This window comes from Arthrobacter sp. P1_C12_2 (assembly GCF_056406415.1).
Genome location: NZ_JBFUAF010000006.1, coordinates 113,969 through 171,639 on the forward strand (window position 1 = coordinate 113,969; position 57,671 = coordinate 171,639).

At 67.3% G+C, this 57,671-nt stretch carries 46 protein-coding genes (2 of these 46 running past the window's edge); 31 read left to right on the forward strand and 15 right to left on the reverse strand.

Features of this window, described 5'->3' with window-relative positions:
* The 4 genes from AC1DZQ_RS08655 to AC1DZQ_RS08670 form a co-directional block, all read left to right on the forward strand.
* On the forward strand, nucleotides 1-771 hold the 3' portion of the coding sequence (locus tag AC1DZQ_RS08655; RefSeq protein WP_476963129.1) for an electron transfer flavoprotein subunit alpha/FixB family protein. 180 nt of this gene lie to the left of the window's left edge; only the last 771 of its 951 coding nucleotides appear in the window; its start codon lies beyond the left edge, outside the window; it ends in the stop codon at nucleotides 769-771.
* 4 nt (nucleotides 772-775) lie between these two features.
* The gene (locus tag AC1DZQ_RS08660) at nucleotides 776-1,555 is read left to right on the forward strand and encodes a PIG-L deacetylase family protein (RefSeq protein WP_476963130.1); all 780 of its coding nucleotides are present in this window, start codon (nucleotides 776-778) and stop codon (nucleotides 1,553-1,555) included.
* Between the two features lie 75 nt (nucleotides 1,556-1,630).
* A complete protein-coding gene (locus tag AC1DZQ_RS08665; protein ID WP_476963131.1) occupies nucleotides 1,631-2,161 on the forward strand; it encodes a gluconokinase in 531 nt (176 codons plus the stop codon).
* A 54-nt stretch (nucleotides 2,162-2,215) separates the two neighbouring features.
* A complete protein-coding gene (locus AC1DZQ_RS08670; RefSeq protein ID WP_476963227.1) occupies nucleotides 2,216-3,610 on the forward strand; it encodes a GntT/GntP/DsdX family permease in 1,395 nt (464 codons plus the stop codon).
* 121 nt (nucleotides 3,611-3,731) lie between these two features.
* On the opposite strand, the gene AC1DZQ_RS08675 is transcribed toward AC1DZQ_RS08670, so the two are convergent.
* The 4 genes from AC1DZQ_RS08675 to AC1DZQ_RS08690 form a co-directional block, all read right to left on the reverse strand.
* Nucleotides 3,732-4,619, reverse strand: a complete 888-nt coding sequence (locus AC1DZQ_RS08675; protein WP_476963132.1) for an anti-sigma factor — start codon at nucleotides 4,617-4,619, stop codon at nucleotides 3,732-3,734.
* 10 nt (nucleotides 4,620-4,629) lie between these two features.
* Nucleotides 4,630-5,235, reverse strand: a complete 606-nt coding sequence (gene sigK, locus AC1DZQ_RS08680; protein ID WP_476963133.1) for an ECF RNA polymerase sigma factor SigK — start codon at nucleotides 5,233-5,235, stop codon at nucleotides 4,630-4,632.
* Nucleotides 5,236-5,540: 305 nt separating this feature from the next.
* A complete protein-coding gene (locus AC1DZQ_RS08685; protein WP_476963134.1) occupies nucleotides 5,541-6,008 on the reverse strand; it encodes a tRNA (cytidine(34)-2'-O)-methyltransferase in 468 nt (155 codons plus the stop codon).
* 81 nt (nucleotides 6,009-6,089) lie between these two features.
* Nucleotides 6,090-7,076, reverse strand: a complete 987-nt coding sequence (locus AC1DZQ_RS08690) for a J domain-containing protein (RefSeq protein ID WP_476963135.1) — start codon at nucleotides 7,074-7,076, stop codon at nucleotides 6,090-6,092.
* Between the two features lie 142 nt (nucleotides 7,077-7,218).
* On the opposite strand from AC1DZQ_RS08690, the gene AC1DZQ_RS08695 reads away from it, so the two are divergent.
* Nucleotides 7,219-8,124: a diacylglycerol/lipid kinase family protein gene (locus AC1DZQ_RS08695; RefSeq protein ID WP_476963136.1), complete on the forward strand. Its 906-nt coding sequence runs from the start codon at nucleotides 7,219-7,221 to the stop codon at nucleotides 8,122-8,124.
* A 22-nt stretch (nucleotides 8,125-8,146) separates the two neighbouring features.
* On the opposite strand, the gene AC1DZQ_RS08700 is transcribed toward AC1DZQ_RS08695, so the two are convergent.
* Complete coding sequence (locus AC1DZQ_RS08700) at nucleotides 8,147-8,575, reverse strand: hypothetical protein (RefSeq protein ID WP_476963137.1); 429 nt, start codon at nucleotides 8,573-8,575, stop codon at nucleotides 8,147-8,149.
* 91 nt (nucleotides 8,576-8,666) lie between these two features.
* On the opposite strand from AC1DZQ_RS08700, the gene AC1DZQ_RS08705 reads away from it, so the two are divergent.
* A complete protein-coding gene (locus AC1DZQ_RS08705; protein ID WP_476963138.1) occupies nucleotides 8,667-9,410 on the forward strand; it encodes a helix-turn-helix transcriptional regulator in 744 nt (247 codons plus the stop codon).
* Between the two features lie 90 nt (nucleotides 9,411-9,500).
* Here AC1DZQ_RS08705 and AC1DZQ_RS08710 read toward each other — a convergent pair whose 3' ends face one another.
* Nucleotides 9,501-10,409 carry a DMT family transporter gene (locus tag AC1DZQ_RS08710; RefSeq protein WP_476963139.1) on the reverse strand — a complete coding sequence of 303 codons (909 nt, stop codon included), beginning with the start codon at nucleotides 10,407-10,409 and terminating at the stop codon, nucleotides 9,501-9,503.
* A gap of 107 nt (nucleotides 10,410-10,516) precedes the next feature.
* Here AC1DZQ_RS08710 and AC1DZQ_RS08715 point away from each other — a divergent pair, with 107 nt between their 5' ends.
* Complete coding sequence (locus tag AC1DZQ_RS08715) at nucleotides 10,517-11,758, forward strand: cysteine desulfurase family protein (RefSeq protein ID WP_476963140.1); 1,242 nt, start codon at nucleotides 10,517-10,519, stop codon at nucleotides 11,756-11,758.
* Here the strand turns inward: AC1DZQ_RS08715 and AC1DZQ_RS08720 are convergent.
* Nucleotides 11,755-12,993 (reverse strand): NAD(P)/FAD-dependent oxidoreductase, encoded by a 1,239-nt coding sequence (locus AC1DZQ_RS08720; protein ID WP_476963141.1) that lies wholly within the window; start codon nucleotides 12,991-12,993, stop codon nucleotides 11,755-11,757. The genes AC1DZQ_RS08715 and AC1DZQ_RS08720 overlap by 4 nt on opposite strands.
* A 206-nt stretch (nucleotides 12,994-13,199) precedes the next feature.
* On the opposite strand from AC1DZQ_RS08720, the gene mnmA reads away from it, so the two are divergent.
* From mnmA to AC1DZQ_RS08755, 7 genes are all read left to right on the forward strand, one after another.
* Nucleotides 13,200-14,312 carry a tRNA 2-thiouridine(34) synthase MnmA gene (gene mnmA / locus AC1DZQ_RS08725; RefSeq protein WP_476963142.1) on the forward strand — a complete coding sequence of 371 codons (1,113 nt, stop codon included), beginning with the start codon at nucleotides 13,200-13,202 and terminating at the stop codon, nucleotides 14,310-14,312.
* 287 nt (nucleotides 14,313-14,599) lie between these two features.
* Nucleotides 14,600-16,228: an ABC transporter substrate-binding protein gene (locus AC1DZQ_RS08730; RefSeq protein ID WP_229993179.1), complete on the forward strand. Its 1,629-nt coding sequence runs from the start codon at nucleotides 14,600-14,602 to the stop codon at nucleotides 16,226-16,228.
* 134 nt (nucleotides 16,229-16,362) lie between these two features.
* A complete protein-coding gene (locus tag AC1DZQ_RS08735) occupies nucleotides 16,363-17,454 on the forward strand; it encodes an ABC transporter permease (protein ID WP_476963143.1) in 1,092 nt (363 codons plus the stop codon).
* 2 nt (nucleotides 17,455-17,456) lie between these two features.
* Nucleotides 17,457-18,470: an ABC transporter permease gene (locus AC1DZQ_RS08740; protein WP_476963144.1), complete on the forward strand. Its 1,014-nt coding sequence runs from the start codon at nucleotides 17,457-17,459 to the stop codon at nucleotides 18,468-18,470.
* On the forward strand, nucleotides 18,467-20,170 hold the full coding sequence (locus tag AC1DZQ_RS08745; RefSeq protein WP_476963145.1) for an ABC transporter ATP-binding protein: 1,704 nt from the start codon (nucleotides 18,467-18,469) through the stop codon (nucleotides 20,168-20,170). The genes AC1DZQ_RS08740 and AC1DZQ_RS08745 overlap by 4 nt, the downstream gene beginning before the upstream one ends.
* Before the next feature lie 195 nt (nucleotides 20,171-20,365).
* Nucleotides 20,366-20,782, forward strand: coding sequence for a chorismate mutase (locus tag AC1DZQ_RS08750; RefSeq protein WP_476963146.1), 417 nt, complete (start codon nucleotides 20,366-20,368; stop codon nucleotides 20,780-20,782).
* Nucleotides 20,783-20,784: 2 nt separating this feature from the next.
* Nucleotides 20,785-21,828 carry a uroporphyrinogen decarboxylase/cobalamine-independent methonine synthase family protein gene (locus AC1DZQ_RS08755; protein WP_476963147.1) on the forward strand — a complete coding sequence of 348 codons (1,044 nt, stop codon included), beginning with the start codon at nucleotides 20,785-20,787 and terminating at the stop codon, nucleotides 21,826-21,828.
* 54 nt (nucleotides 21,829-21,882) lie between these two features.
* Here the strand turns inward: AC1DZQ_RS08755 and AC1DZQ_RS08760 are convergent, their stop codons facing one another.
* The gene (locus AC1DZQ_RS08760) at nucleotides 21,883-22,620 is read right to left on the reverse strand and encodes a DUF4166 domain-containing protein (RefSeq protein ID WP_476963148.1); all 738 of its coding nucleotides are present in this window, start codon (nucleotides 22,618-22,620) and stop codon (nucleotides 21,883-21,885) included.
* A 179-nt stretch (nucleotides 22,621-22,799) separates the two neighbouring features.
* On the opposite strand from AC1DZQ_RS08760, the gene mtrA reads away from it, so the two are divergent.
* The 7 genes from mtrA to secA all read left to right on the forward strand — a co-directional run bounded on the left by mtrA (nucleotide 22,800) and on the right by secA (nucleotide 33,334).
* Nucleotides 22,800-23,474, forward strand: coding sequence for an MtrAB system response regulator MtrA (gene mtrA / locus AC1DZQ_RS08765; RefSeq protein ID WP_476963149.1), 675 nt, complete (start codon nucleotides 22,800-22,802; stop codon nucleotides 23,472-23,474).
* 121 nt (nucleotides 23,475-23,595) lie between these two features.
* Entirely contained in the window at nucleotides 23,596-25,536 is a 1,941-nt protein-coding gene (mtrB, locus tag AC1DZQ_RS08770; RefSeq protein WP_476963150.1) for an MtrAB system histidine kinase MtrB, read from the forward strand.
* Nucleotides 25,533-27,251: an LpqB family beta-propeller domain-containing protein gene (locus AC1DZQ_RS08775; protein WP_476963151.1), complete on the forward strand. Its 1,719-nt coding sequence runs from the start codon at nucleotides 25,533-25,535 to the stop codon at nucleotides 27,249-27,251. Before mtrB ends, AC1DZQ_RS08775 begins: the two co-directional genes overlap by 4 nt.
* Before the next feature lie 128 nt (nucleotides 27,252-27,379).
* The gene (locus AC1DZQ_RS08780) at nucleotides 27,380-28,345 is read left to right on the forward strand and encodes a ComF family protein (RefSeq protein ID WP_476963152.1); all 966 of its coding nucleotides are present in this window, start codon (nucleotides 27,380-27,382) and stop codon (nucleotides 28,343-28,345) included.
* A gap of 170 nt (nucleotides 28,346-28,515) precedes the next feature.
* Nucleotides 28,516-29,241: a ribosome hibernation-promoting factor, HPF/YfiA family gene (gene hpf, locus AC1DZQ_RS08785; RefSeq protein WP_476963153.1), complete on the forward strand. Its 726-nt coding sequence runs from the start codon at nucleotides 28,516-28,518 to the stop codon at nucleotides 29,239-29,241.
* Nucleotides 29,242-29,274: 33 nt separating this feature from the next.
* On the forward strand, nucleotides 29,275-30,492 hold the full coding sequence (locus AC1DZQ_RS08790) for a winged helix-turn-helix domain-containing protein (protein ID WP_476963154.1): 1,218 nt from the start codon (nucleotides 29,275-29,277) through the stop codon (nucleotides 30,490-30,492).
* Nucleotides 30,493-30,595: 103 nt separating this feature from the next.
* A complete protein-coding gene (gene secA, locus AC1DZQ_RS08795; RefSeq protein ID WP_476963155.1) occupies nucleotides 30,596-33,334 on the forward strand; it encodes a preprotein translocase subunit SecA in 2,739 nt (912 codons plus the stop codon).
* Nucleotides 33,335-33,483: 149 nt separating this feature from the next.
* On the opposite strand, the gene AC1DZQ_RS08800 is transcribed toward secA, so the two are convergent.
* A complete protein-coding gene (locus AC1DZQ_RS08800; protein ID WP_476963156.1) occupies nucleotides 33,484-33,966 on the reverse strand; it encodes an Rv3235 family protein in 483 nt (160 codons plus the stop codon).
* 129 nt (nucleotides 33,967-34,095) lie between these two features.
* Entirely contained in the window at nucleotides 34,096-34,899 is an 804-nt protein-coding gene (locus tag AC1DZQ_RS08805; protein WP_476963157.1) for a LysM peptidoglycan-binding domain-containing protein, read from the reverse strand.
* Between the two features lie 181 nt (nucleotides 34,900-35,080).
* On the opposite strand from AC1DZQ_RS08805, the gene AC1DZQ_RS08810 reads away from it, so the two are divergent.
* Nucleotides 35,081-35,650 (forward strand): hypothetical protein, encoded by a 570-nt coding sequence (locus tag AC1DZQ_RS08810; protein ID WP_476963158.1) that lies wholly within the window; start codon nucleotides 35,081-35,083, stop codon nucleotides 35,648-35,650.
* A gap of 14 nt (nucleotides 35,651-35,664) precedes the next feature.
* Here AC1DZQ_RS08810 and AC1DZQ_RS08815 read toward each other — a convergent pair whose 3' ends face one another.
* Nucleotides 35,665-35,886: a helix-turn-helix domain-containing protein gene (locus AC1DZQ_RS08815; protein ID WP_018775212.1), complete on the reverse strand. Its 222-nt coding sequence runs from the start codon at nucleotides 35,884-35,886 to the stop codon at nucleotides 35,665-35,667.
* A gap of 152 nt (nucleotides 35,887-36,038) precedes the next feature.
* Here AC1DZQ_RS08815 and AC1DZQ_RS08820 point away from each other — a divergent pair, with 152 nt between their 5' ends.
* The 4 genes from AC1DZQ_RS08820 to AC1DZQ_RS08835 are packed head-to-tail and all read left to right on the forward strand — an operon-like array spanning nucleotide 36,039 to nucleotide 44,443.
* Nucleotides 36,039-36,683: a CpaB family protein gene (locus tag AC1DZQ_RS08820; protein WP_476963159.1), complete on the forward strand. Its 645-nt coding sequence runs from the start codon at nucleotides 36,039-36,041 to the stop codon at nucleotides 36,681-36,683.
* Complete coding sequence (locus AC1DZQ_RS08825) at nucleotides 36,680-38,005, forward strand: CpaE/TadZ family protein (protein WP_476963160.1); 1,326 nt, start codon at nucleotides 36,680-36,682, stop codon at nucleotides 38,003-38,005. The genes AC1DZQ_RS08820 and AC1DZQ_RS08825 overlap by 4 nt, the downstream gene beginning before the upstream one ends.
* A gap of 57 nt (nucleotides 38,006-38,062) precedes the next feature.
* The gene (locus AC1DZQ_RS08830) at nucleotides 38,063-42,937 is read left to right on the forward strand and encodes an NAD-glutamate dehydrogenase (protein WP_476963161.1); all 4,875 of its coding nucleotides are present in this window, start codon (nucleotides 38,063-38,065) and stop codon (nucleotides 42,935-42,937) included.
* Between the two features lie 36 nt (nucleotides 42,938-42,973).
* Entirely contained in the window at nucleotides 42,974-44,443 is a 1,470-nt protein-coding gene (locus AC1DZQ_RS08835) for a sensor histidine kinase (protein ID WP_476963162.1), read from the forward strand.
* A gap of 135 nt (nucleotides 44,444-44,578) precedes the next feature.
* On the opposite strand, the gene AC1DZQ_RS08840 is transcribed toward AC1DZQ_RS08835, so the two are convergent.
* Nucleotides 44,579-44,827 (reverse strand): WhiB family transcriptional regulator, encoded by a 249-nt coding sequence (locus AC1DZQ_RS08840; RefSeq protein WP_003804966.1) that lies wholly within the window; start codon nucleotides 44,825-44,827, stop codon nucleotides 44,579-44,581.
* Between the two features lie 430 nt (nucleotides 44,828-45,257).
* On the opposite strand from AC1DZQ_RS08840, the gene AC1DZQ_RS08845 reads away from it, so the two are divergent.
* A complete protein-coding gene (locus AC1DZQ_RS08845; RefSeq protein ID WP_476963163.1) occupies nucleotides 45,258-45,653 on the forward strand; it encodes a hypothetical protein in 396 nt (131 codons plus the stop codon).
* Here the strand turns inward: AC1DZQ_RS08845 and AC1DZQ_RS08850 are convergent.
* The gene (locus AC1DZQ_RS08850) at nucleotides 45,621-49,955 is read right to left on the reverse strand and encodes an FtsK/SpoIIIE domain-containing protein (protein ID WP_476963164.1); all 4,335 of its coding nucleotides are present in this window, start codon (nucleotides 49,953-49,955) and stop codon (nucleotides 45,621-45,623) included. The genes AC1DZQ_RS08845 and AC1DZQ_RS08850 overlap by 33 nt on opposite strands.
* A gap of 259 nt (nucleotides 49,956-50,214) precedes the next feature.
* Here AC1DZQ_RS08850 and glf point away from each other — a divergent pair, with 259 nt between their 5' ends.
* From glf to AC1DZQ_RS08870, 4 genes are read left to right on the forward strand one after another with little or no spacing between them, the layout of a single operon-like run.
* Complete coding sequence (gene glf, locus AC1DZQ_RS08855; protein WP_476946879.1) at nucleotides 50,215-51,402, forward strand: UDP-galactopyranose mutase; 1,188 nt, start codon at nucleotides 50,215-50,217, stop codon at nucleotides 51,400-51,402.
* Entirely contained in the window at nucleotides 51,399-53,390 is a 1,992-nt protein-coding gene (locus AC1DZQ_RS08860) for a glycosyltransferase (protein WP_476963165.1), read from the forward strand. Before glf ends, AC1DZQ_RS08860 begins: the two co-directional genes overlap by 4 nt.
* A complete protein-coding gene (locus AC1DZQ_RS08865) occupies nucleotides 53,391-54,260 on the forward strand; it encodes an ABC transporter permease (RefSeq protein ID WP_476963166.1) in 870 nt (289 codons plus the stop codon).
* Nucleotide 54,261: 1 nt separating this feature from the next.
* On the forward strand, nucleotides 54,262-55,014 hold the full coding sequence (locus AC1DZQ_RS08870) for an ABC transporter ATP-binding protein (RefSeq protein ID WP_476946882.1): 753 nt from the start codon (nucleotides 54,262-54,264) through the stop codon (nucleotides 55,012-55,014).
* A gap of 358 nt (nucleotides 55,015-55,372) precedes the next feature.
* Here AC1DZQ_RS08870 and AC1DZQ_RS08875 read toward each other — a convergent pair whose 3' ends face one another.
* Both AC1DZQ_RS08875 and rfbA read right to left on the reverse strand, forming a co-directional pair.
* Entirely contained in the window at nucleotides 55,373-57,421 is a 2,049-nt protein-coding gene (locus AC1DZQ_RS08875; protein ID WP_476963167.1) for a DUF6541 family protein, read from the reverse strand.
* Nucleotides 57,422-57,499: 78 nt separating this feature from the next.
* Nucleotides 57,500-57,671: the final stretch of a glucose-1-phosphate thymidylyltransferase RfbA gene (rfbA, locus tag AC1DZQ_RS08880; RefSeq protein ID WP_390203977.1), read on the reverse strand. 698 nt of this gene lie beyond the right edge of the window; the window shows 172 of its 870 coding nt (coding positions 699-870); the start codon falls outside the window, past its right edge; it ends in the stop codon at nucleotides 57,500-57,502.

Here is a 57,671-nt window from a genome sequence, read left to right on the forward strand (position 1 = left end):
GCCGCAGACCTCGATGACTACCTCGTTGGACCCAAGGCGGCCTTCCTGGCCGCGGCCGTCGACGCCGCCGGGGCGGGCGTGGTCCTGACCGAGAACTCGGCTGAGGGCAAAGAAATCGCCGCCCGGCTCGGCATCAGGCTCGGCGCCGGCGTCATCACCGACGTCGTGGCCGTGGACCCCGACGGAACGGCACACAAGTCCGTGCTGGCCGGGTCCTACACCACCACGGCGAAAGCCACGACACCCGTTTCCGTGCTGACCGTGAAGCCCAACAGCATCACGCCCGAGCCCGCGGTAACCGCCACTGCGCCCGAGAGCATCACTGTCCAGGTCCCTGATGTGACGGCGGCCGCCGCCCGGGTCACGGCGCGCACCGAAAAGCCCGCCAGCGGACGCCCCGATCTGACCGAGGCCCGGATCGTCGTGGCCGGCGGCCGCGGCGTGGACGGCAACTTTGGTCCGCTGGAGGAACTCGCCGACGCCCTCGGCGCGGCCATCGGCGCCTCGCGGGCCGCCACGGACGCCGGCTGGATCGGCCACGATGCGCAGATCGGCCAGACCGGAAAAACCGTCTCGCCCCAGCTCTACATCTCCGCGGGCATTTCCGGTGCCATCCAGCAGAAAGCCGGCATGCAGACCGCCAAGGTGATCGTGGCCGTGAACAAGGACGCCGAATCGCCGGTTTTCGAGATCGCGGACTTCGGCATTGTGGGCGACCTCTTCCAGGTCCTGCCGCAGGCAACCGCCGAAATCAAGAAACGCAAAGGCTGACAGCATGAGCACCACCGCCGTCCCGGCACAAAGCCCGTTCGACCCGGAGACCTCCCGGATCGAGCGGGTGCTTTGTTTCACGGCCCACCCCGACGACATCGATTTCGGCGCCGCCGGCACGGTTGCAGCATGGACCGCCGCCGGAGTCCAGGTCAGCTACTGCATCATGACCGACGGCGATGCCGGCGGCTTTGATCCGGCGCAGCGCGAGGAAATCGTGCGGCTGCGCGTTGAGGAGCAGCAGCGCGCCGCCGCCCTGGTCGGCGTCACGGACATCCACTACCTGCACCAGCGTGACGGCTACCTCGAACCCTCGCATGAGGTGATGCGCGAGGTGGTGCGCCTGATCCGGCAGCTCCGGCCCGACGTCGTGGTGTCCATGCATCCGGAACGCAACTGGAACCGGATCCAGAAGAGCCATCCKGACCACCTGGCCGTGGGSGAGGCSGTGACCCGTGCCGTGTATCCCGCGCTGGAAAACCCTTTCGCGTACCCCGAACTGGCCGAGTCCGGGCTGGAGGCCTACAAATTGCCCTGGTTGTGGCTCTTCGCCGGGCCGGAAGAGCGCGAAAACCACTTCGTGGACGTCACAGAGCACGTGGAGAGCAAACTGGCTGCCATCCACATCCACGTCAGCCAGCACCCCGACGTCGAGGCCATGGAGCGCACGGTCCGCGGCCTCATGCTCGGCACCGGGGCCCGCGCCGGGCTTCCCGCCGGCCGCAGCGCCGAGGCCTTCCATGTCGTAACAGTCAACGGCCAGGGGACCATCGCCGGTTTCTAGTGTTGCCGCAGCACAACCTCTGCCATAAGCTGGCCTCTGTTTAAATCATATTTATTTGATGGAAGGCAGACTTTGATGGCGAAGACTGCGCAACACCCCGTTCTTGTGATCATGGGCGTCTCCGGATCCGGCAAATCAACTGTCGCGGGACTTCTCGCCGGCAGGCTGGGCTGGGACCTGGCCGAGGGCGACGACCTGCACCCCGAATCAAACGTGGCAAAGATGCACGCAGGACAGCCGCTGACCGACGAGGACCGGTGGCCCTGGCTCGAAAGCATTGCCGACTGGATCCGGGCCCACACCGAGGCCGGGAATCCCGGTGTCGTGACGTGTTCGGCGCTGAAGAAGCGCTACCGGGACATTCTGCGCGGCGAAGGGGTGGTCTTCGTGTTCCTCGAGGGATCACGGGACAAGATCTCCGACCGGCTGGCGTCCCGTCACGGACACTTCATGCCCCCGGCCCTGCTGGAGTCCCAGTTCGACGCGCTCGAAGCGCCTACCCCGGACGAAAACTTCATTTCCCTGTCCGTCTCCGCAACGCCGGCGGAAGAAGCACAGGAAATCATCACCCGACTTAATCTCGACGCCGCCGACGCCAGGCCCTGAGCCTTCCCGCGTTCCGCCGCCACCAAGGAATTTTTTGTGAACTCACTGATAGAAATGCAGCTTCCGGCTGCCGTTGAGGCCGCGTCCGGCGTCAACACCCAACTACTGCTCATCGCGGGCCTGGGCATCGCCCTGCTCGTGGTGCTGATCGCCAAATTCAAGTTCCACCCCTTCCTGGCCCTGATTCTGGGGTCCGGATTCGTCGGCCTCGCCGCGGGCGTGGAACCGGCCAAGGTGATCATCAACTTCGAGGACGGCGTGGGCGGCGTCCTGAAGGAAGTCGGCCTGCTGGTCGCGCTCGGCGCGATGCTGGGCAAGCTGCTCGCCGACTCCGGCGGTGCCAACCGGGTGGTCGACACCCTCCTGGCCAAGGCCACCGGAAACAAGCTGGTCTGGGCCATCACGCTGGTCGCCGTGATCATCGGCCTGCCGATGTTCTTCGAGATCGGGCTCGTCCTGCTGCTGCCGGTGATCGTCCTGGTCACGCAGCGCTCGAAAATGCCGCTGATGCGCATCGCCATCCCGGCGCTGGCCGGCCTGTCCGTGCTGCACGGGCTGGTGCCGCCGCACCCGGGACCGCTGATCGCCATCAGTGCCGTCAAGGCGGAACTGGGCACCACCCTGGCCCTCGGCATCCTCGTTGCCATCCCCACGGTGATTATCTGCGGCCCGCTCTTCTCCCGCCTGGCAGCCCGGTGGGTGCCGGTGGGCGCCCCCGCCGTCGCCGGCGGCGTCGACACCGTGCACGGTGCGGACATGGAGGGCGTCAAGCGCCCGCCGAGTTTCCCCGTCACGCTGATGACCATCCTCTTCCCGGTGGTCCTCATGCTGCTCAGGGCCGTAGTGGACGTCATCTGGCCAGACCCCCTGACGGCCCCGGCCATCCGGATGTTCTTCGACTTCGTCGGACAGCCGCTGGTGGCGATGACCCTGGCCGTCCTGCTGGCCATGGTGACCTTTGGCTACGCCGTGGGCCTCAACGGCGCCAGGATTACGAGCAAGATCGCCGCCAGCCTGGGCCCGATCGCGGGGATCATCCTGATCGTCGGCGCCGGCGGCGGCTTCAAGCAGACGCTGATTGGTGCCGGCGTGGGTGACTCCGTGAAGGCTTGGGCCGAGGGGACCAACATGTCAGTCCTGGTGCTCGGCTTCATCGTGGCCGTTGCCCTGCGCCTGGCGACAGGCTCCGCCACCGTCGCCACCGTGACGGCCGCCGGCATCGTGGCACCGCTCGCCAGTTCGCTCACGCCGACGCACGCCGCGCTGCTGGCCCTCGCGATCGGCGCAGGCTCGCTGTTCTTCTCGCACGTCAACGACGCCGGATTCTGGCTCGTCAAGGAGCTGTTCGGACTTACCGTGGGCCAGACGTTCAAGACCTGGACCGTCATGGAAACGCTGATCTCCGTGGTGAGCTTCGGCCTGGTCATGCTGCTCTCGCTGGTCATTTAGCCAGGCTCAACGCAGGAAGCCGCCCGGGGCTTGACTCCTTTGGAAGGAGTCAARCCCCGGGCGGCTTCTCTATATCCTTTTGAGCGCCCAGGTCCTGGGGGCTCTTGTGTTCTGCGGGTGTCTAGGCGTCCAGCGGCGCGGCGGCGACGGTCGGCAGGGTTGGCGACGCGGACCCGCCTTCGGGTTCCACGGTGATGCCCAGCGCGGCGGCGGAGCCGATGCCCTTGACCACCGCGGGCTTGGACAGGGCTTCAGCGTCCATGAGGCCCTGCGAGACCGGGGCCGAGCCGTCCTTGGGGATCAGCCACATCTGGTAGACCTTGCCGGCCGGCGGAGCGGGGACGCCGTTCATTTTGACGACGGCGGCGTCCTTGGACGGGGAAATCGACACGGTGGCGGTACCGCCGCCGCTGACGTCGACGGTGGCCTGGCGGACGTCGCTGGCCTGCATGACCTGGTTCAGCGGATCATTCTGGTTGGCCACGTACGCGCCCACCCCCACGCCGCCCAGGGCGATCACGGCTGCAGCGGCGACGCCGATCAGCCAGTTCCGCATGCCCTGCGGGCGGCGGCGTTCCTCCCGGCGCTGGCGGGCCGCGCCGAGCTCGTCAGTGGCCGGCATTGCTGAGCTGTCGCGTGCCGGATGCGGCAGCACCGGCGTCGTTTGCGGACCCGTGTCGGGCAGGGGCACTGCCGTGGGGGACGGCGTGGCCGTCTGCGCCGGCAAGGATGACATGATCCGGTCCAGCAGCCCGGGCGGAGGCTCTTCCTCGGCGGTGAAGCTGGTGGCCAGGGTCTCCCGGGCCTGCCGGACGCGCTCATTGAAGGCGTCCCGGTCTGCCGCCGGCGCGGAGGCGAGGAACTGCTCGATCGCAGCGCGTTCGGCGTCGTCCACGGCGTTGAGGGCGTAGACCTCGGCAAGGTCCACGACGCGGCCGGACGACAGGTCGGTGGCGATCTCGGCGGTGAAGCCGCCGGGGAGGCGGGTGTTGTTCTCAGGTGCGTTCATGTCGGTCAATTCAGCTCACCCCCAAGCATGTCTTCAGTCGGATGAGTCCATCGCGGATGCGGGACTTGATGGTAGGTACCGCGGCATTCAGCCGCTCGGCCACTTCCCGGTAGGTGAGGCCGCCGTAGTATGCCAGCCGGACGGACTCCTGCTGCGTATCGGTCAGCGTCTCCATGCACCGGACCACGGCCTCGGCCTCAAGCCGGCTGCCGACTTCGTCCGAGACGGAATCGTGGTCGATCTCCTGGCTGCTGGCACCGTATTTGGCTTCGCGGTCCGTGGCGGACTGCGAGGACCGGACCTTGTCAACGGCGCGGCGGTGCGAGATGGTCATGAGCCACGCGAGCGGACTGCCGGCGGCGGGATTGAATTTGGCGGCGTTCTGCCACACCTGCAGGAAGACTTCCTGGGTGGTGTCCTCACTGAGTTCGGTATCGATCAGGACCCGGCGTGCCATGCCGAAGACGCGCCTGGAGGTGAGGCTGTAAAACTCCGCGAACGCTGCCTGGTCGCCCTGGGCAATCAGCGCCAGCAGGCTGCCGAGCCGGCCGTTGATGTCGGCTGAGGTACCCGCCGGTGCGGCGGCCTCGGGGTTCGGGGCATTCGGAGTTTCCATCACTCCCAAGCATAGGGCGCCTGCCGGCCAACGCGGGCCACTCGGTGCGGCATGCGGCGAGGGGCCGGCTCCTGCCACACGGGCAGAGAATCTATCCAGACGTACTGTTCTCACCCGCCGCTCCTCGCTCCCTTCCGTTTCTCCCATGATGCTCGGTCGACACAATGCTGAGTGGGCGGTTTCAGTGTCCGCCTTCAGAAGTGATTCGGCGCGGCCCGGCACCCGGATGGGCGCGATGCGCGGGAATTCTTTCCCGCGGGCTCCCTAGGGGGCCGCCGGTCCTGCCGGGCCTGCACGGCGGACCGCTACAGCTTGGCCCCTGCGAACCCGTTCTGGCGCCACGCCTCGTAGACGGCGATGGACGCCGCGTTGGCCAGGTTCAGCGACCGGAGGGCTGGCAGCATCGGCAGGCGGACGCGGGACGTCACCCGGGGACTGTGCTTGACTTCCTCGGGCAAACCCACGGATTCAGGACCAAACAGGAGGACGTCGCCGGCGCGGTAGCGGATGTCTGTGTACGTGGTCTCGCCGTCGGAGGTGAAGGCAAATACGCGCTCCGGGTCCAGCGCGGCCCACGCTGCGTCGATGTCCGGGTGGACGGTCACGACCGCGAGGTCGTGGTAGTCCAGGCCCGCCCGTTTGAGCTTGGCGTCGGAAAAGTCAAAGCCCAGGGGCTCCACCAGATGCAGTTCGGCGCCCGTGATGGCAGCCAGCCTGATGGCGTTTCCCGTATTGCCGGGGATTTCGGGGGTGTGGAAGAGGATGCGGAACACCTTCCCATCCTAGCGAGCCGCCGGCGTCAAACGCGCCGCGGGCCTTCCGCCCCGGGGCGCAGGGGAGCGCCCGGGCGGAATCTAGTGCATTCCGCGCAACAGGCGGGCCAGCACGGGAACGTTGACGGTGTTGGGTGCCGGACCAGAGCCGAGGAACAGCTTGAGGCCACGGGCCAGGCCCGCGGCGTTGACCACCTCGACAAGGCCCGAATTTTCCCCGTACCCGCTGCCCTGGCCGCCGGGTGCGCGGCGGTGCCGGTCGATGACCGGTTGATGCAGATTGCCGTCCGTGCTGTGGACAACAATCCAGCCGGTGACATTGAGCTCGGGAAATATGTCCTGCATCCGGCGCACGACGTGGGCCAGTTGGGGCGGGGCGACGGAGCGTCCGCCGTGTGTCAACGTGCTGCCGTTCCACGCATAGGCGCCGGGCGGCAGCAGCATGGATCCGACAATCGCGAGCCGGTACCCGGCAAGGACCGCGTGGTCGATGTGGCTGTTGTCCGCGGGGGACTGCAGCCCGTTGACGAGGCGGGCTGCCGGGATAGTGGTCAGGATCTGCCTGCTGATGAGCTGCACGGTGCGCATCTCGCGCTGGATCCGGGCCTCGGCTCCGAAGATCCCGCGCTTGCGGGGCATACCGTGGACCTGCTGTCGCGCGACGCCGACGGGAATGAGCGGCACCGCCGTCCCGCCGTCAAACTGCTCGAACGGGGGAACATAGACGGGCGCGTCTGCGGCCGTATTCCGCGGCGTGTTCGGCCGGCGCACGTTGGCTGAGGCCCGGCTGCCCGCGGCCGGTGCGTCGAAGTGGGCGCCCTCGTCGCCGGCGGGGGACGCATACGCGCCGCCGGACGCACTGCCGTAGGAGCGGTCATAGTCCGCGCGGCGCTTGGCGTCAATGAGCGTCTCGTACGCGAGGGTGACGCGCCGAAACGCTGCAGGATCGCCGCCGTGGTCCGGGTGGGCGCTCCGGGCGGCCTTGCGGTACGCCACTTTGATTTCCTTCTCCGTCGCCGTCACGGGGATCCCGAGGACCTGGTAATGCGAGCTGCTGCCCTGCGTCAAACAGAGATCCTTTTCCTTGATGGTGCCGGCGTTGGGAAATGCCGGACCGTTCGTGGGCGTCCGGCGTGCCCAGTTTAACCGGCTGGAGGAATAACGACTGCGCCTGCAGGGATGGTTCCCGGCGGCTGGCATAATTCAGCGCATGCTGATCGCCGTCGCCGTCAACCCGCGCGCATCCTTTGGCCGGGGGCGGCACGCCGGGAAGGAAGCGGCGGCGCACTTCCGTGGAGCCGGGGCGGAGGTCCTGCTGCTGTGCGCGGACAGCTATGCCGGGCTCGCGCAGGCCGTTGAGGATGCGCTGGAATCGGGTGTGGATGCCCTCATGATGGTGGGCGGCGACGGCATGGTCCACCTCGGGCTCAACGCGATTGCCGGTGCCGGTGCCAGTGACGGCCGTCGGATTCCGCTGGGCATCATTCCCACCGGGACAGGCAACGATACGGCCCGGGCGCTGGGCCTGCCGCTGCACAACCTCCCGGCGGCCTGCGAACGGGCGCTGGCGGCTTTGGCCGACGGCGGGCGGATGATCGACGCCGGCAGGATCACCGCTGGAGGAACCTCCCGCTGGTTCGCGGGCGTGGTCTCGGCCGGGTTCGATGCCGCCGTCAATGACCGGGCCAATGACTGGCGTTGGCCACGCGGCAAGATCCGCTACCAGCTCGCCATGCTTCGCGAACTGGCGTCGTTCCGGGCCATCAATTACACGGTGACAGCAGACGGCGAGCGGTGGGAGCAGGGCGCCATGCTGATTTCCGTCGCCAACGGCCAGTCGATCGGCGGCGGGATGAGGATCGTCCCGGAAGCCGTCCTTGACGACGGCTACCTGGACCTGTTCATTGTCAGCCGGCTGTCCCGGACCGGGCTGCTGGCCGTGTTCCCGAAAGTGTTTGCCGGCAAGCACGTGGGCCACCCCGCCGTGCAGCTTCGACGGGTCCGCACTGTTGAACTGGCGGCCAGCAACATCGTGGCCTACGCCGACGGCGAGCGGATCGGGGCACTCCCGATGACCATTGAGGTCGTTCCGCGCGCCGTCTGCGTTCTGGCCTAGTGGCGGGGCCTAGGGTCTTCGACTAGCTGCCAGGCGTGGCGACCGGCGCGGCCTTGCGCGGGGACAGCCTGTTCAGGGCCAATGCGCCCACGAGCAGCCCGAAGTCACGCAGGGCGACGTCGTAGAAGCCGCCGAGGATGATCAGGTTGATGATGATGCCCAGCAGCCAGGCGGCCACGAGCGCCGATCCGAAGCGCGGGCGCAGCGCCACCATGACGCCGGCGACGATTTCCACCACGCCGACGATGTACATGATTGTTTGGGCCGGCAGCGGCACTACCTGAGTCGCCACGGGGGCCAGATACATCGTCCAGTCGGTCAAAAGGTTCGTGAACTTGTCCAGGCCGAACAGGATCGGCGCAACCGTAAAGACGGTCCGCAACAACAGAAAGGCCTGGCGGTCCGCTGTGAGCTGCTGTGCCGGAGAGGCGAGGGATGGGGAAACTTTCATGGCATACTCCTTCTAAAAATGGATACTTCGATTTTAGAGTGGAGCGCGATGATTAAGCAATAATTCTTGTTTTTAGAGATATTCTTGTCCCATGACCAAACTTCCGTGGAACCACAGGCTTGCGGCGGTCGCGTCCCTGGGTGACGAGAACCGCAGGAGGCTGTTTGACTTCGTCGCCTCGGCGGCAGATGCCGTCGGCCGGGACGACGCCGCCCAGGCCGTGGGCCTGGCGCGGAGCACTGCCTCGTTCCATCTGGACCGGCTCGTGAAAGACGGGCTGCTGGCCGTAGAGTTCCGCAAACTCGGAGGGCGGGAGGGCCCCGGTTCCGGCCGGCCCGCCAAGCTGTACCGGGCCGCCGTTGACGAGGTCGCGGCTTCCATCCCCGACCGCCACTATGATCTCGCCGCCGAGTTGCTGGTTTCCGCGATCGAGGACGCAACCAGCGCCGGCGGATCGCCGCGGGATGCCCTGCTCCGGGCCGCCCGCGCCAAGGGGCAGTCAGCGGCTGAGTCGGCAGCCCGCGAACCGGCGGGGGATGGGGAATCCGCCGGCGGTCCCGACGGTGCCGGCCCGTTCGCGGACTTCCTTGCGGGGCAGGGCTACTGTCCGGCGGACGACGGCGGCGGGGGACTGGTGCTGCTGAACTGCCCGTTCCATCGGCTCGCCGCCGGGCACGCGGACGTGGTGTGCGCCATGAACGGAGCCTTCCTCGGCGGGGCCTCCGCGGCCCTGGGTATCGATCCGGGCCGGATCGAAGCGCTTGCCATCGAAGATCTCAGGGAGCAGGGCGGCGCGCAGCCCGGGCAGTGCTGTGCCCGCATCCTGCCATCGTGACCGGGCTGCGCGTGTGACCGGGCTGCGCGTGTGACCGGGCTGCGCGTGTGACCGGGCTGCCGGTGTGACCCGGGCTGGCTGAGGCGGCGGCTAGCGGCCCGGCTGGGGCCCCGCCGCTGGGGCGGCCGGCACTGCGAGCCTGGGCTGGCCCTTGATTCCGGTCAGCAGGACGCCGGCGATCACCATGAGGCCGCCTGCGATCTGCACGAGGGTGAGCGGAGTTCCCAGCACCACGGTAATGATCGCCGTGAAGACGACCATCAGGTTGAGGTAGTTTCCCGCGGTCCCGGGCGGGGTGGTTTTCAGGGCCAGGTTCCAGAGGAGATAGGAACAAAGGGACGGGAACAATGCAATGTACGCAATTGACCAGCCCTCGGCCGCGGTGTCCGGAAACTGCACGTTCATGGCGACGGCAAAAGGCGCCAGCATCACGGTCGCAATTACCACCTGAACCGCTGTGGCCGCGATGGGCGGGACATTCAGGCGGCGGGCCATGATCGTGTAGAAGCCCCAGACGATGATTGCGCCGATCATCATGAGCTCACCGGTGTTGATGGAGAGGCTGAACACGCGGGCCAGCTCGCCCTGGGTCAGGACCAGCAGCACACCCAGCAGGCCAAGGCAGATGCCGAGCCATCCCAGCCGCGTGGTCTTCTCACCGAGGAAGACGACCGCCAGGACCACAATGAGGGCCGGGTTGGCGGCCGTAATCAGGGAGGCGTTCATCGCGGACGTGAATCCGAGGGCGCAGTAGAGCAGCAGCGTGTAGCCGCTCATGCCCAGGACACTCAGCGCCAGGAGCACGGGCCAGCGGCGCAGCACCGCGCGCCAGTCCGGCTTCTCGATGAAGTGGGCCAGGATCAGCAGCGGCACGGCGGCCAGGGTCCAGCGCCAGAAAGTCAGGTCCAGCGGGGTCATCGAGGCGACGGCGGCCTGTCCGACGACGAAATTGCCGGACCAGAACAAGGTGGCCAGCACAAGGTAGAGGGGCGCTTTCACCGCTTGAATGTACACCAGCCCCATGCCCTTCGCTGTGCCTTCGCCCTGACTCTGCTCCGCCGCCCTGCCGCCGAGGCAGCGCAGGCGCCCGCGGGTAGAATTGGGCTGTGCCTGCCTACCTCGATCATGCCGCCACCACCACCCTCGCCCCGGAAGCGCTGGTTGCACTGACGCGCGAACTGGCCCGGACCGGCAACCCCTCATCGTTGCATGGATCGGGCCGCCGTGCCCGGCGTTCCGTGGAGGACGCACGGGAAGTGCTGGCGGCGGCCGCCGGTGCCCACCCCTCGGAGGTCATCTTTACCTCCGGCGGGACCGAGGCGGACAACCTTGCGGTCAAGGGCCTGTACTGGGCCCGCCGCGCCGAGGACCCCGCGCGTACCCGCATCCTGTGTTCCGCCGTCGAACACCACGCGGTGCTGGACACCGTCGAATGGCTCGAGCGGCATGAAGGCGCCGAGGTCTGCTGGCTCCCGGTGGACTCCGCGGGCGTCGTGGACCTGGCCGTGCTTGAAGCCGAGCTGTCCCGGGATCCGGTGTCGATTGCCCTGGTGAGCGTCATGTGGGCCAACAACGAGGTCGGCACCATCCAGCCCGTCGCCCGGGTTGTGGAACTGGCACACGCCGCCGGCGTGCCCGTCCACTCCGACGCCGTCCAGGCCTTTGGCTCCATGCCCGTTGACTTCCGCGCGACGGGCCTGGATGCCATGTCCGTCTCCGGGCACAAGATCGGCGGACCGGTCGGCGTCGGCGCGCTGATCCTGGGCCGGGCGGTGAAGCTGACCCCGGTCCAGCATGGCGGCGGGCAGGAACGCGACGTCCGATCCGGGACGCTGGACACGGCCTCGATCGCCGCTTTTGCCGCGGCCGCCGAGGCCGCCGCCGCGAAGCTCCCCGAGGAAGCCGCCAGGATCGCAGCCCTTCGGGACCGGCTGATCGAGGGGGTGCGTGCGGCCGTCCCCGAGGCCGTCCTGCGGGGCGCCCCGGGCCCCGGCCGGCTGCCGGGCAATGCGCATTTCACGTTCCCCGGCTGCGAAGGGGACTCGCTGCTGTTCCTGCTGGACCTCGCCGGCGTCGAATCCTCCACGGGCTCCGCCTGCACCGCGGGTGTTCCGAGGCCCTCCCACGTGCTGCTGGCCATGGGCCTGGACGAGGACACGGCGAGGGGTGCGCAGCGGTTTACGCTCGGGCATTCCTCGACCGACGCCGACGTCGATGCTCTGCTCGCCGCGCTGCCGGGCGCCTACGCACGGGCCCGCCAGGCGGGCATGGCCGGGCATGAGTCCAGCATTCAGACCGCGGGAACGGTCGCGCGCGAATCTGCCCGTCAGGCCTCCGCAGGGAGCTAATCCAGGAGCTGATCCAGCGGTGCCGAGGAGTCGGCGAGCAGGTCCGGGCTCACGGCCGTCCGTGAGTTGATGAGCGCCTTGATCGCCTTCTGGGGCTTGGCGGCACGGGGCCAGTTGACGTTCATCCCGGCCACCACACGGCCCTCCCGCTGCCAGAAGGCCATGAATTCCTTGTCCGCCAGCGAGCCGCGGATGACCGGTGGCCCGGCAACCAGCGACGGGAAGCCCGAATACTCCATGCTGACGTCGTACTGGTCCGTGTAGAAGTACGGGATGGTGTCCAGTGCGGCATCGAGGCCGAGCATCGCCTTGGCCGCCACCTTGCCGCCATTGAGGGCATTGGACCAGTGCTCGCTGCGGTGGTGCTCGCCGGTGAACGGGTGCAGGGCATTGGCGACGTCGCCGGCGGCGAAGATTCCGGCCGCCGAGGTCCGCAGCGATGCGTCGGTGAGGATGCCGTTGCGGATCCCGATGCCGGCCGCCTCGGCCAAACCGACCTCCGGCGCGACGCCGACGGCGATGACCACCAGGTCGGCGGGCAGGACTTCGCCGGCATCAGTGACCACTGCCGTCGCCCGTCCCGACCGTCCCTGAATCTCGGCAGCCGATGCCGGAAGCCTGAACCGCACGCCGTGGGCCTCGTGCAGCCCGCGGAAGAAGCCGCCAAGGTCCGGGCCGATCGCCGCGCCCAGCGGCACATCCTCCAACCCCATCAGGGTGACGGTATTTCCAAAGGTGCTGGCGGCGGCGGCCAGTTCCATCCCGATCCAGCCTGACCCGACCATGACCACGTTCAGGCCACCGCCGGCGAGGCGGGCATGCAGGCGTTGGCTGTCCTCCACCGTCCGGAAGGTGCTGACGCCGTCGAGCCCGCTGCCGGGCTGCGGGATGGACCGGGGGCGCGCTCCCGTGGCGAGCAGGAGGGAGGCGTACTCCAGTCGCCGCCCGTCATCGAGAACCACAGCCCGGGCAGCCGGGTCCAGATCCGTGACCTGGACGCCGAGCCGGAGGTCGACGTCGTTCGCGTCGTACCAGTCCTCGGGCACCACCGGCAGGGCGTCGTCGCCGGCCTTGCCCAGCAGGTACTCCTTGGACAGGGGCGGGCGCAGGTACGGCTGGTGGGACTCTGCGGCCACCAGCACCACCGGGCCGCTGAAACCCTCCGCCCGCAAAGTTTTGGCGGCCGTGGCACCCGCCAGCCCGCCGCCCACGATCACGATGTTCTCGACAGCCATGTCCGCTCGATTCCCGCGTCTGCGCGCTTCCGTTTCTAAAACCGCTTGTCCTGACGCTAGAAGTGGGAAGCGGCCCCGTCAAGGCCTTTTGGGGAGGATTCGGCGTGGCGATAGAATGGCGGGGCAGGCATTGTGCTATTTCCGCGGACCAGCGGTGAACCAGCATCCCCGGCGCCTGCGCCCCCTGAACCCTAGAGAAAGCCAGTATGCGAGTTCTTGCAGCCATGAGCGGCGGCGTTGATTCCGCCGTTGCCGCCGCCCGCGCCGTCGAGGCGGGGCACGACGTCGTCGGCGTCCACCTCGCGCTGTCCCGGATGCCGGGCACCCTGCGAACCGGCAGCCGCGGCTGCTGCACGATCGAGGACTCCCGTGATGCCTGGCGTGCCTGCGACATCCTCGGGATCCCGTACTACGTCTGGGACTTTTCCGAGCGGTTCAAGGAAGATGTGGTCCAGGACTTTATCGATGAATACGCCGCCGGCCGCACCCCCAATCCCTGCATGCGCTGCAACGAGCGCATCAAGTTCGCCGCCCTGCTGGAAAAAGCCATCGCCCTGGGCTTCGATGCCGTGTGCACCGGCCACTACGCCAAGGTCATCACCGACGCCGACGGCAATCCCGAGCTGCACCGCGCCGCGGACTGGGCCAAGGACCAGAGTTATGTGCTGGGCGTGCTGACCCATGAACAGCTCAAGCACTCGATGTTCCCACTCGCCGAGACGCCGTCCAAGGCCGAGGTCCGCGCGGAGGCCGAGCGCCGCGGCCTCTCCGTGGCGAACAAGCCCGACAGCCACGACATCTGCTTCATTCCGGACGGCGACACCGCCGGCTGGCTCGCCGAGAAGATCGAAATGACCACGGGGGACATCGTGGACGAGTCCGGCGCGAAGGTCGGCGAGCACCCGGGCGCCAACGCCTTCACCGTGGGCCAGCGCCGGGGCCTGAAACTGGGCACCCCGGCCGCGGACGGCAAGCCGCGGTTCGTGCTGGAGATCCGGCCCAAGGAAAACAAGGTGGTGGTGGGCCCGGAGGCGCTGCTCGCCATCGACGAAATCCGCGGCATCAAGGTCTCCTGGGCGGGGCTGCCCATCGCCGAAGTGGCGACCTGCGAGGAGTTCGACTGCTACGCCCAGGTCCGTGCCCACGGCGACCCCGTCCCGGCCCGCGCGCACATGGCCGGGGACGAGCTTGTGGTCACCCTCACCGAGCCGCTGCGCGGTGTGGCCCCCGGCCAGACGGTGGTGCTCTACCAGGGCAGCCGCGTGCTGGGCCAGGCCACCATCGATGCCGCGCGCTCACTGCAACGGGCCGCGCTCTAGCCGCCCGCCGCACCGAATTCAATGAAGGGTCCCGCCACGTGGCGGGACCCTTCGTCGTGTTGCCCCACGGCAGATGGGACCGTGACCCTGCCGAAGATCCGGGCGGAATCCTGAAGAAAATGAGAGAAACCTTCGAATCGTGTAAATTTTGTGTCTCAACTCACAAAATGCAACGTTTCACCGAATGGTTGTCTGGTTGAATCTAGGAATCAGCAAAGCGTGCCGCCCGACGAGTCAGTCGTTTTACTTCGGGCTGCGCTAGAACGCATCGAACAGAAAGTTCACAGATGGCAATGAACAAAAAGGCCTGGCAGAGCGTCATCGCGCTGGCCGGGGTTTCCGCCTTTGCACTGACGGCCTGCACAGGGCCGACCGGCGGCGCTGGCGGGTCATCAGCCGCAGCAAGCGGTCCGATCGCCTACGGCACCACGGACAAGGTCACTGCCTTGGATCCGGCGGGCGCGTATGACAACGGTTCGTTCATGGTGATGAACCAGATCTACTCCTTCCTCCTCAACTCGAAGCCCGGCAGCGCAGATCCCGTGCCGGACCTGGCCGAGTCCGCGTCCTTCACCTCGCCGACCGAGTACACGGTCAAGCTCAAGCCGGGCCTCAAGTGGGCCAACGGCCACACGCTCGACTCCAAGGACGTCAAGTTCTCCTTCGACCGGCAGACCAAGATCAACGATCCCGCCGGTCCCGCAAGCCTGCTGACCAACATCGAAAGCATCACCGCCCCCGATGCCAACACCGTGGTCTTCAAGCTGAAGCAGGCGAACGACCAGACCTTCGCTCAGATCCTCAGCAGCCCCGCCGCGCCGATCGTAGACGATGAAGTCTTCCCGGCCGACAAACTGCTTGACGACGACTCGATCGTCAAGGCCAAGGCCTTCTACGGCCAGTACGTGATCGACACGTACAAGAAGAACGAACTGGTCAGCTTCAAGGCCTTCCCGGACTACCAGGGAGTCCTCGGCAAGCCGGCCAACGACGCCGCCACGATCAAGTACTACGCCGACCCCACCAACATGAAGCTGGACATCCAGCAGGGGAACATCGACGTCGCGAACCGCAGCCTGAGCGCCACCGACGTCGATGACCTGAAGAAGGACTCCAAGGTCAAGGTCAACGTTGGCCCCGGCGGCGAAATCCGCTACATCACGTTCAACTACGACACCATGCCGTTCGGCGCGAAGGCTCCGGATGCAGATCCGGCCAAGGCGCTCGCCGTCCGCCAGGCCATCGCGAACCTCGTTGACCGCCAGTCCATCGCGGACCAGGTCTACAAGGGCACCTACCTGCCGCTGTACTCCAACGTTCCCAGCGGCTTCCTCGGCGCCAACGAATCGTTCAAGGACGCATACGGCGACGCCGGCAAGCCGAGCCTGGACAAGGCCAAGAAGGTCCTGGCCGACGCCGGTGTGACGACCCCCGTCTCTATGAACCTGCAGTACAACCCGGACCATTACGGCAAGTCCTCCGGCGACGAGTACGCCATGATCAAGGACCAGCTGGAGAAGTCCGGTTTGTTCAAGGTCAACCTGCAGTCCACGGAATGGGTCACCTACAGCAAGGCCAGCCGCGCCGATGAATACCCCCTGTTCCAGTTTGGCTGGTTCCCGGACTTCAGCGACGCCGACAACTACCTGACCCCGTTCTTCCCGGAGGGCGGCTTCCTGAAGAACCACTACAACAACCCGACCGTCAACGACCTGATCAGCAAGCAGCTCACCACCGTTGATAAGACTGAACGCGAGTCCACGATCAAGGATGCGCAGAATGCCCTCGCCAAGGACATCTCCACGCTTCCGTTGCTCCAGGGCGCGCAGGTTGCCATTTCCGGCAGCGGTGTCAAGGGTGTCGATTCCACCCTCGATGCCTCCTTCAAGTTCCGTTTGGGAACTATTTCTAAGTAAGGCTGCATCCGTGCTGTCCTGACCAGCCTGCGAGGCGGGGCGCCCTCAAGGCGCCCCGCCTTTGCTGGTCATTGCCGCACCCCGCAGTTCACGCCGGCCCGCCCAAAGCCGCGACAGCACAATCTTAGGTACCAATGACAACATTGACTGAGGCGCCGCTAAACGACGCCGACGGACTCCTTCCGTCCAAGAAAAAATCCTCGGGTGGGGGCTTGGGGACCTACATCCTGGTCCGGTTCTTCCTGATCATTCCGACCATTTTCATTTTGGTGACTTTGGTCTTCTTCCTGATGCGGGTCATCGGCGACCCCATCACCGCAGCCCAGGGCGGCAGGCTTCCCCCGGAGGCGCTCGCGCAGCGCATCCACGACGCCGGCTACGACCGCCCGATCCTCGTGCAGTACCTCGAATACGTTGGCCAGGTGGCGACCGGCAATTTCGGCACCACCATCACCGACCGCCGGCCCGTTGTCGAAATGATCATCACCTTTGGCACGGCAACCCTGGAACTGGCCATCAATGCCCTCATCGTGGCACTGTTGGTCGGCATCCCGCTCGGGCTCATCTCCGCCTACAAGCGCGATAAGGCGCCCGACGCCGTCCTGCGGTTCTTCGCCATCCTCTGCTACGCCACCCCGGTATTCTTCGCCGGCCTGCTGATGAAGCTGGCCTTCTCCGTCTGGCTCGGCTGGCTGCCCGTCGCAGGACGGGCGTCCACCAGGACCGAACTGGCCATGGGAAGCCTGGCCTCACCGACCGGGATCTACTGGCTGGATGCATTGCGCAGCGGCAACATGGCAGCGTATGGCGACGTCGCGGCTCATTCAGTCCTCCCCGCACTCACCCTGGGGCTGCTGACGGCAGGGGTCTTCCTGCGGCTGGTCCGCACCAACGTCATCGGCACACTCGGCAAGGACTACGTCGAGGCCGGCAGGTCCCGTGGCGTTAGTAATTACCGCCTCGTGACCAAGCATGCCTACAAACCGGCCCTCATCCCGATCATCACGGTCATGGGGCTCCAGATTGCCCTCCTGCTAGGCGGCGCCGTCCTCACGGAGTCCACCTTCGAGTGGAAGGGCCTCGGCTACCAGCTGGTGCAATACCTGAACGCCCGCGACTTCGTCGCCGTCCAGGGAATCGTCGTAATGCTGGCGGTCATCGTTGCCGTCACGAACTTTATCGTGGACGTCGTCGCAGCCCTGATCGACCCGCGAGTGAGGTACTAGCCATGAATGCAACGAAAGTAAGCGGGCGCAAGCAGCCCCTCTTCTACCGGCTGCCGGTGATCTCGCATTTCCGCTCGAGCGTCGGGCTGCAGCGCGGCATGCTCGTCACCGGCCTGGTGCTGTCCGTCGTCTTCCTGCTCGTCGCCGTGTTTGCGCCGTGGATTGCGCCCTACGGGTTTGCCCAGCTCAGCGACGCCGCGGGTCCCTTCCCGACACAGCAGCCCCCCAGCCCGGCCCACATCTGGGGCACCACGGTGGGTGGCTATGACGTCTATTCCCGGGTGCTCTGGGGTGCCCAGACGGCCGCGGTGGTCATCATCGTCGCCGTGGCCATGTCGATCTTCCTCGGCGTAGCCCTCGGCCTCGTCAGCGGCTACTTCGGCGGCTGGCTCGACCGGTTGCTCGTGGTGATCGCCGATGCGATCTACGCTTTCCCGTCCCTGCTGCTGGCCATCGTGATGTCAATCGTCATCAGCCACGGCCAGTCCAGTTTCTGGGGAGGCATTGTTGCCTGCTCCATCTCCATCTCGGTGGTGTTCGTCCCGCAGTACTTCCGCGTCATCCGGGCCGAGACCATCCGGCTAAAGGCGGAGCCGTACGTCGAGTCAGCCAAGGTGGTGGGTGCCTCTAGCATTCGCATCATGGGCCGGCACATCTTCAAGAACGCAACCCGAACGCTGCCATTGATTTTCACGTTGAATGCGTCCGAGGCCATCCTGACCCTGGCGGGCCTCGGCTTCCTGGGGTTCGGCATCGAACCGACCTCCGCCGCCGAGTGGGGCTACGACCTGAACAAGGCCATAGCAGACGCCTCCTCGGGCATCTGGTGGACCGGTGTCTATCCCGGTACAGCGATCGTCCTGACCGTGCTTGGGCTGACCCTCGTCGGTGAGAGCATCAACGACCTCAACGATCCCCGCCTGCGGGGCCGCAAGAAGGCTGTGGCAGGCAAGGGTGGACCGGACTCAACCGCCGGTACCCAGGCTGCACTCGAAGCAGAATCGAGAGTTCTATGACCATCAACATCGACAAGCCCGGCGCAGGCGCAGGCCCGGTCCTGGACATCGACCGCCTTAAGGTCACGTTCGCCACTGATGCCGGAGATGTGTATGCCGTCAAGGACGTCAGCCTCACTGTCAACCCCGGCGAGGTCGTGGCCATCGTTGGCGAATCGGGATCCGGCAAAACTGTGACGGCCAAGACCATCCTGGGACTGCTGCCGGAGACGGCCATCAGCCAGGGCGCGGTCCTGATCAACGGCAACAACGTCATCAGCGTCAGCGAGGCGAAACTGCGGGAGATCCGGGGCCGCGATGTGGCCATGGTGTTCCAGGAACCATCCACCGCCCTTAACCCGGTCTTCACCGTGGGCTGGCAGATCGCCGAAGGAATCCGCGCACACGCCGGCTCTGGCGGCCGCAGCAAGGTCTCGGCCAAGGAAGCCAAAGCGCGGGCAATTGAAGCCCTCCGCAAAGTGGGCATCCCGGACCCGGAAACGCGGGTCAACTACTACCCGCACCAGTTCTCGGGCGGCCAGAAACAGCGCGTCGTGATTGCCGCAGCGCTGGCCCTGAACCCTGGCCTCATCGTGGCGGACGAGCCGACGACTGCCCTGGATGTCACCGTGCAGGCCGAGATCCTTGAACTGCTGCGGGACCTGCGCGACAACTACGGAACGTCCATCGTGCTGATTACGCACAATATGGGCGTTGTCGCCGACCTCGCCGACCGCGTCGTGGTCATGTACCAGGGCGACGTTGTGGAGGAGGCATCCTCACGGGTGCTCTTCGCCCAGCCCAAGGAGGACTACACCAAGAAGCTCCTCGCCGCCGTCCCGCACCTGGGCCGCAACTCCGCGTCGGAAGGCATGGTGGAACGCGCCCACCAGGGCGGCAAAGTGCTGGTTGAGGCCAAGAACCTGACCATCGAGTACCCGGGGCGGCTGGGCAGCCCGGCCTTCAAGGCCGTCGACGGCGTCAGCTTCACGGTGTCCGAAGGCGAAGTTTTCGGTCTCGTGGGGGAGTCGGGTTCCGGCAAAACCACCATCGGCCGGGCGATCGCGGGACTCAACCGGACCACGGGCGGCAGCCTGAATGTGCTGGGTTACGAAATGCTGAACTTCAAGGAGCGCACCTTCAAGCCGCTCCGCAAGGAGATCGGCTTCGTGTTCCAGGACCCGGCGGCATCGTTCAACCCGCAGCTGACCATCGGCGACTGCGTGGCGGAACCGCTGATCATCCACTCCAACCCGACCGCGGCCGAGGCGCGCAAGCGGGTCGGCGAGCTGCTCGAGTCCGTGCAGCTGCCGGCGTCGTACGCTGACCGCTTCCCGCACGAACTCTCCGGCGGGCAGCGACAGCGCGCCTCGCTGGCGCGGGCGCTCATCCTGAACCCGAAGCTGCTCATCGCCGACGAGCCGACGTCGGCCCTGGACGTGTCCGTGCAGGCCGTAGTGCTGGAACTGTTCAAGGAGATCCAGCAGGAGTTTGGCTTCGCGTGCCTGTTCATCAGCCACGACCTCGCCGTGGTGGACATGCTCTCCCACTGGGTCGGCGTGCTCTACAAGGGCAAGATGGTGGAGCAGGGCCTCGGCAACCAGGTGATGGGCAACCCGCAGCACGACTACACGAAGAAACTCATCGCCTCGCTGCCTGTTCCGGATCCCGACGAACAGGCCAGGCGCCGGGAGGCGTTCCGGGCCGTGCTCCACAGCTAACTGCCAGGACCGGGCGCCGGCCGGATTCAGCGCGGGCCGATCCAGACCCGGCCCGGACTCCGGCAGGGCCACACCAACATGGGCATGCCCACCGTTCGCCACGAACGGTGGGCATGCCCATTGGTGTCTCCGCGGGCGCCTGCAACGGTGCTTAACAGCGGGAGGCATTGGCCGCCGAGCCCCTAGACTGGGTCAATGACCGAGCAGAACCCTAAACTTCCCGAAACCGATTCCTACGACCCGGCGGCAAGCTCCCTGGCCGGTTCCGTGGATCCCGCGGTCATGGCGGAGCTGCTGTCGATCCGCTCCAGCATTGACAACATCGATGCCACCTTGGTCTTCCTCCTCGCCGAACGCTTCAAAGCCACGCAGAAGGTCGGCTTCCTCAAGGCCGCGCACCAGCTTCCCGCCGGCGACCCGGGCCGCGAAACGGCGCAGATCGCCCGGCTGCGGCACCTCGCAGCCGAGGCCCACCTGGACCCGGCCTTCGCGGAGAAATTCCTGAACTTCATCATCGGCGAGGTCATCCGCCACCACGAAGCCATCGCCGAGGACCACCAGGCCGCCCAGGCCTCCGGCTCCGCTGACGCCGCCCGCGCCGCGGGCGCCTAGCCATGGCCGGAAAAGACTCGCCCGCACCGGGCCAAGTGACCGCTACGGCCCTTGGCCCCTGGCCGGGCGAGGACCCGGCCGAGGCCGCGCGCATCATCCGCGGTGAACTGGGCAGCCCGCACCTGCCGTTCCTCGCCGAACTTCCCGACCGCGGCGTCGGCTCCGATGCCCTGGGCCGGACCGCCTCGTTGCTCGTGGAACTCCCCATCGACGTCCAGCCGCATGGATGGCGGTTCGTGGACCGGCCCGGCAAGGACCTGCAGCGGGCCAAATCGGCCCTGTCCACCGACATCAACATCCTGGCGGACGTGATCGGGGTCGAGGAAGCGCCGTCGGACGATATCAAGATCCAGCTGCGCGGGCCGCTCAGCCTCGCCGCCGGCCTGCATTTGCACAACGGTGAGCGGGCCCTGATCGACTACGGCGCCCGCCGCGAGATTGCGGCATCGCTGGCAGCAGGCGTGGAAGGCTACCTCAAGCGGGTGGCAGCGGCTGCCCCGGGTGCCCGGATCGTGGTCCAGATCGACGAACCGGAAATTGCCTCCGTCCTGGCCGGCACCATTCCCACCTCCAGCGGGTACCGGACCCTGCGCTCGGTGCCTGGCCGGGAGGTCACCGAGTCCTGGCAGCTGGTAATCGATGCGCTCCGGGCAGCAGGCGCCGTCGAAACCGTTGTGGCGGTCTCCGAGGTCGAGGCGCCGTTCGAGCGGATCCTGGCGGCAGGCGCGGACGGAATCGCCGTGCCGCTTCGGGCCCTGACCTCACGCCAGTGGGAACAACTCGCGGGCGCGGTGGAGGCCGGCAAACGGCTCTGGGCCGGCGCGCTGGATATAGCTGATCCCGCTGCGAGGCTGCCCAGGGTTGGCGACGTCGTGGAAAACGTGTGGCGCCCGTGGCGGCAGCTGGGCCTTCCCACGTCCACACTGGGGGCATTGCGGGTCACTCCGTCGGAGGGCCTGGCACGGCACTCACCGGCCACAGCGGCGGCGGTCCTGACCCGGCTGACCCAGGTGGCGGACGGCCTCAACCAGCTCGCCCTCGGCTAACGCAGCACCGGCAGCCGGGGCAGCCCGGGCGGCCGCCGCCGTCGGTGGCCACCGTCAGACCCTGCTTTCCCAGCCGTCCGGGCGGGCGTGCCCCGGCAGGTAGCCCGGGGCCGCAATACCGCCGGGGTAGGGCTCGAGCCGGTAGTCGAAATGGCCGGCGTAGACCAGCACCAGACCGAGCTGGGGCTGGATCACCTTGACCTGGATCCGGTGCCGCCCGCCGTCCTGCGGCTCCCACCACTGCTCGGCATAGGCCTTGGCGTCGAGGGCCGCCGGCAGCGGAATCCGGAGCGGTCCCAGGAACAGCCGGGACGCCTCGGACACACCGCGGAGCCGGCCCTCCGGTGTGACGCTGAGATTGAGGTCGGTGACGAGCCGCCGGAACCGACCCACGTAGTCCACGAGCCCGGACCTGCGCCCGCCGTCATCAAACCCGGCGTCATGAAACCCTGCGTCATCAAAGCTGGTGGTGTCCTGGAACAGCCGGGTGGTTTCCGGGAAGAAGATTTCCCGGCGGGCCGTCAGGCTTGACCTGCCGAACGGGTCCAGGTGGGCGTGGTTCTCGATCCGGAAGCGGACGCCCTCGCCGTATTCGGGGAAGAAGGCCTGCTCGCCGGTGGTGAGCCGCAGCAGGGGACGAAGCCAGGCCTGCCGGCAGCCGACGACGTCGAACACCCCCTCGCCGACGCCGTAGTGGCCGGAGCCCGGTGCCAAAGCAAAGTATTCTTGAAGCTCCGGCTGCAGTCGGGCAAAGTCGCTGCCCAGGGCGCGCTCGTAGATGGGGGTGTTCACGGGTTCCTCCTGCGGTCCGGGCCGGTTCGCTGGCCTGTCCACAGCATGCAGGACCACGCGGCAATTGTCACAGCGTCCCGTGCATCGGCGGGGTTCCGGCGGCGGTGGCAGGCCCGTTTGCACCATGCCGGTGGGCCGCCCGATACGACAAAGCCAATTCAATGGGGGAATATATAACTATGAAGGCACGCATTCTGGTAGTGGATGATGACGAGGCGCTGGCCGAGATGATCGGTATTGTGCTGCGCAATGACGGCTTCGAACCCGTCTTCTGCGCGGACGGCGGACAGGCGCTGGACGTGTTCCGCTCCTCCAAGCCGGACCTCGTCCTGCTCGACCTCATGCTTCCGGGGATGGACGGCATTGAGGTCTGCCGTCAGGTCCGTGCCGAGTCCGACGTCCCGATCGTGATGCTCACGGCCAAGGCGGATACCTCGGATGTGGTCCGCGGCCTCGAGTCCGGAGCCGATGACTATGTGCCGAAGCCGTTCAAGCCCGCCGAGCTCGTCGCCCGGGTCCGGGCCCGGCTCCGCCCGGGTGACCAGAAGGCCCCGGAAACCCTGCGGATCGCCGACGTCACGATCGACGTGGCCGGCCACCTGGTCACCCGCGGCACCGACCGGATCTCCTTGACGCCGCTGGAATTCGACCTCCTCGTCGCCCTGGCCCGCAAGCCGTGGCAGGTGTTCACGCGTGAACTGCTCCTGGAGCAGGTCTGGGGCTACCGGCACGCCGCCGACACCCGGCTGGTCAATGTCCATGTCCAGCGGTTGAGGTCCAAGATCGAACGTGACCCGGAAGCCCCCGAAGTTGTATTGACGGTCCGTGGTGTGGGCTATAAAGCAGGTTCCTGAGCCTGCGGACCGCAGCGTCCGGCAGGCCATAGCGACGGATACGGCGCCGGACATGAGGCCGGCCGAGTCATCCGCGGCGTCATCGCCAGAATCACCGCAAGAGTCACCGCCAGAGACGTCCATGCCCCGCGCGCCCGGAACGCCGCCTGCCGGCGGCGGACCGGGCCCTTGGCGCCGGCTCGCCTTCCGGACCCGGCTGTGGGCCAAACGCGCCAGGATCGTTGGCGTCCGGGTCGGGCGGCTGGTCCGCACCGGGATGCAGCGCCTGTGGCCCGGCATCCTGTACCTGCTCAGGGAGGTGCAGCGGAAGTGGCGGCGTTCGCTGCAGTTCCGGACCGTCCTGACCACGCTGATGCTGGCCATGGGCTCGTTCGCGGTTGTCGGCGCTTACCTGTCCAACCAGATCGCCAACAACCTGTTCCAGGAACGGCTCGCCCAGGCCGAATCGGAGACGCGTTACAACGTCAAGCAGGTCCAGGACACGTTCGACGGCGCCCAGGTCACAGACCAGTCCAGTGTCATCACCCTGGTCTATGACACCCTGAATGCGGTCGAAGGCCGCGGATCCGTGATCCAGCGGCGCTACGTCTTCGAGGCTATGCCGGAGCAGACCAAGCCGCGCAACCGTTGGGTTGAATCCCGGGCCTCGGACCAACTCACCATAGGCGTCATCCCCCCGGAGCTCCGCAAGGCTGTGCAGGACTCGGGCAAGGACCAGTACTGGGCGTCCACCCAGTTCCCCGTGGGGACCGAAGACCGGCCCGGCATCGCCGTCGGCAACAAAGTGACTTTCAACGGCACCGTCTACGAGCTCTACCTCATCTATGACCTCAACACGGCGCAGAAGACGCTGGACGAGATCCAGAATGTCCTGCTGTTCGGTGGCGCCCTGCTGGTGCTCATGATCGGCGGCGTCGCCTGGTATGTCACCCGCAACGTGGTCAGCCCGGTCAGCCATGCCGCCGTCGTCTCCGAGAAGCTCGCCGCCGGCCAGCTGCAGGAGCGCATGGTGGTCAAAGGCGAGGACGAGGTCGCCCGGCTTGGTGCCTCGTTCAACCACATGGCCGCAAGCCTCCAGGAACAAATCACCAAGCTCGCCACGCTCTCCCAGATGCAGCAGCGGTTCGTCTCCGATGTCTCCCACGAGCTCCGCACGCCGCTCACCACGGTTCGCATGGCCGCCGAAGTCCTCTATGACGCCCGCGAGGACTTCGACCCCATCAACAAGCGCTCCGCGGAACTGCTCTACAACCAGGTGGAACGCTTCCAGTCGCTACTGGCAGACCTGCTGGAAATCTCCCGCTTTGACGCCGGCGCCGCCACCCTTGATGCCGAACCGACGGACATTGTGCAGCTCGTCGCGCATGTCATTGAGGGCGTGGCGCCCGTCGCCGCCGAATACGGGTCCGCCGTCACCCTCAACGCCCCGGCGGGCAGCGTCATTGTCGACATGGACGACCGCAGGATCGACCGGATCCTGCGCAACCTGATCCTGAACGCCCTCGAACACGGCGAGGGCCGGCCGGTGAACGTCTCCGTGGCTGCCAGCGACACCGCGGTGGCCGTGGCCGTACGGGATCACGGAATCGGCATGACGCCGGCCGAGGCGGCGCGCGTCTTCGACCGCTTCTGGCGCGCCGATCCAGCCCGGGCCCGCACCACCGGCGGCAGCGGGCTCGGACTGTCCATTGCGGCCGAGGACACCAAGCTCCACGACGGCTGGCTGCAGGCCTGGGGTAGTAAGGGGCACGGGGCGAACTTCCGCCTGACCCTTCCCCTGCGCCGGGACGAGCCGATCACCAAGTCCCCGCTCCAGCTCGAACCGGTCAACGTCGGGCTCCCCGGGGCAGGCCGGCAGCGGACCGTGGTGCTGCTGGATCCGCTGCGGACCGCGGGCCGCGGGACCATCGTCGAGGGTTCCGCGGGCGGGGCCGCAGACGGTTTCAGTGCCGATTTTTCCGGCGATTTTTCTGGCGACGGAGGCAGCGGCGCCGCCGACGGGGCAATCCCGGACGGCGGCTCGGCCGGCCCCCGGGGAACCGGGACGGAGGGCAGGGCATGAGTGGGGTATCGGGCAAGTTCACCCGCGTGGGGGCCGCGCTGCTGGCGCTCGTCCTGCTCCTGTTGACCTCGTGTGCGCAGATTCCGCGCTCGGGGCCGGTGGGCAAGAGCACAGACGAGAGCGCGGGAAACCCCAACGCGCCGGTCTTCTTCCCGGCCGCGCCGCGTCCCGGCGCCGGACCAGAGGCGGTGATCGAAGACTTCTACCTTGCCGGCAGCGGCTACGAGGACGACTACGCCGTGGCCCGGCAGTACCTCACTCAGGGTTCGTCGGTGACGTGGAAGCCGGACCAGCGGGCGCTCGTGTTCCGCAAGGCTACAGTGGTGGCCACCGGCGTCGAAAACGTCTTCAACTACCAGCTCGACCTCGCCTATTCGGTGGACGCCGACGGCGTGGCCACGCAGCTTCCCGAGGGCACCACCGAAAACATCCCCGTCACCGTGACCCAGGTGGACGGCGAGTGGCGAATCTCCGATCTTCCGGACGGCACGGCCATTCCGGAAGAGACCTTCAAAGTCATCTACGGCGCCTACCCGATCTACTTCTACGACCCCACCTTCACCTACGCGGTGCCCGATGTCCGGTGGTTCATCCGGAAGAAGACCGTCAAGGCCATGACGAGCGCCCTCCTGGGCGGACCCGCCCCCTACCTCAAGGGCGCCGTCGTCAGCGCGTTCCCCTCGGGCATCAAGCTGGCCCGTGAGTCCGTGCCCGTGGTCTCCGGCGCCGCGCAGGTGGATCTCACCGCCAAGGACCTGGTCGAGGCCTCCAACGAGGACCGGCTGCGGATGCAGACGCAGCTTGCCCTGACGTTCCGCAGCCAGCCGGACGTGATCAATGTCGAGCTCCGAGCCAATCAGGACCTGGTGCGCGTCGAGGACAACGGCACAGTCTTGCCTCCGGTCCAGGACGAAAGCGTCCCCGCCTACCAGATCGCCGTCAGCAACAATGACCTGGTCCGGTACGAGAACAACAGGCTTTCACCGCTCCCGGACATCCGGTCCGTCGCAGCCCTGTCACCCCGGGCGCCTGCGGAGTCCACCGAGTCGCAGGCCGCCGCGTTCCTCAACGCCGCCCGCACCACGCTGTACTCGATCATTCCCGGCCAGCCCGCCAGGGCACTGACCACGCGGGCTGCGCTGTCCCGGCCTTCGTTCGGCCGGTACGACTGGGTCTGGACCGCCGGGCCGGGTGCTGGCGGCGCCACCGAGGTGGTGGCCTACCGGCCCGCCGGCGTGGCGGAGAACGCCAGCGTACCCACCGTGACCCTCTCGCCGGGATGGCTCTCGGGCCGGACCGTCAAGGAGTTCCGGGTTTCCCGGGACGGCACGCGTGCCCTCGTCATTTCTCAGCAGAACGGCAAGAGCAAAGTCCAGATCACCGGGATCATCCGGAGCGCGGACGGCACCCCGAGGGACCTGACCGCGCCGCTGACCCTCCTGACTGCCGGGGATCCGGACCAAGGCGTCTGGGTGGATGACACCACAGTCGCGGTCATGAAGGCCTCCGCCAGCGATGCCGTCACCCCCGAGTTGTTGTCGCTGACCTCGGCACAGCCGCAGCAGCTGGCGCCGTGGCCCGGGCTGACGTCCCTCAGCGCTGGCAACGGACCATCCGAGGTCTACGGCCAGTCCGCGGAAGGGATCTTTCAGCGGCTGGGCAACGGCTGGTCACCGCAGCTCAAGGGCCCCGTCGACCCGTCGTTCCCCGGCTGACCGACGCGCCCTCGGACGACGGCGGTGGGCCGCCATCGCCGGAACCGGTGACGCCGCCGGCCGGGGTGTTGTCCACATAGCTGCCCGGCGGGCTACTACCGAGGGCGCACCCGGTCCAGGATCGGAGGATGGGCAGCCACACGGGTCAGAACGCCAGCCGGGCGCGGCCGGCTGCGGATCCGGACCTTGCCCCGGCCACAGCCAGAGCAGCGCGACACCGCGGGAGCTACGCGCGGCCGCTGGCGAGGCTGGGCGAGCGGACAGCCGCGGCGGCGGCAGAGGTGCTCGCCTTGGCCATTCCAGTGGACTGCGTCTGCTGCGGGGCGGAGGACTCGGCACTCTGCGGCGCGTGCTCCCGGAAGCTGCGCCTGCTGACGCTCAGGCCGTTCCGGGCAGAGGCCCAGGCGCCGGCCCTGATGGACACGGACGGGTCCGTGCTGCTGCCCGTGGTGGCGGCCGGGGCATACCGTGCCGAGCTGGCGCAGTGCCTGCTGTCCTTCAAAAGCCACGGGCAGGCCCGGCTGGGCGCCGAGCTGGCCCGGTGCCTGGCGCGGGCCCTCCGCGCCGCGGCCGGGCCGGGGCAGGGGCTCGTCCTCGTCCCCGTGCCCACGAGCGCCGCCGCATTCCGCAAGCGGGGTTTCAGTCCCGTCCACCTCCTGCTCCGCGGGCTCGTCCGCGGCAATGAACTCCCAGGGTTCACCGTCGAGGACGCGCTGCGCAAATCCGTGCCGCCCGCGGGGAGCCGGATGCCCCCGGCTTTGCCCCTGTGGGACCGGCTGCGGGCCGGCCGGGTAGGGGACCGCTACCTGTCCGGCGGACAGAAAGGATTGGGCCGGGGTGCCCGCGCCCGGCGCGTACGCGGATCCATGCGGGCCAGGTCCGGGCCGTGGCCTGCGCGGGTCGCGGGACGTCCATGCATCATCGTCGACGACGTGCTGACCACAGGCGCCACCCTGGCGGAGGCGGCCCGTGCGCTCCGGGCCGCAGGGGCCATTGTCAGCGGCGCCGTGGTGGTGGCCGCGACACGCCCGCCGGCCACTTCCGACGTCGACGCCGCCAGCCCCGCGGTGGCGCGGGTGAACGGTGGGACGTAAAAAAATAAACCGTAAAAGGATGAATAACAGGTGTCTATGAACTAACGTCGAAGATGGGTACCAAGAACAGATGTACCTGTCGATAGCGGCTCGGAAAGGGGCTCGACTGTCAAGCAGATCGGCCCCGGGAAGTACCGCCGTCGTGTCACCGAAGTCATTTGGAGGGCACCATGGAGTTCATGATCAGCGGACGCAACTTGACGGTCTCAGACCGGTTCCGCGAATATGCCGACGACAAGATCTCAAAGATCGCGTCGTTGGGAGACAAGGTCCAGAGGGTAGACGCGAAGGTCACCAAAGAGACCAAAGCCCGCCAGACCGCCGAATCGCTCACGGTTGAGCTGACAGTCCTGGGACGCGGCCCCGTAATCCGCGCAGAAGCGAGTGCCGCCGACAAGTTCGCTGCGTTTGATCTCGCTTACAACAAGCTTCTTGAACGCCTGCGCCGGGCCAGGGACCGCAGAAAGGTCCACCACGGCCGGCACACCCCGAAGTCCGTCACCGAAGCGACGGCAGCCCTGGAGCCGGCCAGCCCCAGCGAACCCCTCTACGTGGAGGCGGCGCACCAGCAGGAGAACCAGGTGCCGGCGGCAGAGAGGTCGCCGTATGAGGTCGAGAACGATATTCCGGCCGGCGATTCGCCCGTGCTGATCCGCCGGAAGGTGTTCGCCGCGGCCCAGCTCACCCTCGACGACGCCGTCGACAACATGGAACTCGTGGGTCACGACTTCTACCTTTTCGTGGACAAGGAGACCAAGGCGCCGTCGGTCGTGTACCGCCGTGACGGCTGGACCTACGGGGTCATCTCCCTGGACCAGACGTGCGAGCCCGGACATTCGAGTCTGGAAGATAAAATCCTGGCCTACCGTTCAGAGGATGAGCCCGCCAGCGCATAAGCTGGTGCAGACTTTTCCGACGAAGGGACTAACGTGCAAGCATCGCTGAGCCTGGCACAGGCACGGCGGATCGCGTTGGCAGCCCAGGGACTGGACAAGGAACGGCCCACCGGACCCGTGAGCGCACGGGCGGTGGGCCGTACCTTTGCCCGGCTGCACCTGGTCCAGATCGACTCCGTTAATGTGGTCTCACGCAGCCACTTCCTGCCCTTCTTCTCGCGGCTCGGCAACTACGACCGCACCATCCTGGCGCGCATGGCGGGGACCCGTCCGCGCCGGATGATGGAGTACTGGGCCCACGAAGCCTGCTTCATCCGGCCGGACCACTTCCACGATCTCGTGCAGTGGCAGAACCGCAAATGGGTGGGCGCGCACGCCATGGACCCCGAACTGCGCAACGGGGTGGCGGCCAAGGTGCTGGAGACCCTGGCCGCCGGGAAGCCGATGACCGCCGCCGAACTGACAGCACGGCTCGGCCACGTGGAGGACCAGCAGCGGGACAACTGGGGCTGGAACTGGAACGCCGTCAAAAGGGTGCTGGAACATCTCTTCGAAGAGGGCCTCGTCTCCGCATCCTCGCGGACAGAATCCTTCGAACGGCGCTACACCCTCACCGCCAGGGTGCTCCCCGGACCGGGCGGGGAAGCGGCGGCTGCCGCGCCGGACGCCGCCGCCGCGATGGACCGGCTGATCGACGCCGCGGCCCAGGCCCACGGGATTGGGACCGTGCGTTGCTTCGCCGACTACTTCCGGACACCGCAGAAAGCCGCCGCCGTGGCCGTCCTGAACCTCGTGGACAGCGGCCGGCTGCAGCCGGTCACGGTGACCGGCTGGGACCGGCCCCTGTACCTTCATGCGGAGGCGAAACTGCCGCGCTCAGCCACCGGCCGGGCGCTCCTGAGCCCCTTCGACTCCCTCGTGTTCGAACGCCGGCGGCTCGAGGAGTTGTTCGGGTTCCACTACCGGATCGAGATCTACACGCCCGAACCGAAGCGCAGGTACGGCTACTACGTCCTGCCGTTCCTGCTCCGCGACGCGATCGTCGCGCGGGTCGACCTCAAAGCGGACCGGGCCGGCGGCCGGCTCCTGGCCAGGGCCGCCCATGCGGAACCCGGCGCGCCGGCGGACACCGCCGTCGAACTCGCCGCGGAACTGCAGCTCATGGCAGAGTGGCTGGGACTGGACGGGGTGGTTGTCTCGCCAACGGGGAATCTTGCGCAGGCGCTCGCCGAAGCCGTGGCTGCCCGGTAGACCGCACTATCCGCTGTGAGGGAACAGGCGCCACCGGCCCTGCGTCTCTCCCGTAGACTAAACACGCCAGAATTCGGCAGCTTGAGACTGGGAGCAACTTCACGTGGCATCACTTATCGAAAAACTTCTCCGCACAGGTGACAAAAAAACCCTGCGGCAACTGCGGAACTATGCCGATTCCATAAATGCCCTGGAGAGCTCCTTCCAGACCTTCACGGACGCCGAGCTCCGTGAAGAAACTGACCGTCTGCGCGAACGCCACCAGGCCGGCGAGAAGCTGGACGATCTGCTGCCCGAAGCGTTCGCGGCTGTCCGCGAGGCCTCCTCTCGTACCCTCGGCATGCGCCACTTCGATGTCCAGCTCATGGGCGGCGCCGCCCTGCACCTGGGCAACATCGCCGAAATGAAGACCGGTGAAGGCAAGACCCTGGTGGCCACCGCTCCGGCCTACCTCAACGCCCTCACCGGCAACGGGGTCCACGTCATCACCGTGAACGACTACCTCGCCGAATACCAGTCCGACCTCATGGGCCGCGTCTACCGGTTCCTGGGCCTGAGCAGCGGCTGCATCCTCTCCAACCAGGACCCCGCCGTGCGCCGCGAGCAGTACGCCGCGGACATCACCTACGGCACCAACAACGAATTCGGCTTCGACTACCTGCGCGACAACATGGCGTGGGACAAGTCCGAACTCGTCCAGCGCGGCCACCATTTCGCCATCGTCGACGAAGTGGACTCGATCCTCATCGACGAGGCCCGCACCCCGCTCATCATCTCCGGTCCGGCCCAGGGGGACACCAACCGCTGGTACAGCGAATTCGCCAAGGTCGTCACGCGTCTGCACGCCGAGACCGACTACGAGGTCGATGAGAAGAAGCGCACCGTCGGTGTCCTCGAGGCCGGCATTGAAAAGGTCGAGGACTACCTCGGCATCCACAACCTTTACGAGTCCGCCAACACGCCCCTGATCGGCTTCCTGAACAACGCCATCAAGGCCAAGGAACTGTTCAAGCGCGACAAGGACTACGTCATCCTTGACGGCGAGGTGCTGATCGTCGACGAGCACACCGGCCGCATTCTCGCCGGCCGCCGCTACAACGAGGGCATGCACCAGGCCATCGAAGCCAAGGAAGGCGTCGAGATCAAGGCCGAGAACCAGACGCTCGCCACCGTCACGCTGCAGAACTACTTCCGCATGTACGACAAGCTCGCGGGCATGACCGGTACGGCCGAGACCGAGGCCGCCGAGTTCATGAGCACCTACAAGCTCGGCGTCGTTGCGATCCCCACCAACCGCGACATGACCCGGATGGACCAGGCGGACCTGGTCTACAAGAACGAGACCGTCAAGTTCGACGCCGTCGTCAAGGACATCGCCGAACGCCACGAAAAGGGCCAGCCGGTCCTCGTCGGCACCACCAGCGTCGAGAAGAGCGAATACCTCTCCGGGCTGCTGGCCAAGGAAGGCGTCCGGCACGAGGTCCTGAACGCCAAGAACCATGCCCGTGAAGCGTCCATCGTGGCCCAGGCCGGCCGCAAGGCCGCCGTCACGGTCGCGACCAACATGGCCGGCCGCGGTACCGACATCATGCTCGGCGGCAACGCGGAGTTCACCGCCGTCGCCGAAATGGCCAAGCGCGGGCTGGACCCGGAGGAAAACTCCGAGGAATACGAGGCCGCATGGCCCGAGGCGTTCGAGTCCGCCAAGCAGGCCGTCAAGGACGAGCACGAGGAAGTCCTGAATCTGGGCGGACTCTACGTGCTCGGCACCGAGCGGCACGAGTCCCGCCGCATCGACAACCAGCTCCGCGGCCGTTCCGGACGCCAGGGCGACCCGGGCGAGTCCCGGTTCTACCTCTCGCTGACCGATGACCTGATGCGCCTGTTCAACTCCGGCGCGGCCGAACGGCTCATGAACAGCTCGGTGCCGGACGACGTCGCACTCGAATCCAAGCTCGTCTCGCGCGCCATCGCCTCGGCCCAGGGCCAGGTGGAAGGCCGCAACGCCGAGCAGCGCAAGAACGTGCTGAAGTACGACGACGTCCTGAACCGCCAGCGCGAGGCCATCTATGGTGACCGGCGCCGCATCCTCGAGGGCGATGACCTCCACGAGAAGGTCCAGTACTTCCTGGAAGACACCATCAACGCCTTCATCGACGAAGCCACGGCCGAGGGCACCGGCGATGACTGGGACTTCAACCTCCTGTGGTCCAATCTCAAGACCCTCTACCCCGTGAGCTTCACGCCCCGCGACGTCATTGATGAGGCGGGTGGCAAGTCCCGGATCACGGTTGACTTCCTCCGGGAAGAGATCCTCTCCGATGCGCGTCTGGTGTACCAGGCCAGGGAGCAGGCGATTGGCTCCGAGAGCATGCGCGAACTCGAGCGCCGGGTGGTCCTGTCCGTTATCGGGCGCAAGTGGCAGGAACATCTCTACGAGATGGACTACCTCAAGGAGGGCATCGGGCTGCGCGCCATGGCCCAGCGTGACCCCCTGGTGGAGTACCAGCGCGAGGGCTTCATCATGTTCCAGGCCATGATGGAGGCCATCCGCGAGGAGAGCGTCGGCTTCCTGTTCAACCTCGACGTCGAAGTGACCCCGGCGGAGGACGTCGTGGTGGCGGACGCCGAGGGCCAGCACACGGAACACCACGAGCCGCAGATCCACGCCGCCGGACTCGAAGCGCCGGAGAAGCCGGCGCAGCTGCAGTACACCGCCCCCGGCGAAGACGGTGCGGCCCAGACCCGGATCGAGGCGAAGGTCTCCGGACGTTCGGGAAACCCGGCCAAAGCCGCGGCGCAGGACATCGGCCGACGCACTGCGAAGAAGAAGCGGCGCTAGGCACGACGCCAACGTACGGGAGGACCGGAGCATTTGCTCCGGTCCTCCCGTGTTTGCGCCTCCTTTCCCCTGACAGGCCGGCCCCGTTGCTGCAGGTTCCTGCCGGTTTGTGCCTGCTTCTGCCTGCTTTCTGCCTGCGGCGGCGCCGTTCAGCCGATCTCCAGCACCGTGACGCGCCAGGCCGCCGTGCCGCGCTCCAACCGCAGCGCGACCGCGCGGACCCGTGAGTCCTCGACAACCACCGCGCTGGCCTCATAAACGTCATCCGATACGCGGCAGGCCCGGACGGACCGGACGGACGGGTTGCGGTGCAGCCTGCCCGCCGTTGGCGAGCTCCCGGAGGCAACCCGGCGGGTCAGTGCGGCGCGGTGCTGCAGTGCCGCCAGGCAGCGCGGGTCCAGGCGCCGGGAGAGCTGCTGTGCGGGCCGCGTGCCGGCCAGCACTTCGATCGCTGCCTGGACGGTGCTGCGGGAAATGGCACAAATCTCGCGGGCCTCATCAACAACGCGCAGGGGCGGCGGGGCCGCAGCGGTGTGGATGGCAGGTGGTGTTGCCGTGCCGGACACAACCCGGAGGACGGGGGCGTGCGGGACGGGGGCCGCGGCTGAGCGGATCCCGGTGACTGCGTTCATGACGGTTCCTTTGCTGATGGCTGGGCTGATGCTGGTGGGGGTGGCTGGTGCCGGAGGAACTTCCGACTGGCCTCTGCTGTGGGGCTGGTTGTGCTCCTGGCTGTGGCTCTGGCCGGGGTCCGGCGGGCCCTAGCGTGGCGGCGGGAGGACCAGGACCTGTCCGGGCCGCAGGAAGTGCGGGTTGGCTCCGATAGCTTCGCGGTTGGCCGCATAGAGCCGGGGCCACTCTCTGGCGATGTCGGCGTCGGACGCTGACGGCCCCAGCGCCGCCGCGGCGATGCTCCACAACGAATCACCGGACCGGACCGTGACCTCTCTGCGGGCGCCCTGTGTGTCCTGCGCGCGCGTGTGGCGTGCAGTCAGGGGTCCGGCATCCACGATCGGGCTCAACGGCTTCCACCGCGGATCCACCGCGGATCCCGCGGCCGGTCCTTGCGGCTCCGGAGCCGGTGCCCGCCCGGGCGGCGGTGTCCACAGTGCCGACACGGCCGCGTGGCCGGGCAGGTCCGGACCGGGCCCGCCCGGCGCAGTGGCCGCGGTAGCCAGCGGTGCTGTCAGCAACTGCAACCCGACGGCGGCGAGAACCAGCCGCCGCATGAACGCCGGGCTGAACCGGCCCGTGGCGGCCGCCGCGCGGGTCCTGCCGTGGCGGTCCAGCAATGCCGCCGCGACGGCGATGGCGAGCGACATGACCCACCAGGTGATGACAATCAGCCCGCCGGTATTTGCCACGATCCCCAGCTGGTCCTCGAAGGACAGTGACTGCCGGCGTGCCGAGCCGGACTGCCAGCGCTGAATGAGGAAACTGCCCGTCGCCGCGAGGAAGATCCCCAGCAGCAGGATGGCGGCGGCCATGGCCGCGTCGGCCCGAACCGTTTGCCTGGGCCGGGTCAAGGGCTGGGTCCGGGGTTGCGGTGCTGCTGTCCGGTCCATGGCTGTTTCCTCCGTTCATTGCGAATGTAATTTGATGTTGTTTGATGTCGTTTGATGATGTTTAGGACTCTTTAACGAAGTCTGAACCCATGAAGGTCAGTTTGTCTAGGTGCTGCCCGCGCCTGTGGAATGCGGATGCCCATGGATTGACCGGTGCGGGAGGCGCGCCTACGCTGGCGCCATGCGGTGGGACGCGTTGTTTGAGGACATGGAGGCACAGCTGGCCGCGCGCCAGCGGCTGGATTTTGAGACAGAAATAGCGGAACGTGCACTGGTGGACTCTGCTGGCGTGGAGCTCGCGGACAGGCTCCGCGGGTCCCTCGGGCTCAGTATCCGCGTGCACCTGTCATCAGGGCCGGCGTTCGAGGGAGTGCTGAGCCACGCGGGCAGCGAAGCCCTGGTCCTTGACGAGCCCCAGCACCAGGTGCTCATTCCGTACGCCGCGGCCGTGCACTATGTGGGTCTTTCGCGGATGGCGGTCGCCGAACCGTCAGCGGTCCGCCGGCGGCTCGGTTTGGGCAGCGCCCTCCGGGGCCTCGCCAGGAACCGGGCGCGGGTGACGATATTCGTCGCGCACGGGAGGGCAGAGGCCGGGCTCCACGGCGTCATTGAGATGGTCGGCCGGGATTTCCTGGATCTGGCCGTGACGCGGGAGGGCGAGGAGCGGCCTCCGGTGAACGCCCGACAGGTGGTGGCCATTCCCTTCGGCGCCCTCGCGGGCATCAGATCCGTTGGCGCCGCAGGCGGCTAGTCAGCCCGCGAAGTTCAGCTTCCGGCGGACTTTGCCTTGGCCTCTTCGATCATGCGGCTGGCCTCGGCGTAGCGTTCCTGGATGTACTGCTCGAGCATCTTCTCCTCGACACGCCACTGGCCGCGGCCACCCACCTGGATCGCCTTCAGCTCGCCGCTGCGAACGAGCGCGTAGGCGGCCGGAGAGTTGATCTGGAGCTGCTCGGCAACGTCAGCGAGAGTCAGGAATCGGGGCATGGATCCATTTTGCCACCGTTGAGGCCTGCTGGTGCCGTTATCCACAGTTTGCGCCTGTTTGGCCTTGGATCTTCCACCCGGGCGGCCCGGGCGCAACAATAGGGGTGCCCGGCATCCCGGGAACGGACGGCGACGACAGGGGGAGCGGACGCATGAGTGGAAGCGCGGCAGCCGAAGGGGCCCGTTTGAAAAGGCCGTCCTGGAAGGACCCCCGGCTCCTCGTCGGAATCCTGCTGGTCCTGGCATCTGTGGTGGGCGTGGTCTCCCTGGTCGGTGCCGCGGACCAGACCACGGAAGCGTACGCTGCGCGGGAGCCGATCGCCGTCGGCGAGACGCTGACCACCGACAAGCTGCACCGGGTCAAGGTACGGCTCGGCGAGGTGGAACAGCACTACCTGACGCCGGAGTCCGGTCTGGAGGCCGGCCTCGTGGCCGTGCAGCGGATCGGCAAGGACCAGCTGCTGCCGCGCGAGAGTGTCGGGCAGCTCGACGGGCTGGACCGCAAGCCCGTCGCCGTCACCGTCGAGGAGAACCTTCCGGCCCAGGCCGTGGCGGGCTCCCGCGTGGATGTCTGGGTGGCCTTGCCGGATACCCGCAACGGCTTCAGCGAACCCACGCTGCTCCTCTCGGGCGCCGAAATTGCCCAGGTCACCTCAGGCAGCACAGCACTGGGGTCCTCCCGCTCCACGGTGGTCATGGTGCTCGTCCCGGACGCCCAGATGCCAAAGTTGCTCGGAGCCCAGGCCAACAAAGCAAAGATCGCGGTCGTGTGGAACCCGGGCGGTAGCGCGCGATGAGCATTCCCGTGGTGACGGTGGGGGACTCCCGCGATGACCTGGTCGGCGGATTGGAGCGGCTGCACGGACCTGTGTCGGTCGTCCGGCGGTGCGGCGAGCTGGCAGAACTGCTGGCCGCCTGCCAGAGCGGGCTGGCCCGCGCCGCCGTCGTCGCGGCCGGCAGCGAGGAACTGACGGCCTCGCTGGTTGACCGGCTGTCCGCCGTCGGCGTCGTCGTCATCGCCCTGACCGACAATCCGGAGGAAACGGCCCGCCTGCGGACCATTGGCGTGGCAGCGGAAGCCCGCACCGTTGATGCCGCGGCCCTGGCGGCCCGGATTTCGTCAGCGGTGGCGCAGCTCAGTGGCGCCGGAGAGGCGCCGGGRCTTGCTGCGGGTGACGGCGCCTCCTCCGGCGCCGTCACGGCCACAGGGCAGGTGCCGCGGCCTACCGGGGCGCACGCCGTCACCGGGAGCCCGGGCGCGAAGGGCCGGATCATTGCGGTCTGGGGCCCGGCCGGCGCGCCGGGCCGGACCCTGGTGGCCGCCAACATCGCGGGGGAGCTGGCCGCGGAAGGGCAGTCCGTCCTGCTGGTCGACGCCGACAGTTACGGCGCCAGCGTGGCCGCCCTCCTGGGTCTGCTCGACGAGGCCGCCGGGCTGGCCCAGGCCTGCCGGCTGGCTGACCAGGGGCTGCTCGACGCCGACGCCCTGCTCAGGATCGCCACGACGGTGCCGACCAAGGCCGGGACGATTCGGGTGCTCACCGGGATCACGCGGGCGGACCGCTGGACTGAACTGCGCGCCGCGGCCCTCACGCTCGTGCTGGAGCGGGCCCGGGAGATTGCGGACGTCACCGTGGTGGACACCGGCTTCTGCCTCGAAGCCGATGACGAGCTGGGCTTTGACAGTGGCGCGCCGCGCCGCAACGCCGCGACCCTGAGGAGCCTGGAGCTGGCCGACACGGTCTTCGCCGTCGGGGCTGCCGACTCCATCGGGGTGCCGAGGCTGGTCCGCGGCCTCGCCGAGCTCCAGGCGGCCGTGCCGCAGGCATCGCCCCAAGTGGTGCTGAACAAAGTCAGGACCTCCGCCGTTGGCCGGTCGCCCGAACGCCAGCTGCGGGCCGCTTGGGAGCGCTACGGCCCCTCGGCGCCGTTGTCGGCGTTCCTGCCCTCCGACCCCGCGGCGAGCGACGCCGCCCTCCTGTCCGGGGCACTTTTGCTCGAATCCGCCCCCGAATCCGAGCTGCGGCAGGCGATCGCCACATTGGTTTGTGCACCTGACCAGCGAAATAAGAAATCCTTTGTCTTTTCTTCCACAGCACGTCGCCGGGCAAAGGGTTAGTGTCAACGTAAGGGCCGCAACGAGGCGGCTGTGAACTTCTTTTATGGAGGCGTTTCGATGTCGTCTGGGTCCAGCGTGGAGGATCAGCCCGTTTCGATCGGTAGTAGCGAAAGCTACCTCGAGGATTACTACGAGCACCTCGCGGAGGAGGATTTCCGGGCCTATCCCCAGGAAGTCCTGACGGCAAGGACAGAAACGCACCGCCAGATCGCGGCGACGCGGATGCCGGGTACCGCGAACATCGCCCTTCGTGACGAAGCCGACTGCAGTGTCCTGTACATCGTGACCGATGACATGCCCTTCCTCGTGGACTCCGTCAACGCCGAACTGGTCCGCCAGAACGCGCCCATCCACCTTGTACTGCACCCGCTTTTCGTGGTGACCCGCAACCGGGAGACCGGCAACCTCGTCAAGGTGGCGCGCGTACCCTCCCATCTGGGCATCTCCAGCGGTGACACGGCGGCCATGCCGAACCTCTCCCACCTGATCGCCGAGGGCGACAACGCCTCGCACATGGAATCCTGGATCGCCGTCGAGATCGACCTCGTCGGCGAGGAGAAGCGCACGGAACTGGTCAAGGGAATCACACGGGTGCTGGGCGACGTCCGCGCCGCCGTCGAAGACTGGCCGAAGATGCGCACGAAGGCCCTGGAGATCTCCGCGGATCTGGACAGGGTGGCCAACCGGGCACAGATTGCCGAGTTGCGCCAGGCCCAGGACCTGCTCCGCTGGCTCGATGACGGAAACTTCACTTTCCTGGGTTACCGCGAATACGACCTCGTGAACGTATCCGGCGAGGATGTGCTGGAACTGCGCGAGGAAAGCGGCCTCGGCCTTCTCCGCGCCGGCGCGGACAGCCGCCAGGTCCAGCACCTCACCGAGGCCGGCCGGAAGAAGGCACGCGAGAAGCGCGCGCTCGTGATCACGAAGGCGAACTCCCGCTCCACCGTGCACCGCCCGGCGTACCTTGACTACATCGGTGTCAAGAGCTTCGACGCCGCCGGCAACGTCAACGGGGAACGCCGCTTCATCGGCCTGTTCGCCACGACCGCCTACGCCGGTTCCGTCCGTGATATCCCCGTGGTGCGGGAAAAAGTGGCCGCTGTCCTCCGCGACGCCGGCTTCCCGCCGGACTCGCACTCCGGCAAGGACCTGCTGGGCATCCTCGAAACCTACCCGCGCGATGAGCTCTTCCAGATCGAAATCCCGGACCTCGCCGCCATCGCCACCGGCATCCAGCGGCTGCAGGAACGCCGCCGGACGCGGCTCTTCCTCCGCCCCGACATCTACGGCCGCTTCATGTCCGCCGTCGTCTACCTGCCCCGCGACCGCTACACCACCAACGTCCGCCTGCGCATCGAGCAGGAACTGCGGGAGACCTTCAACGCCGTGTCCATCGACTACGAGGCGCGCATGACAGAGTCCGCGCTGGCCCGCCTATTCTTCCGGATCCGGCTGCCCAAGGACGCCGACGTCAGCAACGTCAACAGCGACGAGCTGGAGAAGCGCCTGGTCCGGGCCGCCCGTTCCTGGGGCGAAGGCATCTCCGAAGTTCTGCGCGCCCGCGGCGACGGCGGGGACGCCGGCACCAGGGCGGACGGCGCCAAGGAACTGGCAGCCGTCTGGGCTGAAGCGTTCCCGGCCGGATACCGGGTGGACTACGAGATCGAAGACGCGTTGCAGGACATCGACCGCTTCGAGAAGTACGGTGCCGCGGCCGAACGGGCCGGGGAAACCGTCAAGGAGCACCCCGGTGTCCACGTGTACCTCCCCGAAGGTGCCGGAGCCACGCTGGAAGAGGACGCCCGGGTCAAGCTCTACATGCTGGAGCCGAAGAGCCTGAGCCAGATCCTGCCGTACTTCCATAACCTCGGCCTCGAGGTCCTGGACGAACGCCCGTTCGAGATCGAGACCGCGGATCACCGGGACTTCTTCCTCTACGACCTCGGCCTGAAGTACCCCGCCGGCGTGGATCCCCAGGCCACCGGCCAAATGCTGAGCGAGTTCTTCGGCGCCGCCGTGACCGGCGCCGTGGAGTCCGACAGCTTCGACCGGCTCGTGCTGCGGGAGGGCATGCACTGGCGCCAGGTGGTCGTGCTGCGCGCCTACGCCAAGTACATGCGGCAAATGGGCAACACCAACTCCTTCGGATTCCTGGCTGACACCCTGCTGGCGAACCCGGAGGTCACGCGGGCACTCAGCGCCTTGTTCGCAGCACGCTTTGACCCGGCGCTCAGTGACTCCGATCGTGTGCTCCGGGAGGTGGAGGTCCTCGCCGGACTCGATGCAGCGATCGAGCAGGTCGCGACCCTCGATGCCGACCGGGTGCTGCGCACGTTCAAGAACCTGATCCAGGCCACGCTCCGCACGAACTACTACCAGAACAAGGCCCACCTGAGCTTCAAACTGGATCCGTCCCTCATCGGGGGACTGCCGTTCCCGCGGCCCATGTTCGAGATCTGGGTCTACTCGCCCCGGGTCGAGGGCGTGCACCTGCGCTTCGGCAAGGTGGCCCGCGGCGGCCTGCGCTGGTCGGACCGGCGCGAGGACTTCCGGACCGAAATCCTGGGCCTCGTGAAGGCGCAGACGGTCAAGAACGCCGTCATTGTCCCGACGGGCGCCAAGGGCGGCTTCTACGCCAAGCAGCTCCCGGACCCCGCGGCAGACCGCAGCGCCTGGATGGCCGAGGGCGTCGAGAGCTACAAAACGTTCATCCGCGGACTGCTGGACGTCACGGACAACCTGATCGTGACGCCCGAGGGCGAAACCGTCATGCCCCCGGCCGACGTCGTGCGCCATGACGACGACGATTCCTACCTCGTGGTGGCCGCCGACAAGGGTACGGCGTCCTTCTCCGACATCGCCAACGGGCTGGCCGGCGAATACGGCTTCTGGCTCGGCGACGCCTTCGCCTCCGGCGGCTCGGTCGGCTATGACCACAAGGCCATGGGCATCACCGCCCGCGGCGCCTGGGAGTCGGTCAAGCGCCACTTCAGCGAGCTGGACCTCGACACCCAGGCCGAGCCCTTCACCGTGGTGGGCGTCGGCGACATGTCCGGCGACGTGTTTGGCAACGGCATGCTGCTCTCCAAGCACATCCGCCTGCTGGCCGCTTTCGACCACCGGCACATCTTCCTCGACCCCACCCCGGACGAGGCAACGTCCTACGCGGAGCGCCAGCGGCTCTTCGAACTGCCCCGGTCCTCCTGGGATGACTACAACAAGTCGCTCATCAGCGAAGGCGGCGGCGTCTTTGCCCGGCAGGCCAAGTCGATCCCCGTGTCCGCACAGGTCCGCGCCGCCCTCGGCCTCCCGGAGGGCACCACGGAGCTGAGCCCGCCGGACCTCCTGCGCGCCATCCTCCTCGCGCCGGCAGACCTGCTCTATAACGGCGGCATCGGCACCTACGTCAAGGCCAGCACCGAAACGAACGCGGAGGTCGGCGACAAGGCCAACGACGCCATCCGCGTGGACGGCCGCGAACTGCGGGTCAAGGTGGTTGGTGAAGGCGGAAACCTGGGGATGACCCAGCGCGGACGCATCGAGGCGGCGCTGCAGGGCGTCATCCTCAACACCGACGCGATCGACAACTCGGCCGGCGTGGACTGCTCGGACCACGAGGTCAACATCAAGATCTTCGTGGACCGGATGGTGGCGGCAGGCAAGCTTGAGCCCGCCGAACGTGCGGACTTCCTGGCCTCGATGACCGACGAGGTCGGCCGGCTGGTGCTCGAGGACAACATCGACCAGAACATCCTGCTCCTCAACGACCGGATGCGGGTCTCCGAATGGAGCCCCAGCTACGAACGGCTCATGGACTGGCTGGAAAAGTCGGCGGACCTCAAGCGGGACCTCGAGGCGCTGCCCACCACGGACACGCTGCGCGAACGCCTGGAACAGGGCCAGGGGCTGACCTCCCCGGAGCTTTCGGTCCTGGCCGCCTACGCCAAGATCGAACTGGCCACTGCGCTGCGCGACAGCGACCTCGCCGATGATCCGTGGTTCCGCTCGACGCTGCGGGCCTACTTCCCGGAGCAGCTGCGGGAGAGGTTCGACGCCGAACTGGACACCCACCCGCTGCGCCGCGAGATCATCGCGACCGTGGTTGCCAACGACATGATCAACCTCGGCGGCATCACGTTCGCGTTCCGGGCCATTGAGGAAACCTCGGCCACGGAAGCGGCCGTCGCCAAGGCGTTCGTGGCCCTCCGCGAGGTCTACGAGCTGGACGTCATGGTCAAGGAACTCAACGAACTGCCGGCGTCGTTCCCGACCGAACACTGGAGCACTGTCCACCTGGACATCCGGCGGCTGCTGGACCGCGCCGTCCGGTGGCTCCTTGGCCAGGGCTCCGCGTCACGTCCCATCGCCGAGATCGTGGCCGAATTCAAGCCGCTGATGGATCCCATGCGGGCCCGGCTGCTCGACTACCTTCGGGGCGACGACCGCGCCCGCGTGGCCGAATGGCTGGAGAAGGCGCGCAGCTGGGACCTTCCGGAAGACCTGGCGCACCGCTGGGCGGAACTGTTCGAGAGCTTCGTGCTTCTGGATATCGCCAAGATCGTCCATGTCAGCAAGGAATCCGTGGCCGATATTGCCCACGTGTACTACACGGTCTTCAACCGCTTCCATGCAGATTCCCTCCTCGAACGCATCACCAAGCTGCCGAGGGCGGACCGCTGGCAGGCACTGGCCCGCGCAGCCCTGCGCGATGACCTCTACTCCACCGTCTCGGACATGACGACGGCGGTGCTGGAGTGCACTCCGGCCGGGACTCCTGCGGAGGAGCGGCTGGCGGCCTGGGAGGGTCAGAACGCGGAGCAGCTGGGCCGGGCGAAGTCAATGTTTGACGAGGTCAATGCCCTCGAGGCCGATGACATGGCCTCACTGTCGGTAGCATTGAGGCTCTTGAGGTCAATCGTCCGACGCTAAGGGGCTGCCGTCCCTGGCGTCGCAAATGGAGGTGCTGTGGCAATCTTTACGGACCCAATCAGGGAACATGCTGATTTTGGCCCGGGGGACGCCGAATGGCTGCACCTCCTGGTCGGCGACTGGCAGATGGTCGCCGACCTCGCGTTCGCCGACCTTGCCCTGTGGTTTCCGCATCCTGAGTTCGGCTACGTGGCACTCGCCCACGTCCGCCCCTCCACCACGCACACGGTGTTCCACGCCGACTTCGTGGGGGAGGGGATCAGGTCGGACCTGCAGCCGCTGGTCGACAAGGCGTGGGAGAGCCGCGCGATCGAGCGCTCCAACGAGACCAACTGGAGCAGCGACATGGCCCTGCGGGTCGAGGCGGTCCCGATGGTCCGCAACGGCCGCACCCTGGCCATCGTGACCTCCCACATGGACCTCTCGAGTTCACGGATGCCCTCCCGGCTCGAGCTCACCTACCGGCAATGCGCCTACGACCTGCTGCGCATGGGAACCCTGGGACTGTGGCCGGACTTCGCGTCGCCCACAGGCTCACGCCGGGGCGCCCCGCGTGTGGGTGACGGCCTGATCAGGCTCGACGCCGAGGGGATCGTGCAGTACGCCAGCCCCAACGGGGTCTCCGCGTTCCGCCGCCTCGGTGATGGCGAGTCCCTCGAGGGCCGGTCCCTCGCCGAGGTGACTGCAGGGCTTTTGCGGGACCGGCGCATGGTCGATGAAACACTGCCGCTCGTCGTCACGGGCCGCATGCCGTGGCGCAGCGAAATCGAGTCACGCGGCGTAAGTCTGTCGCTGCGCGCGATTCCGCTGCGCGACGAGCAGCAGCGGTTCGGCGCCTTGGTCCTGTGCCGGGACGTCTCGGAGCTGCGTCGCCGGGAGATGGAACTGGTCACCAAGGATGCCACGATCCGCGAGATCCACCACCGGGTGAAGAACAACCTGCAGACTGTCGCGGCCCTCTTGCGGATGCAGTCGCGGCGTATGGTCAGCGACGAGGCCAAACAGGGCCTGGAGCAGGCCATGCGGCGGGTGGCGACCATTGCCCTCGTGCATGAGACGCTCTCGCAGGGCCTGACCCAGAGCGTTGATTTTGACGAACTCATCGGCCGCCAGTTCCGGCTCTCGGCCGAGGTCGCCTCGCCCTCGCAGCAGGTCAAGACACAGCGTTCGGGCCTCTTCGGGGAACTTCCGAGCGACTTCGCCACCCCATTGGCCCTCGTCATCAACGAACTGGTCACGAACGCCGTCGAGCACGGGCTGGAGGGGCGCACCGGCACGGTCTGGCTGCTCGCCGACCGGTCGGAGAGCGAGGACGGGGATGAACTTCTCACCGTGAGGGTGGAGGACGACGGCGTCGGGCTGCCGGACACGCCGTACGTCGAGGGCCTTGGCCTGCAGATTGTCCGCACACTGGTCACGAGTGAACTTGGTGGCACCATCCACTGGCAGGCCAGGGACGGCGGCGGAACCGCAGTCCAGATTGTCCTGAGCCTGACGCCGCGCTGACAGTTTGACGCCGCGCCGACGCTGCGTGCACCGGCTTAAACAGGCAATGGCCGCGGACCTGGAGGTCCGCGGCCATTGCTGCAGGGTCGTGCGGTGGCTGCCGGCATGGTAGCTGCCGGTGCTTGGGCGGCAGAATCAGGAAGCGCGCCGTGCCCGTGCCGCGCGGCGCTTGAGCGCGCGGCGCTCGTCCTCGCTCATGCCGCCCCACACTCCGGCGTCCTGGCCGGACTCCAAGGCCCATTGCAGGCAGGTGTCCACAACGGGGCAGCGCCGGCAAACACTTTTCGCTTCCTCGATCTGCAGGAGGGCAGGGCCCGTGTTTCCAACGGGGAAGAACAGCTCCGGGTCCTTGTCAAGGCAGGCTGCGCGGTTACGCCAATCCATGCTGATCAGTCACTCCATTCCTGGGAACTCGTTGAATTGCCTTTGTGAAATTATTCACTAGAGGCTTCATAAGAAAAGGGCCCATTTGGGGCCCCCTCGGTCATCTGGATTAAGCGTGTCATGTTAACGCTGTGTAAACAAGGGGTAATAGAGGTCAACATGCCTCGAGACCGTGAGCGTTGCATCACATTCAGTGGCGGCGTCCTCACATCTAGTCGACTATGTCCGGTAGTGTGCCAGTGTGTCAAGGCCCCCTGTGAACCCTGAAGACCCCCGCGAAAATGCCGGCGAAAATGCCAGTGATGACCCCGGTGAACGCCCCGGTCAAAGCCCCGGTGGTATTCCCCGTGAAAATGCCGGTGGGCAGCCCGGCGAAAATTCGCTGCGTAATCCGGATGAAACCCCTGCCGGAGTAGCTGCCGGAGAACCTGTGCGGCCAAGGGGAATTGTTGTCATCGCCGCCGTCGTCGCCCTGGAGGCCGCGGCACTGCTTGTGGCGGCCGGCTGGTACGGGACCCAGCTCCTGACCGGAGCACCGGTGCTCTCCTTCTGGGGTGCCGTTTTTACGCTCTGTCTGCTGCTGGCCTTCTCAATTTGGCTCTTTGCCGTGGCACGATTCCTGCTGCGAGGATTCCGCTGGCCGCGGGCCGGTGCCCTGGTGGCGCAGCTCTTCGTGCTGACCATTGGCTTCCCTACCCTGACCGGCGGCTATCCGCTGGCCGGACTGGCCATGCTGATTCCCGCCGTGACCACGATCGTGCTCCTTTTCGACAAGCGGGTCATAGCCTTCGCCTCACGGGCAGCCGGAGCCCCGCCCGCCCTGTAGAGGCCCGTCCCGTGCGGCGTGCCGCCCGACGGAGACCCGGTCCGGTCCGCCGTCGGGCCGAACGGGAGCCGGCTGGACCGCAGGCCGCGTCGCGGCCGGCTGGACCGCAGGCCGCGTCGCGGCCGGCTGGACCGGCGGGCAGGGCGCAGCCAGCTGAACCGGCGTCGCGCGGCCGTCGGAAATGACGACGGCGCGTCCCGGCGGAGGACTGTGCTCCGGTTCGAACCGGACCCCGAACGGCTCACCGTCCATGAGCCCTCCCGGGCGTATCAGGACCGCCCGTCCCTGGCTGCGCGCGGTGGCAGCCAGATCCACCCGTTGCCCAAAGGCCGGGCCAAATCCCGCGGTGAGGACCACCCTCCAGCCAAGACTGTTCAGGGCCGCCAATGCCATGTTGGCCTCGGGCGAGAGCAGGTCGGCGTCGTCTGCGAGCGCAATCGCTGTCCGGTCCAGGGTGCCCGCGAGCGCGCCGGCGTGGAGCCCGGACCAGTACTGGCCGGGATCGGTCCCCGGCCTCGGTGCGAGCCAGGCACAGGCTGGGTTCATCCCCGGCAGCGCAGCCAGCAGCGTGCTTTTGCCCGATCCGGGGCCGCCGAGGACCGCGAGGACGCTGCCGGGCGGCAACTTAATCCCGTGCGGCCGGAGTTCGTCGCCGCCGACCCCGAGGAGCAGCACGGCCGCCGGGACCCGGACGTGCGCAGCGGCGGGCATGACAGCGGACCCGGCAGCAGGCGGCGGGATCCTCTGCCCTGGCCCGGGGCCGCCGCACTGGGGGGCCAGCACCTCGTCCACGGTCACCAACCCAGGCAGCGCGTCCACCCGGAAGGGCCTGGTCGAGACGGCTCCACCCGTGGGGTGTAGCCCGGCCGCGGCCGTTGGTTCGAACAGCTGGGCCGCATGCCCGGTCGCCAGAGGCGTGGGAACAAAGGTGCCGAACACGGCTACGCGGCCGGGGACCGGCTCCAACGCCGGAAGCCGCGGCCACGCAAGGCGGCCCTCGTCGGTAGACCCTAAAGGGAAGAAGATCCGGTTCGGCAGGCCAGCGAAAAACCTCGCGGTCACCAGCTCACGCCCGCCCGAGACGATGACCGTAATCCCTGCCCGGGAACCGTCCCGCACGATGTCATGAACGAGGTCTTCGGCCCAGGCCAGCGGCCCGGACCGGAACGCCGACACCCAGGCGCCCCAGCCGCTGAGCACCAGGACCAGTACGGGCCGCGGCCCGGCCGCGGGCGCGCTCAGCCGTGACGTGGCTTCGTCGGCGATCCGCCGCAGCACTCTGGCGGCCCGGCGCACTTCGTGCAGGCCGGCCACCGCGCCGACCCGTGGCTCCGCCGCGGCGGTGCTGAAAGCGCCGGCGGCGTCAAGGATGTACAGGTGCGACTCCACACTGCCGGCCAGGAGCTGATCGACTGCGAGGGCCAATACGGGGTCACCGGCGCCGGCCTCGGCGCCGACAAGGCCCAGATGCCCGTGCCCGGCAGGACTCCAGCCCAGCTCCGTGACCCTTTGGAGTTCCGGCAGATCCACCCGCCCCAGCCGGACCATGTCCTGGTCGGAGTGCCCGGAACCCGGATGCGGCAGCAGGACCGGCAGAGGATCTGCCACCGGTCTTCGGGGCTGCCGCGCGCCACGGCCCTGCCACACGGCCACCGCGGCGTCGATGAGCGCCACCGCCCCCTGCGCCGGAGTCAGGACCGGTGTCAGGGCCGCGCCGTCGTCAGCTTCGCGGCTGGCGGAGCCCTCAGCCCCGAGACCGGCGGCTGCCGGTGGCCGCATCAGTTCGTCCATGGCCGTGCGAACCGTGACTGTTCCGTCTGCCTCGGGGGCGGTCCGGGGCGTCAGGGTGGCCGTCTGGAACTCCTCCGGAGCTTGTGCACCGCGGACCAGGAACGCCCGCCCGGGGCGTGCGATGGGAATGACGGCCGCGAGCCCGGAGCCCATAATGTCGAACGATTCGGGGCCGGACTGGACCCGGAGCGCGATGCACGTGGTGACATTGGCCCTGATGTCGGCGTTCAGGGCCCCCTGCGGGCGCTGTGTGGCCATGATGAGATGGATCCCCAGTGACCGGCCGATGGCCGCAATCCTCATGAGTTCGGAAAGGGCGCCGGGCGCTTCGTCCACCAGCATCCTGAACTCGTCAACGACGATGACCAGATAGGGGACGGGCGGTCCGGCGGCCGGTGATGACTCGTAGGCCGCGAGATCCGGGGCATTGGCCCGGGCAAGCAGTTCCTCCCTCCGCCGGACCTCGGCCCGCAGGGAAACGAGCGTGCGCTCCACCTGTGCAGCGCCCAGATCCGTCAGCATGCCGACGCAGTGCGGGAGCCCGGTGAGCGGGCCAAGGCCGGAGCCGCCCTTGAAATCTATGAAGAGCAGGTTGACCCGGTCCGGCGGATGGCTGGCCGCGAGGCCGGCGGCAAGGGTCCGCAAGAACTCCGACTTCCCGGAACCCGTGGTCCCCGCGACCAGGAAGTGCGGACCGTCGGCCTTCAGATCGATCCGCAGGATCCCCCGGCTCCCGGCGCCGACGGGCGCACCGAGCCCGGCCTCCATGCCGCTCAGCGACCAGCGCCTGGAGATGTCCGGTGCCGGGAGGGGAAGGACGTCGGCCAGGCTGCAGTGCTGCGGGAAGGCTGGCGGGGCAGTCGCCGGTGTGCGCCGTGCGGCATTGAAGCCCCGGCAAAAGCGGTCAAAGACCTCGGCCGGGACCAGATCCGGAACGAAGTCCAGGGGCGGTGACCCGGTCCTGATCAGGGAGCTGCGACGGCCGAGGACAATGCCGGGGTGTTCGCCGGGGCCCTGCTCCGGCGAGCACTCGATCACCCTCCACCCGTGTGCCGCGGCCAAGGCCCTGAATGCCGGGCCTGCACCGGCGGTGTCCGGCCCGGGCGCGGTCCCTGCCTGCGACAAGGTGTCCCAAAGAATGAGAACTCCGCGGTTGAATCCCTCGCCCGGACCCGCAGCACTGCCCGGACCGCCGGGACCGGCAGCCAGCAGGGCCGCGGTGGTGGCGTCATTTGCGGACAATGTGACGCCGGGCAGGAAGCGCGCCGGCAGCGGCACCGTGTCCGCCGGGCCATGCAGCAGCAGACGGGTGCTGCCGGCCAGGGGATAGGCAGCCAGTTGCAGGATGAACGAGCGCACCAGCCCGGCCGTCGCGGGCGCGGGGCCATGGATGGTCACCACTGCCGGGACCGGATCCAACGTCAGGGGCACCAGGCCGAGCGGCGGTGGGCGGAAGCCGGGGTCGGGCGGTTCGAGCCGGATATTCGCCGTCCGCTCCGCCAGCCCGAGCCGCAGGCAGATGTCCGGCGGCTCGCCGTGAGGTGTGCGGGCCGCCGGGGGCGCCGCTGCCGCGCAACCGATGGTCAGGTCCGCCGCGGAGGGTGCGGCCTGCCGGCGTCGTTCCCTGTCCTGCAGGGTGGCCTCCGCCACAGCGGCATTGAGCTCGCGGCGCTGGCGGCGGCCCGAAAGGAACGGGACGAGGACGGACACGCCAGAGACTGCGGTGAAGGCCAGGAACATCCACATGCCGGTGAGAAGGGCCAGACCGACGCCGACCAGGAGCGGCAGCACCGCGGCCAGCACCACGGCGGCCCGGTGGCCCGGGGCGGCGATGCCGCGGACAACCAGCGGCGCGGCAACGCTGGAGCCCGCCAGCGATGTCACTGACTCCGCGGCAGCATGGGGCACCCCCGGCGGCCCAAGCCGGATCGAGAGGATGGAGTCGCCGCAACGGATCGAGGACGCCGTGGTCACCTGGGCCATTCGCACTTTCCGCCCATCGACGCTGGTTCCGTTCGCACTGCCGAGGTCCACGATCGTGACTTCCGAGTCCGCGACGTCCAGGCGGGCGTGCTCCCGGGAGAGTGCGGCATCAGAGATCACGATCTCGGTGCCGCCGCGTCCGATCCGGAACCGTCCCCGCTGCAGCGCGACAAGCGTGCCCGCGCCGGGACCGCCGTCCACAGCGAGCAGCAACGTGGCAGTGTCCGGTTTGCCCGGCCGGGAACGGAATGCCGCCCCCGGTCCATTCACCAGCCCGGCACCGTCGACCAGTACAGCAGTTTCAACCAGTACAGCACCGTGGACGAGGGGAGGCGCGCCAACAGTCATGGCGGCGACCGGCGCTCCCCGGACCGACAGCTCACCGGTCCCGTAGCGCCGGGCGACGGCCGCCTCTAGATCCGCGCCTGGGCACGCGTCGGGGACCTCGACGGACAGCTCAATGAGCTGCCCGTCCGGCGTCGAACCTGACGGGAGGGTGCAAAGTGCGAGAGTGCAGTGGAAGATCATCGGGGGCATCCTTTCCTGCGTGGCGGCCCAGGTTCGACGTTAGGGACGCCTCTGCCCGGCTGCGCCCGGGAAATTGCTCCATGTGGATAAACGGAGGCGGCCCGGACACGAGCCAGACGGCTCCGCTCTCGCTCCCGGCGCAGGCCGGACGAGGCCCGCGCAGCGGGGGCCGGGCGCCGACTGCAATGGAGCCTCGGGTAGGCTAGAGCAGCAGACAATGCGCAACATTGGGCTGCCCGCATTCGAATCAGGAGAGTTTGTGACCGCTGACCTCGTCATCGTAGGGTCGGGCTTCTTCGGCCTGACAATCGCAGAACAGGCCGCCACGGAGCTGGGCTTGAAGGTAGTCGTCATCGACCGCCGCCACCACATCGGCGGCAATGCCTACAGCGAAAAGGAAGAGCAGACCGGCATCGAGGTGCACCGCTACGGTGCACATCTTTTCCACACTTCCAACGACCGTGTGTGGGAGTACGTGAACCGCTTCACCACGTTTACGAACTACGTCCACAAGGTGTACGGCGTGCACAAGGGCGAGGTCTACTCCCTGCCCATCAACCTGGCCACGATCAACCAGTTCTTTCGGGCCAACCTCACCCCCGGGCAGGCCCAGGAACTGATCAAGGATCAGGCCGGCGAACTGGCCGGCACCGATCCGCAGAACCTGAACGACAAGGGCATCCAGCTGATCGGCCGCCCGCTCTACGAGGCGTTCATCAAGCACTACACCGGCAAGCAGTGGCAGACGGATCCCAAGGACCTGCCCGCGGGCATTATTTCCCGCCTTCCCGTCCGGTACAACTACGACAACCGCTACTTCAACGACAAGTACGAGGGCCTGCCGACCAACGGCTACACGGCCTGGATCGAAAAGATGGCCGAGCACCCGAACATCGAGGTCCGGCTGAACACTGACTTCTTTGACGAGTCGCACGAGTACAGCAAAAACAAGGTCGTCGGCAACATCCCGGTCATCTACACCGGCCCTGTTGACCGCTACTTCGACTACGCCGAAGGCGATCTTTCCTGGCGCACGATCGACTTCGAAGAGGAAGTCCTCGACGTCGGCGATTTCCAGGGCACCTCAGTGATTAACTACAACGACGACGACGTGCCGTTCACACGCATCATCGAGCCGCGTCACTTCCACCCGGAACGCGACTACCAGACGGAGAAGACCGTCATCATGCGCGAATTCTCCCGCGCGGCGGAGAAGGGCGACGAGCCCTATTACCCGATCAATACCGCCGCGGACCGGGACCGCCTGCTCAAGTACCGGGACCTCGCGGCAGCCGAGAAGGATGTCCTCTTCGGCGGACGCCTCGGCACGTACAAGTACCTGGACATGCACATGGCCATCGGCTCTGCCCTGACCATGTTCGAGAACAAGATCCGGCCGCATTTCGAGGCCGGCGCCACGATTGAAAGCGGAGGAGTGGACGCATGAGCGCCGCTGAAACGACACACGGTTGGAACCCGATTCAGCGGGTCATCCTGCCATCGACGGACCAGACCGACACCGTACCCCTCTATGTTGACGCCGGCACCGCCAGCGGCATCCGGCTGCGCGAGAACGACGAATTCGCCCGCACCCCGAAGCTGCTCGAGGACAAGCTGCAGATGTTCAGCTCCGAGAGCCGGGTAGCTCACTTCGAGGACCTCCTCGGAAGGCACTCCATGCGGGTGCGCTCCGGCGAGCAGCTCTCGTTCGGCACCTACTTCAACGCCTTCCCGGCGAGCTACTGGCGCCGGTGGACCTCGGTTCGGGACGTCCGCCTGGTGGTGGAGACCAGCGGTCCGGGAACGGTCACGGTCTACAAGTCGAACGCCCGCGGATCGGTCCAGCGCGTGGACGGCAAACACGTCGACGGCGACGCTACCTCCACGTTCGAACTCTCGCTCAAGCCCTTCGGCGACGGCGGCTGGTACTGGTTTGACCTGGCCGCCAGCACAGGGGACCTGGTCCTGAAGAACGGCGCGTGGGAGGCTACAGGCGGTCCCACGACCAAGGGCCAGGTGACCCTCGAAATCACCACCATGAACAAGCCCGACTTCTGCCTGAACAACGCCCGGATCCTGGCGGATAACCCGGACGTCCTTGAAAACGTCAAGGAAATCCTGATCGTGGACCAGGGCACCCAGAAGGTCGAGGACCAGGAGGGCTTCGCCGCCGTCCGGGACGCCCTCGGCGGCAAGCTCCGGGTCATCAACCAGGCAAACCTCGGCGGCTCCGGAGGCTTCGCGCGCGGCATGTTCGAGGCTGTCGAAAACGGCAGTGACTACGCCCTGCTGCTCGACGACGACATCGTCGTCGAACCTGAAAGCATCGTGCGGCTCCTGACATTCGCCGACCACTGCCGCAAGCCGACGATTGTCGGCGGGCACATGTTCGACCTCTACAACCGCAGCGTCCTGCACACCTTCGGCGAGGTCGTTGACCCCTACCGGATCGTCCCGGCCCTGCCCCACGCCGACATGGAAACGCGGCACGATTTCAGCGTCTCGAACCTGCGCCAGACGCCGTGGCTGCACCGCCGCGTGGACGTTGACTACAACGGCTGGTGGATGTGCCTGATCCCCACGAAGGTGATCCAGGAAATCGGGCTGTCCCTGCCGCTGTTCATTAAATGGGACGACGCCGAATACGGGCTGCGCGCCCGGGAAGCCGGCTTTGCCACGGTCTCAATGCCGGGCGCCGCCGTTTGGCACGTGTCCTGGATCGACAAGGACGACCTCGTCGGCTGGCAGGCCTACTTCCACGCACGCAACCGGCTGATCACCACGCTGATCCACAGCCCGTACCCCAAGGGCGGCCGCGTGCTGCGCGAATCTTTCCAGTCCGACGTCAAGCACCTCGTGTCGATGCAGTACTTCACCGAACACGGCCGGATCGACGCGCTGCGCGACCTCCTGAACGGGCCCGACGACCTCCACAAGGTGCTCGGCACCAAGCTGCCGGAAATCAATGCCCTGAAGGCGCAGTACCCGGACGCCCAGCTGAAGGAAGACGTCGATGATTTCCCGGCGCCAAAGATCGGCCGCGGACCGATGGGCGGGACCGTAGTGGGGCTGCCCAGCAAGAAGCAGCTCATCCCGTGGGGCATCAAGACCGTGGCGCGCCAGCTCATCAAGGCGCCGGGACCGGAAAGCGCCGAAAGGCCCCAGGGCTACCTGGCCCACCGGGACAACCGGTGGTATCGGGTGGCGCACTATGACAGTGTTGTGGTCTCCAACGCGGAGGGCACCGGCGCCTCGTGGTACCAGCGCGACCCAAAGAAGCTGAAAGCGATGCTGACAGAGGCGACCATGCTGCACGCGAAGCTGTTCCGGGAATGGGACAGCCTTGCCGAGCAGTACCGCCGCGCGGTGACCGAGATCAGCTCGATCGACGCGTGGAAGAAGACGTTCGAGGCGAATTCCGAGGACGGAAGGTAGATGGCTGGTCAAACCGACCAGCTGATCAAGCCCGGAACCGGGCACGGGCTGCTGGACGTCTACGGCGACCGCTTCCTGCTGAAGCTGCTGGTGCGCAAGGAAATCAAGGTGCGCTACCGCGGCTCGGTGCTGGGCCTGCTGTGGTCCTACGTGAAGCCGCTCGTGCAGTTCCTGATCTACTTCGTGGCGCTGGGCATCTTCCTGAACCTGCAGCGGGGAACGCCGAACTATGCGATCTATCTGTTCTCCGGTATTGTCCTGGTCAATTTCTTCACGGAATCGCTGTCCAACGCCACCCGCTCGATTGTGGACAACCGTGACCTGATCCGGAAGATCTACCTGCCCCGGGAACTGTTCCCGGTGGCCACCGTGTGGGTGTCGGCAGCGCACTTCCTGCCCCAGCTGCTGGTGCTGGTCGGCGCATGCCTCGTGGTGGGGTGGGCGCCAACGCTGCTGCAGCTCGCCGCGGTGGTCCTGATCTTCGTGATGGTGGCCGTCCTGGGCACGGGCCTCGGCCTGCTGTTCGGCGCCATCAACGTCTATTTCCGCGACTCCGAAAACATCGTGGACATGATCGTCATGGTGGTCACATGGGCCTCACCGGTCCTCTACCTCTGGTCCATGGTCCAAAAGGTGATGGGTGACTGGTTCTGGATCTACCAGCTGAACCCGATGACGGTCGCCGTCGAGGTCTTCCACTGGGCCTTCTGGGAACCGACGCTCAAGGCGGACCAGATGGTCAACGACGCCTCACCGCCGGGCATGCTGACGCTCTGGCTGCCCCTCGCCCTGCTGATCACGCTGGCCGTGCTGTTCCTCGGGCAGTGGACGTTCCGCCGGCTTGCCGTCCACTTCGCACAGGAGCTCTGACATGACCGCGCACGGCCACGTCGCCATCATCTGCACCGACATCCGGAAGCAGTTCGTGCTCCGCCACACCCGTTCCCTGAAGGAAGCCCTCGTCTGGCTCGTGAAGGGACGCAAGGGCGACCTCTCAAAGAAGTTCTTGGCCCTCAAGGATGTCTCGCTTGAGGTCAAGCAGGGCGAAACTGTGGCACTCATGGGGCTCAACGGTTCCGGAAAGTCAACGCTCCTGAAGCTCATTTCCGGGGTCCTGCAGCCCGACGGCGGCACGGTGCGCACGCGAGGCCGCGTCGCCGGGCTGATCGAAGTCGGCGCAGGCTTCCACCATGACCTCAGCGGCCGGGACAACGTCTACCTCAACGGCGCCATCCTCGGCATGACCGAGAAGCAGATCGACGAGAAGTTCGACTCGATCGTGGAATTCTCCGAAATCGGCGAGTTCATCGACACCGAGGTGAAGTTCTATTCCTCGGGCATGTACCTGCGCCTGGCGTTTTCCATCGCGGTGCACACGGACCCCGAGGTCTTCCTGATCGACGAGATCCTCGCGGTGGGCGACGAGCCCTTCCAGCGCAAGTGCATCGCGAAGATCAAGGAGCTCTCCGAGATCGGGAAGACCCTGTTTGTCGTCAGCCATGACCTGGACCTCGTGGCGACCGTGTGTGAGCGCGGCGTCCTGCTCGAACACGGCAAAATTGTCATGGACGGCGAAGTGCACGACGTCGTCAACGAGCTCCGGCGCAGGTCCCTGGCCCTGTAGCGGCGTGCCCGGCCAGCTCCCGGCCCGGCCGTGTCGGCGTAGGGCCGGCCGCGGCCGGGCAGAAGTGCAGGCTGGCCGCGCTTCTCGTGTGGAGGACCACCGGGCCGGACCAGGCCCGCCTGGACAGGCTCGGGCTGCCCCGGCTGATGATGTCGCCCGAGTCGGACCCACAGCCAAGGCGTGGTATTCCGCCAACCGCCTGACCGGGACCACGGAATACGTCGTGGAGATGGTGGACGGTTTGACCGTAGTGAGGGTGGCGCTTGCCCTCCCGGCGGACGCGGCCGACCCCGAGCAACTCAAAGTCAAGCTGGCCGAACTGGCCAGGCTCAGCTAGCCGCAACCCCGCTGCGGGTGCTCATTGTCCGCGGCAGGCCGTGACTTCGTACAGCCGGGCGCCGCCCTCTGCCAGGACCAGCCGGACAGCCAGCGAGTTGTTGAGGTTCTCCAGTCCGGGGAATGGATGTTCGCCGAAGTGGACTTCATTGGGACCAAAGTCCAGGACGTAACGGACACCCGTCGCTTTCAGCGCGGCGCAGACCGCCGGATCGTTGTCCGCGTTGCGGAGGTCCCGGTTAAGTGTTTCGACGGCGGCCGTGTTGGCCGTCAGGATGTGTTTGGCCGTGGTCTCGCGATGGGCGATGGCGTAAGCCAGTGCGCCGCCCGTCCACGGGTTCACCGCGATGGCGGCGTCCGCGGGAACGATCTCGTCCAGCCGGTCGATGATCTTCTGTTCGTCCGTTGAGATGAGCAGCGAATGGTCCGTCTCGAGGTAGTTCTTCCGGGCCGAGCCGATTGCGGTCCTCAGTGAGGGGATCTGGGACGCGGCGACCGCCAGGGCGAGCACACCGCAGATGACCAAATAGGCAGCGTTGGTGCCGCGGCTGGCGCTGGGTCTGTCCTTGAGGGGGTGCGCCGATGTGGCCGATCGCGACCCTGCCAGCCGGTCAAGGGCGCGGCGGAGCCAGACGGCAACGGTATCGACGCCGACGGCGGCAAACGGCAAGGCCGTCAGCGGCAGGAGCGCCGCGATCCTGTTGCTGTCGTTGTACCAGATCCCGGTAAGTGCGCTGCGCACATCGCCCTTCGAGGTGCCGGAGACAATGACGTACAGCACGCCGACGATGACAAAACCGGCGATCATCCACGTCCTGCCGCCGCGCCGCCAACACAGGAAGAGTCCGATCAGCATCAACACGCTGACGCCGATCGCAGCAGGACGGTCAATGGCGCCGTTCGCCAGAACATCCCACGCAGCACCGCGGGGCGTCTGTACGGGTCCCCAGAATGCAGCATCTTCCGGCGGCCGGATGTTGGTCCACAGCACATACATGGCCACGGCCCCAACGCCGAGTCCCAGGCTGGCAAGGATCCAGGCCGTGCGGTGCCGGGCCCGGTGTTCGCGGTTGCCGGCAAGGCGTGCGTAGGCCTGCAGGATGATCGGAACCGAGAGCGCCAGGAGGGACATGAAGCCGTTCGGGTGGGCCAGGGCAAGTCCCGGAAGGATCAGCAGCGGCAGCGTGAACCGGGGCGCGGGCGGCCACTCCATGTGGCGCGCTACCCGGCACAAGAGGGCAATGCTGGCCAGGGCGGCCGGCAGCATGCTGATGGCCAGGAAATTCGGATACAGCACGCCGAAATCCAGCAGCAGGATCGGGAACGGCGCGAACAGTGCGGCCAGGATCGCTGCGGCGCCTACGGCCACGGGACGGTTGCCTGCCACTGTCCGTGTCAGCATCATGCAGCCCAGCGGCCACACGACTGCCGCCACGGCCATGTTCAGGACGTTTACGGCCACCGCAATCGGCAGGCCGGTCAACTGGACGAGGGCTGCGGCGAGGCCATGCCAGGCCGCCGGATAGAAATAGGGAGAGGCATCGCCGCTGGTCATCTTGGACATCCACAGCGAGGAGGCGTTGCCCGTATCCAGAACGTACCGCACACCGTTCAGATGGAACACGTTGTCGAAGGTCTGGGAAAAACTCTCCGGAGAACCGAACGCCAGAGCAAGTTCAACGAGGATCAGCGCCGCGCCCGCGAAGAACGCCGCAGCGACCCAGGCCCCGCTCCTGGTTCGGCGCGCGGGGGGCAGGGATACCCGGGCGCGGTGCCAGGGGATAAAGGCGTCGCGCAGGCTGCCGCCAGCGCGCCGGATCCCGGGGAGCCGGATCCCGACGATCAGGGCAGAGAGCAGAATGCCGCCGGCCAGGACGGCAGCGGCTGTCCACGGGATGTACGCGAACGGCAGGAGTACGGCCAGGACCGCCGCAATGGAGACCGTGACCGGCCCGGCCAGGGCAGCCGCGGACAGTCCCCTCAGGCCAAGGCTGACCGTTACCAGACCGCCGGGCACCAGGAGGAAAAGCATCGCCTCCAGCACGAAGGGCAGCGTCTGGAGCCAGTTCAACTCTTTAGCCCGGAAGTGATGCAGGCACAGGCAAGTAGCGGCCCGCCACAGGCGGGCACATCAGGACAGGAGGGCACGTCAGATGGTCTGGTCCAGCAGTCCCAGCAGATAGGCTCCGTAGCCGCTCTTGACCAGGGGTTCCGCACGCTGGCGAAGTTCGTCGTCGGTCAGGAAGCCCAGCCGCCAGGAAATTTCTTCCGGAGCGCCGATTTTCAGGCCCTGACGGTTCTCGACCGTGCGGATGAAGTTT

Excerpts from the sequence above, each read along its gene's own strand:
- AC1DZQ_RS08840 (WP_003804966.1), bottom strand. The coding sequence starts at position 44,827 with ATGGATTGGCGTAACCGCGCAGCCTGCCTTGACAAGGACCCGGAGCTG.
- mtrB (WP_476963150.1), top strand. The coding sequence starts at position 23,596 with ATGCCCCGCGCGCCCGGAACGCCGCCTGCCGGCGGCGGACCGGGCCCT.
- AC1DZQ_RS08700 (WP_476963137.1), bottom strand. The coding sequence starts at position 8,575 with ATGAAAGTTTCCCCATCCCTCGCCTCTCCGGCACAGCAGCTCACAGCG.
- AC1DZQ_RS08805 (WP_476963157.1), bottom strand. The coding sequence starts at position 34,899 with ATGGACCGGACAGCAGCACCGCAACCCCGGACCCAGCCCTTGACCCGG.
- AC1DZQ_RS08720 (WP_476963141.1), bottom strand. The coding sequence starts at position 12,993 with ATGGCTGTCGAGAACATCGTGATCGTGGGCGGCGGGCTGGCGGGTGCC.
- AC1DZQ_RS08705 (WP_476963138.1), top strand. The coding sequence starts at position 8,667 with ATGACCAAACTTCCGTGGAACCACAGGCTTGCGGCGGTCGCGTCCCTG.
- AC1DZQ_RS08830 (WP_476963161.1), top strand. The coding sequence starts at position 38,063 with ATGTCGTCTGGGTCCAGCGTGGAGGATCAGCCCGTTTCGATCGGTAGT.
- AC1DZQ_RS08850 (WP_476963164.1), bottom strand. The coding sequence starts at position 49,955 with ATGATCTTCCACTGCACTCTCGCACTTTGCACCCTCCCGTCAGGTTCG.
- AC1DZQ_RS08740 (WP_476963144.1), top strand. The coding sequence starts at position 17,457 with ATGAATGCAACGAAAGTAAGCGGGCGCAAGCAGCCCCTCTTCTACCGG.
- AC1DZQ_RS08820 (WP_476963159.1), top strand. The coding sequence starts at position 36,039 with ATGAGTGGAAGCGCGGCAGCCGAAGGGGCCCGTTTGAAAAGGCCGTCC.
- AC1DZQ_RS08755 (WP_476963147.1), top strand. The coding sequence starts at position 20,785 with ATGGCCGGAAAAGACTCGCCCGCACCGGGCCAAGTGACCGCTACGGCC.
- AC1DZQ_RS08750 (WP_476963146.1), top strand. The coding sequence starts at position 20,366 with ATGACCGAGCAGAACCCTAAACTTCCCGAAACCGATTCCTACGACCCG.
- AC1DZQ_RS08810 (WP_476963158.1), top strand. The coding sequence starts at position 35,081 with ATGCGGTGGGACGCGTTGTTTGAGGACATGGAGGCACAGCTGGCCGCG.
- AC1DZQ_RS08865 (WP_476963166.1), top strand. The coding sequence starts at position 53,391 with ATGGCTGGTCAAACCGACCAGCTGATCAAGCCCGGAACCGGGCACGGG.
- mtrA (WP_476963149.1), top strand. The coding sequence starts at position 22,800 with ATGAAGGCACGCATTCTGGTAGTGGATGATGACGAGGCGCTGGCCGAG.
- mnmA (WP_476963142.1), top strand. The coding sequence starts at position 13,200 with ATGCGAGTTCTTGCAGCCATGAGCGGCGGCGTTGATTCCGCCGTTGCC.
- AC1DZQ_RS08695 (WP_476963136.1), top strand. The coding sequence starts at position 7,219 with ATGCTGATCGCCGTCGCCGTCAACCCGCGCGCATCCTTTGGCCGGGGG.
- AC1DZQ_RS08780 (WP_476963152.1), top strand. The coding sequence starts at position 27,380 with ATGGGCAGCCACACGGGTCAGAACGCCAGCCGGGCGCGGCCGGCTGCG.
- AC1DZQ_RS08870 (WP_476946882.1), top strand. The coding sequence starts at position 54,262 with ATGACCGCGCACGGCCACGTCGCCATCATCTGCACCGACATCCGGAAG.
- AC1DZQ_RS08675 (WP_476963132.1), bottom strand. The coding sequence starts at position 4,619 with ATGAACGCACCTGAGAACAACACCCGCCTCCCCGGCGGCTTCACCGCC.
- AC1DZQ_RS08800 (WP_476963156.1), bottom strand. The coding sequence starts at position 33,966 with ATGAACGCAGTCACCGGGATCCGCTCAGCCGCGGCCCCCGTCCCGCAC.
- AC1DZQ_RS08860 (WP_476963165.1), top strand. The coding sequence starts at position 51,399 with ATGAGCGCCGCTGAAACGACACACGGTTGGAACCCGATTCAGCGGGTC.
- AC1DZQ_RS08815 (WP_018775212.1), bottom strand. The coding sequence starts at position 35,886 with ATGCCCCGATTCCTGACTCTCGCTGACGTTGCCGAGCAGCTCCAGATC.
- AC1DZQ_RS08665 (WP_476963131.1), top strand. The coding sequence starts at position 1,631 with ATGGCGAAGACTGCGCAACACCCCGTTCTTGTGATCATGGGCGTCTCC.
- AC1DZQ_RS08730 (WP_229993179.1), top strand. The coding sequence starts at position 14,600 with ATGGCAATGAACAAAAAGGCCTGGCAGAGCGTCATCGCGCTGGCCGGG.
- AC1DZQ_RS08745 (WP_476963145.1), top strand. The coding sequence starts at position 18,467 with ATGACCATCAACATCGACAAGCCCGGCGCAGGCGCAGGCCCGGTCCTG.
- AC1DZQ_RS08775 (WP_476963151.1), top strand. The coding sequence starts at position 25,533 with ATGAGTGGGGTATCGGGCAAGTTCACCCGCGTGGGGGCCGCGCTGCTG.
- hpf (WP_476963153.1), top strand. The coding sequence starts at position 28,516 with ATGGAGTTCATGATCAGCGGACGCAACTTGACGGTCTCAGACCGGTTC.
- AC1DZQ_RS08735 (WP_476963143.1), top strand. The coding sequence starts at position 16,363 with ATGACAACATTGACTGAGGCGCCGCTAAACGACGCCGACGGACTCCTT.
- sigK (WP_476963133.1), bottom strand. The coding sequence starts at position 5,235 with ATGGAAACTCCGAATGCCCCGAACCCCGAGGCCGCCGCACCGGCGGGT.
- AC1DZQ_RS08670 (WP_476963227.1), top strand. The coding sequence starts at position 2,216 with ATGCAGCTTCCGGCTGCCGTTGAGGCCGCGTCCGGCGTCAACACCCAA.